This window comes from Streptomyces sp. NPDC043908, assembly GCF_056435525.1.
In genome coordinates this window covers 224,412-279,661 of record NZ_JBWKEI010000001.1, presented here as the reverse complement: position 1 = coordinate 279,661, position 55,250 = coordinate 224,412, and the positions used below count along the sequence as shown (strand labels likewise).

Sequence of the window (55,250 nt, the reverse complement as noted above, 5' to 3'; positions counted from 1 at the left end):
GGACGGCGAGGTCGATGCCGAGCCGTCCTGCCGCGCTCTTCGCCGTGGCCTCCCACCCCGTGGCGTCGGCCCCGGCGAGCAGGACGAAGGAGCGGCCGAACAGGGCGGTGGTGGAGCCGCCCCCGTCGAGCGGTACGTACGGCGCGCGGGAGCCGGGGCGGCCGGTGGGGGCCGTGGGGTCCTCCAGGAGTTCGCCCGCGTCGCCGGGCTCCGGGACCACGGCGCCCCGGGCGCAGCGGTAGCCGAAGACCTGGACGACCGGGTCGATGGGCGCGGCGGCCGTGCCGTCGTCGAGGTCGGGGCCGAGCCGCTCCACGGTGTTGGCGAACTGCTGCTCCGCGATCATGTCGGAGACGGGCCTGCGCTCCGCGTCATGGCTGGCGAGGAGCCCGGGACCGGCCTGGCCGCGGACGGTCATGGCCAGCTTCCACGCGAGGTAGAACCCATCCATGACGGCCGTGTTGCCGCCGAGTCCGCCGGGCGCCGGCACCACCTTCGCCGCGTCGCCCACCAGGTGCACCCGCCCCACCGTGAACCGGTCGGCGACCTCGCTCACGATCTCGGTGCGGCCCGACCCGGCCACCGTCAGCTCCAGGCCGGGCATGCCCAGGCCGGTGCGTACGAGGGCGGCGCACTGCTCCTCGGTGTAGTCGCGGAAGTCGGGCTGGTCCCTGGTCATGCCGTGGATGTAGCCGTAGCGGCCGGGGATGTCCGTGGTGTAGAAGACGCCCGGAACCGGGTGCAACAGGTGGAACAGGGCGAACCTGCGGCCCTCGGTCACCCCGCCCGCGAGCCCCGCCAGCGGGCCGCTCATGTCCGCGTCGAAGAAGACCCGGAAGACCTCGCCCAGCCGGCCCCGCCCGTGGACGCCGATGCCGAGAGCCCGGCGGGCCGGGCTCTTGCGGCCGTCCGCCGCGACCATCTGCTGGGCGCGTACGGTGCGTTCGGCGCCGGTGGCCACGTCGCGCAGGAGCGCGGTTACCCCGTCGGCGTCCTGCGTGAAGGAGACCAGCTCGGTGCCGAAGGCGAGGTCGGCGCCCAGCTCGCGGGCCCGTTCGGCGAGGATGACCTCGGTCAGCTCCTGGCTGGCCATCGCCCAGTCCTCGGGCGAGACATGGCCCATGCTCATCTCGCCCTGCGTCATGATGCCGCGCAGCACCGGGCCGGAGAGGGTCTCGGCGAGCGCCATGTAGAAGTCGCCGGTGCCGCCCGGCGAGGCGGCGGTGATCCGGTCGGCCACCCCGCCGATGCGCAGTGCCTCCATGGTGTGGGGGTACTGCCCGCGTGCCTTCATCACGACGGAGGTGCCGGGGTGTTTCTCGACCAACAGCGGCCGGACGCCGTGCAGACCGAGGAAGAGCGCGGTGGACAGGCCGGACAGGCCTCCGCCGGCGATGAGGACGGGCACGGATGCCTCGGACACGGGCACTCCCGGGTTCGGTGGACAGGACGGTGCCTTCAGCATCGGCAGCCGGGGCGGTGACCGGATCGGGGCGCGATGCCGACCGGCTGGGGGCCCGGTCGTGGCGGCGCGGCGCCGTCGTGCCACCAACGAGTCACCAACCAGGCATCAGCGGCGCGGCGGAGGGTGGAGAGCGCCCCCGGGGCCACCACCGGTGGCCGGGTGCCACCGTTCGTCCTAACGAGGAGTCTTCGTGGTCGTCTTCGTCAACAAGCTGACGCTCATCGGCAAGCCCGAGGAGCTGGAGCGGATCTACGCGCACGTCGCCGAGTTCATGGAGGAGCAGCCCGGTCTGATCCGCTACCAGCTGATCCGCTCCCAGAAGGACCCGGGCGTCTACTTCAACGTGGCGGAGTGGGACAGCAAGGAGTCCTTCGACACGGCGCTGGCCGAGCCCGAGTTCCGGGCCCGTCTCAAGGCGCTCGGCACCGTCATCAAGGGCGAGCCGCACCTGAGCGACGTCGTGGTCGAGGGCGTGGCCCGCCGGGCCGGAGCCGCCCGGTGACCCCCGACGTCGCGGCCGTGATGGCGACCGCCGGCACCCAGGTGCCCGCCGTCTCGGCCGATACGTACGCCCAGGTCCTCCAGTTCTACGCCCGCCATATGCAGGTGCTCGACGCGGGCGGGGCGGAGGAGTGGGCCGAGGGCTTCACCGAGGACGGGGTGTTCGCGCAGAACGTCAAGCCCGAGCCGTGGAAGGGCCGTGCCCACATCGCCACCTCCATGCGGCGCGGCATCGACCGGCTCGCCGGGCGCGGCGTGCAGCGCCGCCACTGGTTCTCCATGGTGGTCGCCACCCCCGAGAGCACCGAGCCGGGGGACGAGGAGGCGGTCCGTACGCGGTATTACGCGGTGGTCTTCGAGACCCCGCACGGCGGCAAGGCCTCGGTGTATCTGAGCACCACCGGCGAGGACCTGCTGGTCCGGCGCTCCGGCCGGTGGCTCATCAAGCATCGCGACATCGCCCACGACGGGGCCTGAACCGGTGGCGCCGCGCGCCGCGGAGACCGCGGACGGCCGTCTCTACGACGAGATCCAGCGGTTCTACGCCCACCAGGTGCGCCTCCTCGGCGAGGGCGACGTGGAGCGCTGGGCGCTCACCTTCACCGAGGACGCCGTCTTCGCGCAGGAGGCCCCGGCGGACAAGGTCTTCGCCGGGAACGCGCCGCCGGTACGCACCGGGCGCGCCGCGATCGCGGCCGCGGCCCGCGGGGCCGTGGGCGAGCGCCGGGCGGACGGGCGGGTGCGGCGGTATCTGATCGGGATGCTGACCGTGCGCCCCGCCCCGGACGGCGCCGTGCACACCCGTTACGACGCGGTGCTCCTCCAGACGCCGCGCGGCGGGCGCTGCGAGCTCCATCTGAGCACCACCGGGCGGGACGAGCTGGTCCGTCACGACGACGGCTGGCTCGTCCGGCACCGGGTCAACTCCCATGACAGCGTCGCCGGTTCGCACACCGGCTCCGAGCAGGAGGAACACCATGGCCGATCTGACACGTGAACGGGTGGAGGCCGCCTACGCGGCCCTCATGACCGGCGACCGCAGCAAGATCACCGAATACTGGTCCGAGGACCTGCGCTTCCAGATGCCGGGCAACCACCAGTTCGCCGGCTGGTTCGACGGCCTGGACGACTACCTCCAGAAGATGGGCAAGCTGGGCGAGGCGTGCGGCGGCCGCATCCAGGCGGAGACGCTGAGCATCCTGATCAACGAGGCGGAGGGCATCTCCGTCGACGTCTACCGCCTCGACGGCTACCGCGCCCACGCCGAGGAGGGCACCGTCTCCCCGTACGAGCGGCTCCAGGTCGAGGGCGTGCACATGCTGCGCTGGGAGAACGGCCGGATCGTCGAGGGCCGCAGCGCCCTGTTCGCCGACGGTGTCACGCGCGGCAACCTGTGGTGGTCGCCGGTGGGCACCGACGGAGAGCGCACCGAGCTGTGACCGGGCCGGCCACGGGCGCGGACACGGGCCTCGCCGGGCGGCGCGTCGTCGTCACCGGGGCCGGCACCGGTATCGGGCGGGCGGTGGCGCACGCCTTCGCCGACGAGGGCGCCCGGGTGCTGGTGGTGGGGCGCGGGGCCGCCCGGCTCGCGGAGACCGCCGCCGGGCGGCCGGGGATCCACCCCTTCGCCGCCGACATTTCGGCACCGGAGGGACCGCGCCTGGTCGTCGAGGCGGCCGTACGCGAACTGGGCGGGCTCGACGTGCTGGTGAACAACGCCGTCACCATGCGCTCGGCCCCGCTCGGTGCCATCGAGGAGGACGACACCCACCGCCAGGTCGCCACCAACCTCCTCGCGCCGCTCTTCCTCACCCAGGAGGCACTCCCCCACCTGGAAGCGGCCAAGGGCACCGTCCTCAACGTCACCACCGCCGGCAACCAGCGCGGCTGGCCCGGCCATTCCGTCTACGGCGCCACCAAGGCGGCGCTGGACTTCCTCACCCGCACCTGGGCGCTCGAACTCGCGCCGCGCGGGATCCGGGTCGCCGCCGTGGCACCCGGCCCCGTGGAGACCCCCATCGGTGAGCACGCCGGACTCGACGCCGCCGGCGTCGAGCGGATGCGCGAGCGCCAGCGCGCCCGGGTGCCGCTCGGCCGGGTGGGACAGCCCGAGGAGATCGCCTGGTGGCTGGTCCACCTCGCCCGCCCCGAGGCGTCCTTCGCCACCGGCCTGGTGCTGCCGGTGGACGGCGGCGCCGGAGTCGTGTTCTGACCGCACACCCCAACGTCACGGAGTAGCAATGGAATTCGGCATCAACTTCTTCCCCACCGTCGGCCCCGAAGAGAAGCCCGCCGACGTGTACTTCGACGAGGCCCTGCGGCTCGTGGAGCTCGCCGAGGAGCTCGGCTACGACCACATCAAGACCGTCGAGCACTACTTCTTCAAGTACGGCGGCTACAGCCCGGACCCGGTCACCTTCCTGGCCGCCGCGGCGGCCCGCACCAGCCGCATCAAACTGGTGACCGGCGCCGTGATCCCGGCCTTCACCCACCCGCTGAAGCTGGCCGGCAAGCTCGCCATGCTGGACAACATCTCCAAGGGCCGCCTCCAGGTGGGCTTCGGCCGGGCCTTCCTGCCCGACGAGTTCGACGCCTTCGAGCTGGCCATGGACGAGAGCCGGCCGCGCTTCCTGGACGGTCTGCGGGCCTGCCAGAAGCTGTGGGCGGAGGAGAACGTGGTCTGGGACAGCGAGTTCTACAAGTTCGGCCCGGTCACCCTGCTCCCGCGGCCCTACCAGCGCCCGCACCCGAGGATCCTGGTGGCCGCGGCCATCACCCCCTCCTCCTGCGAGCAGGCGGGGCACGACGGCCACGGGCTGCTGCTGGTGCCGTCCATCTCCAAGCGCGAGAAGGTGCAGGAGATGCTCACCCTGTACCGCAAGGCGTACGCGGAGGCGGGCCACGCGCCGGGCGGCGACGAGGTGCACCTGAGCTACGGCTGCTACCTCGCCGAGGACTCCGCCGAGGCCCGCGCCAAGGGCCGGGAGTACTCCCAGCGCACCAACGCGGTGATGGTCGACGCCGTCGCCGCGTGGGGCACCCGGCGCAGCGAGGGGTACGCCGGGTACGAGGCCATCGTCGACAAGATCAAGAAGTCGGACTTCGACAAGTCGGTGGCCGAGAACAAGACGCTGGTCGGCACCCCCGACGAGGTCACCGAGCGGCTGCGCACCATCCGCGAGTGGTACGGCGACGTCACCATCAGCCTCCAGATGATCTCCGGCAACCCGCCCTACGAGGAGACGGCCCGCACCGCCCGCCTCTTCGCCGAGCACGTCATCCCGAACTTCCGCTAGACACGCGGCACTTCGCGCCGCGCGAGGTACGAGGAAGGGGCTCCCCCGAACGCATCGGGGGAGCCCCTCTCGTATGTCCGCGCGCGGACGGGTGCGTGCGTCAGGCGCCCGTCACCGAGGCCACCAGGAGCGAGGCCACGCGGGCGGCGACCGCCGCGATGGTCAGCGCCGGCGGCACCGCGCCGGAGGAGCCGTGCAGCAGCGAGCTGTCGACGACGTACAGGTTGCGCGCGCCACGCACACTGCCGTCGGCGGCGGTGGCCAGCCCCAGGGGGACCCCGCCCACCACATTGCCGCCCGTGGTGCCGATGCGGTTGAAGGCGGTCCTGCTGCCGGGGGTGGCCGCGTTGAGCCGGTCCAGGGTGTGCTGGACCGCGTGGGTGGCCCGTACCGCGCGCGGGTCCTCCACGGGCCAGTTCAGGACGACGTCGTCCCGGTCGGCGTCGTGGCGGAAGGAGCCGAGCGGTTCGGTCGGCGAGGCGCCGATCGTGGTGATCCACCCCTCGTCGGCGGGGGCGTCCACCCAGGGGAAGTTGAGCAGGGTCACCGGGGCGTGCGGGTTGTCCTGCCAGTCCTTGACGATGACCGAGCACGGGCCGCCCTGTGCCGGGTTGTTGGGTGCCATACCCGTCCGGGCGGTGATCACCTCGCTGTTGCCGACCCGGGTGCCCACCGAGGCGTCCAGGTCCGGGAGCAGCCCCGCGGCCTTCGCGCGCAGCAGCAGCCGGGTCGTGCCGAGGGTGCCCGCCGCCAGGACCAGGTGGGTGGTGCGCACCTCGTGCCGGGCCACCGGCACACCCCGCTCGTCCAGTTCGTCGTACGCGACCAGGTGGCCCTCGCCGTCCGGGCGGATGCCGGTGACCACGCTCAGCGGACGCACCTCGACGTGGCCGCTCGCCTCGGCGCGCGCCAGCACGGTGCGGTCCATGCTGCGCTGGGCGCCGCTGTTCACGCCGAAGACGTTGAGCCCGGCGATGTGCGAGGCGGTCCGGCGCCCGGCCATCTCCTCGCGGATGACGTCCCAGTCGACGGCGAGGTCGACGAGGTCGTAGGGGATGCCCGCGCGCTCCAGCTGGTCCATGAAGTCGCGCGAGGAGCGGTAGAAGTCGGAGTCGAGGACGTCCTTGGGGATCGGGGAGCAGCCGATCAGCTCCCGGGCCTGCGGATACCAGACGTCGTGCATCTCCCGCTGGTCGAGGAAGTCCCCGAAGGCCCGGCGGAACAGCTCCGGCGAGGGTTCGACCATGGTGCCGTTGCTGAGCAGCGAGGCGCCGCCGACCCCGGCCGCGGCGATCATCGTCAGGCCCTCGCCCTCCAGGGATTCGAGGACGCCGGGGTAGATGTCGAGGGTCCGGTCGGTGAGCGGGGACGTCGGGCTCAGCCAGGACGCGCGGCCGTCCGGCCGGTGCTGGGTGGCGAAGGTGTCGCCGTCGGCGCGGACCTGCCAGCGGCGGCCGCGCTCCAGCACGATCGTGGCGACCCCGGCCTCGGCGAGCCGCAGGGCCGCGATCGATCCGGCGTAACCGCTGCCGACGACCAGGGCGTCGGTGCGGTGCTGATGGGTTTCCATGGGACGGCCTCTCTCGATGGATCGGAAAAAAGGTGCGGAGTCGGTGGAACAGGCTTCTCAGGCCAGCGGGCACAGGGTGCGGGCCAGCAGGTTGGCGGCGTTGCGGGCGAGCGGGACGTCCGCCTCGGCGGCGACCAGGCCGTGCTCGACCAGGAGCCGGCCGACCCGGGAGGCGATCAGGGCGAACCGGAAGCCCGCGAACACCTCGTACCAGTCCAGGTGCGCCGCGACGGGCCGCCCGGCGAGCTCCTCGTAGCGGCGGATGGTCTCCGCGCGCCCGGGCAGCCCGGGCAGCCGGGGTGCGCCGACGCCCTCGCTGAGGTGGCGGTCGAGGTAGAGGTACCAGCCGAGGTCGGCCTCGCCGGGGCCCAGGAAGGTCATCTCCCAGTCCAGTACGGCCACGGGGGTCACCCCGGAGAACATCAGGTTGCCCAGGCGCGCGTCCCCCCACAGCAGGCTGGGCCGCTCCGGCTCGGGCGGCAGCCCGTCCCGCAGCAGGGCCAGCGCCTCCCGGACCGGGACGCTGTCCGCGCCGCCGAAGTGGTCCATATGGGATTCGTAGTAGTCGAGTTGGGCGCCGAGCCCGTACGGTCCGTGGGCCGAGCGGCGCAGTTCGTCGAGGCCGAGGGCGCCCACGTCGAGGCGGTGGACTCGGTGCAGCGCCTCGACCCCGCCCCACCACACGGCCGCGCGGCCGGCCTCGTCGAGCGCGGCCACCGGTCCGCCGTCGCGGTGGTACGAGGGCAGGTCCGGCGGGACCCAGCCCTCGACGCGGTCCATGGCGTAGAAGGGCGCGCCGAGCAGCCCCGGGTCGGGTTCGAAGCCGAGGACGCCGGGCACCGGCACATCGGTGCCGCGCAGCGCGTCCAGGACGCGGTACTCCTCGTCGAGCCGGGAGCCCGGCATCACCCGGTAGCGGGTGGGGGCCACCCGGACGACCAGACGGCGGTGCCGCTCGGCGCCCGCCGGCCCCCACTTGGTGTCGACCAGCAGCGTCTCGTGGGAGAAGCCGAGGCCCTCGGGCACCTCGACTCGGACCTGGAGGTCCGTCGCCCGCGGCAGCCGTTCGGCGAGCCAGGTCGTCAGATGTTTCCGGGTGAGTTCCGGGTCACGTTGCTGGGGCACGGGCATGGCCGGCTCCTCCATCCATATACGGGTGTCCCCCATCGTCGAGGGGGCCGATGGGGGCCGGATGGAGGATCACGGCGCGGCCGGAGGTGGTTCGACGGGCTCATCGGCGGCGCTGCATCCGGCTGAGACCGGTTCCCCAACCGGGGCCGCCAGCATGGCCGTTGACCGCAGTACACCATTGGGGAGGTCGACATGTCCTGGGCACCGCCTGTGGGGGCGTTCGTGGAGCCGCAGCTGTTCCGGCACATACTCGGCCACGTTCCGAGTCCCGTCACCGTGGTCACCGCCGCGACGGCGGCGGGGCCCGCCGGGCTCGTGGTGGGGTCGTTCGTGTCGGTGTCGCTGGAGCCGCCGCTCGTGGGGATCTTCATCGACGAGAAGTCCGTCAGCTGGCCGCCGATGAGCGAGGCGGGTTCCTTCACCGTCAACATCCTCGCCCACGACCAGCAGGAGCTGTGCGCCCGCTTCGCCAAGAGCGGCGGATCCGGTGACACGTCGGGCAAGTTCGCGGGTCTGACGTGGTGGGAGTCGCCGCACGGCAATCCGGTGCTGCCGGGCACCACCGCGTGGCTGGACTGTCTGGTGCGCCAGGTCCAGCGGCTCGGCGACCACTTCTTCGCCGTCGCCGAGGTGGTGGGCCTGGGGGTGGACGCGGCGCGCCCGCCGCTGGTCTTCCACCGGGGCGCCCTGCACACCGTCGCCCCCTCGGGCGAGGGCACGGCCGGGCGCGGCTAGCGGCCGTACGCGTTCGGTTTTCGCCCCGTCGGCCGGACCGGCGGGGCGAAAACCGTATGCGTACGCTCAGGCCAGACAGGCCAGGACGTCACCGCCGCCCAGCCGGGCCATCTCGCCCATCACCGGCGCCGAGCGGATCTGGGTGTCCAGCGGCCGGCCGTGCGCCTCGGAGTAGGCGCGGTGCAGGTTGGCCACCAGCCGCTCCGGGTCTCGCAGCTCCGCGTACGCGCCGAGCGGGGTGTCGCGGGCGGCCTCGAACGGGGTGAGTCCCGCGTCGATCCCCTGGACGGCGGTCTTCTGGAGCCAGCGCAGATACGCCTCGGCCTCGTCCAGCGCCTCGGGCCCGGCGACCGGCCCGTGCCCGCCCACGACGGTACGCGGCCCCAGCGCCCGCAGCCGGGCGATCGCCTCCAGCGAGCCCATGACCGAGCCCGCCAGCAGGAACGGTGTGCAGCCGGGCATCAGGACGTCGCCCGCGAACAGCACCCGGTGCTCCGGCACCCACACCACCACGTCGTTGCCGGAGTGCGCGGGGCCCACGTACACCAGCTCGACGGCCAGCTCGTCGACGTACACCGTCAGCCGGTCCTCGAAGGTCACCATGGGCAGGGAGCGGGCGAGGTCGCCGAGGTCGCCCCAGGGGGTGGCGGGCCAGACGTGTTTGAGGCCCTCGCCCTTCTCGGCCATCTCGGCGCGGGTGCGGCTGTGGGCGATGACGGTGGCGTGCGGGGCGGCGACGGCGTTGCCGAAGGTGTGGTCGCCGTGGTGATGGGTGTTCAGGACGGTCCGCGGCTCGGCGCCGCCGCGTTCGAGGGCGGCGGCGCGCAGGGCGCGGGCCCTGGCCTCGGTGGCCGCGGTGTCGACGAGGACCACCGAGTGGGGGCCGGCGAGGATCCCCGCGTTGTTCAGGCACCAGCCCCCGTCGGGCTGGACGTAGGCGAAGATCCGGTCGGCCACCTCCTCCACGCGGGGCGGCGGGACCCGGGAGGGGCGACTGTCGTGGGGTGTCGTGGATGGCAGGCTCATGCCGTCCACGGTGGCCGCGGCTCCTGGAGGGCGGCAGGTGCGCCGATGCCCGGCGGCTGGAGGGGGTGTCGCCGGAGGGACCGGGGCAGCCGGAAGGGCCCGGCGGTCCGCACACACCGCCGGGCCCGGAAGGCGCGGCCTCAGAGGGTGAGGACGACCTTGCCGTTGGCCTGCCGCCGGCGCAGCGCGTCGAGGGCGGGCTGAGGGTCGTTCCAGGAGCCGACCGCCGCGACCTCGGGCGTGACGAGCCCCCGCGCCACCAGCCTTACCAGCGAGGCCAGGTCACGGCCGGCGTCGCGCCGGGTCACCTCGTCCAAGAGGTGGAGGTAGCCGATCCGCAGTCCGGGGCGCGCATGACCCCAGTCCAGCGGCAGCCGCAGCTCCTCGCGCACGGTGTTGCCGTAGCAGACGACGGTGCCGCCCGGCCGTACGCGGCCGAAGGCGCCGGTGAGCACCTGGCCGCCGACGCTGTCGACGAGGACGTCCACCGCACCATCGGTGGCGCCCGCCTCGTACGTCTCGACGGTGTGCGCGCCCAGCGCCCGCAGGCCCTCGGCGCGGCCCGGGGAGCCCACCTGGGCGATCACCTCGGCGCCCGCCGCGGCGGCGAGCTGCACGAGCATCCGGCCCACTCCCCCGCCCGCACCGGTGACCAGCACGGACCTGCCGAGCAGCGGACCGGCGTACTCGAGGGCGTACAGCGCGGTCAGTCCGGCCACCGGCAGGGCGGCGGCGGCGGGCCAGTCCAGGTCCGCGGGCACGGGGGCCAGCCGGGAGGGCGTCAGGGCTATCCGCTCGGCCCAGCCGTCGCGTTCGGCGAGCGCGGTGACCCGGGTGCCGGCGGCCGGTCCGCTGCCGTCGGCGGCGGCGCGCAGGACCGTGCCCGCCACGTCCCAGCCGAGCCGGGAGCCGGGCGGGAGCTGCCCCATCAGGGCGAGTTCACCGCGGTTGACGGCGATGGCGCGCACCTCCACGAGGGCCTGGTCGGGGCGTGGTTCGGGCTCGGCGACCGAGTCGAGGCGCAGGGCGGGGTCACCGCAGACGAGTGCCTTCACGAGGCCCCCGCCCACTTCGCTCGGGTCCATGGGGACATGAGTGCCGTTCTCCTTCGGTGAGAGGGGATTGCTGCCGGGATGCCCTAAAGGATGGGTACGAGGTCGTGGCGGGGGAGCCCGCCGGTCACCACCTCAGTCCACCGTTGACCTCCAGGACATGGCCGTTGACGTAGTCGGAGCCGTCGTCGGCGAGGAAGAGCGCGGCGTCGGCGACCTCGTCGGCCCGTCCGGCGCGCCCGGCCGCGATCTTGCCGCGGTAGTAGTCCCAGACGGCTTCGTTGCGGGCGAGCTGGCGCCCCATGCCCTCGTCGATGAAGCCCGGGCTCAGGCAGTTCACCGTGACGGGTTTGCCCGCCAGCTCGACGGCGACGACACGGGTGAGCATCTCGATCCCCGCCTTCGACGCCGCGTACGCGGACGAGCCCGGAGCCACCCGGGTCGCCAGCGCCGACGACAGGGTGATGACGCGGCCCCCGCCGTCGCGCACCAGGTACGGAAGCGCCGAACGCACGGACAGGAACGTACCGTTGAGGTTGGTGGAGATGACGTCCGTCCAGTGCGCGGCGTCCAGCCCCTCGGCGGGACCGGCCCGGCTGACGCCCGCGCCGGCCACCAGGACGTCGAGGCGGCCGTACGCCTCGTAGGTGCCGCGCATCAGCGCCTCCACCGAGTCCGGGTCGCGGACGTCGACGGGGTGGTAGGCGAGGTCGCCCTCGCCCACCGGCGGCAGTTCGCGCCCCTCGTCGGGCTCGCGGGCGGCGCAGACGACGCGGCACCCTTCCTTGGCGTATGCCTGGGCGATCGCGTACCCCAGGCCTTTGGTGCCACCGGTGACGATGGCGACCTTCCCTGCGAGTCGCACGTGTGCCTCCTCGGGGATCGTGTCGACGGGCTCCGACGGTACGGAATCCCGAGGGAGGCTGACTGAACTCCCGATGGGGGGCCGCGATGGCGCGAGTTGACGGATCCTGAACTCTCCTGGGAGAGCCTGCCGGGCCCCGGGGATAGTCTCGCTGAACAACGGGGCCGCCGATTGCCGGCGGATTCACCAAGCCGGAAGAACCAACGAGAGGTCGTCATGGAATTCTCGGTGCTCGGTTCGCTGCGCGTGCGGGAAAACGGTCAGGATTACGCCCCCACGGCGCCCAAGCAGCGTCAGCTCCTCGCGCTGCTCGTCTTCAACGCCAATCAGGTCGTCACGGTCGGCACGTGTATCGAGGAGCTATGGGGAGAAAGTCCTCCGGATACCGGGCTTTCCACGCTCCAGTCGTACGTCCTCCAGCTCAGGCGCATCCTGAAGCGTGTGCCGCGTATCGGCAGCCTCAAGGCGGCGCGTGAATTGCTGCAGACCCGGGACGGCGGATATCTCCTCACCGTGCACCCCGGCGGACTCGACGTGGAGCGCTTTCACGAACTGGTACGCGAGGGCCGGTCCGAACTCGGCAGAAACGACGCCATGGCCTCCGAACTGCTTTCCGCCGCACTGGGTCTGTGGCAGGGTTCGGCGCTCTCCGACGTCCAGGCCGGATCCGTATTGCGTATTCATCTGGCGGGTCTGGAGGAAACACGGATCAGCGTCCAGGAACAACGTATCGACGCGGATCTCCGGCTCGGCAGGCACCATGACCTTCTGGGTGAACTGAGCGCACTGTGCGCGCTCTATCCGACGCACGAGAACCTGCATGCCCAGTTCATGCTGGCACTGAGCCGTTCCGGCCGGCGCACCCAGGCGCTGGAGGTCGTCCAGCGCCTGCGCAGGATGCTCGGCGACGAGCTGGGGCTCGAACCGTCCCCCCGGATGAACCGCCTCCACCAGGCGGTGCTGGCCTGCGACCCGGTGATCGACGCCCCCAGCGAGACCGTCCCGCTGCTCTCGCTCGATCTGCTGGCCCACAGCGGAGCCCGCTCGGCCTGACTCCCGCCAAGAACGCCCGGCCGCGAAGACCATGGGGTCTTCGCGGCCGGGCTTTTTGACGTCCGCGCCGGGTGTCTCCCCTGACCTGACGGGTACGACCCTGGGCCGCGCGCCGCGGTCTGCCGCCGGTAACGGGGGTGGAACCCCCATCGGCCCTGCTTCACGGTGTGTCCTGTGTGGCCGGACCACACATCCCCCGCGCGCAACCACCGCTGCTCCACCACCCTCACCAGGGACTTCACCGAGCGGGCCGGGCCGGCCGGCCGGTCCTTTACGGGGCCGTGCCGTTTCCCGTGGTGTCCGCCACCACCTCGGAACGCCACGTGTGACATGTGTCTCCGGCAGGAAGCGGAGGCCACGAGATTGGAAGCGGCGGAAGGGGGGTCACCCCCCGTTCAGGGGTGGTCAGAGGGTGTCCCCTCACCCTTGGCACGCGAGCGCGCCAAGAGCATCGTTGGAGCCGGAATCAAGTGGTTCGCCGCACCGCGCGGACCTCCCTCCCACTCATTCCAAAGTCCACGGGGGACTCGATGAATGCCGCTGCACAGACACTGGAGAACTGTCCGCCGGACGACGACTGCCACCAACGCGCCGCACCCGCGGGCTGGGACGAGCGGGTGCTCACCGAGGTGAGCACCGTGCTGTTCGCCTCCCTGCGCCGCAGCGACCAACGGCTGCGGGGCCTCGCGTATCTGCGCGGCCTCCTCGGAGCCGAGGGGCGCCGCTCCATCCGCAACATGGCGGCCCTGCTGGGTGGTTCGGCCACCGAGCAGAGCCTGCACCACTTCGTGAGCGATTCGACCTGGGACTGGGTCCCGGTGCGGCGCTCCCTGGCCCGCCACATCACCCGCCTGGACCCGCCGTTGGCGTACGTGGTGCGGCCCATGGTCATCCCGAAGACCGGGGAGAACTCCGTCGGGGTGGACCGCCAGTTCGTCTCCGAGCTGGGCCAGCTCGTCAACGCCCAGCAGGCGGTGGGGGTGTGGTCCGCCAACGAGCGCATGAGCGTGCCCCTCAACTGGCGGCTGCACCTGTCGTCCTCCTGGCTCGACGACCGTATCCGGCGCCGCCAGGCGTCCATCCCCGACGACCTGGGCGACCGCACCCTGGGCGACTGGGCGGTGGAGGCGGCCGTGGAGACGGCGAGCGACTGGGGGCTGCCGCGGCGCCCGGTCGTGCTGGACGCCCGGCACATGGACCTGGCCTCCACCATCGCCGCGTTCCGGGCCGCGGGCGTGCCCTTCCTCGCCCGGGTCGGCGGAGCGGTCCGGCTCACCGTGACCGACCCGGCGCCGCACGGGCGCAGCCCGGAGCTCCGGCAGGCCGTGCAGATCATGACCGCCGCCCGGGACCGGATGCGCCCGGCCCCGCTGCCGGGACGCACCCCCGGGAGCGGACTGCCGACACACCTCACCACCAAGATCCGCGTCCGCCCCTCCCCCGCCGTCCAGCAGGTGGCGGGGCCCGGCGAACTGGTCCTCCTGGGCGTGGCGGAGGGCCGTCGGCAGGGTCCCGTGGAGCTGTGGCTCACCGATATGACGGAGACCCGGCTGCCCACCCTGATGCGGCTGACCCGGCTCGTCCGGCGCGCCGACCACGACTTCCGCGAGACCACCGACCGCCTGGGCATCCGGGACTTCACCGGCCGCTCGTACGCGGGCTGGCACCGCCATGTGACGCTGGCGTCGGCGGCGCACGCGGTGTCGGTGCTGGACGGGGACGGGCCGGGGCCGAGGGAGGCGGGGAGAGGGCGTCAGGAGTGACCGGCCGTCGGCCCGTGGCGTGACCGGCTCCTCAGTGGCGCAGCAGGGCGCACGCGAAGTCCTCCTGGACCTTGCGCAGGTGGTTCAGGAGGGCGGGCTTGAGGCTCTTGCTGGTCTGGGTCGTGATCGAGAAGGTGAGGGACTTCCTGCCGTCCGGTGTCGCGGCGGCCAGCTGGGTGTATCCGGCGGTGTTGCCGGTGTGGCCGTAGAGCACACCGCAGCGGGTGGCGTAACGGAACAGGGCGAGTCCGGCCGAGTTGACGCCCGGGCCCGCCGGTTCGGAGGCGGCGCCGGGCAGGAACCTCAGCTGCTCCTTGCGGGTGTGCGCCGAGAAGAGACTGCCTCCGGCGTAGCCGCGGATGAAGCGGCCCAGGTCCTTGGGTGTGGACACGACGGCGCCGGACGCCCAGACGCCCGAGGTGTCGAAGAGTTCGGTGACGTCCTCGGGCGGGGCGGGCGGGTCGACCGCGTAGCCGTGCAGAGCGGGGCGGGGCAGCCGGTGGCCGTGGGGCAGGCTGGTGTGCTCCAGGCCCAGCGGCCGGTACACGAGGCGCTTGAGCAGGTCCTCGTAGCGGCGGCCCGTCGCCGCCTCGGCCAGGAGGGCGACGGCGATGTTGTCGGAGTTGGAGTACTGGTAGCGGGTGCCCGGCCGGAAGGCGAGCGGCTCCCCGGCGGCGAACTCCAGCAGTCGGCGCGAGTCGAAGACGTGGTGGGGGTCCTCGGTCAGGATCGCCCGGAAGTCCGGTGAGGCGGTGAAGTCGGGGAGTCCGCTGGTGTGGTGGAGCAGTTGGCGCAGGGTGACCCGGTGCCAGGCGGCGGGCAGCTCCGGCAGGCGGCTGCCGAGGGTGGTCTCCAGGGTGAGCCGGCCCTGGTCGACGAGGCGCAGAGCCACGGCCCCGCTGAACGCCTTGGCGATGCTGGCGATCCGCATGTGGTCGGTGGGGCGGGGCGGCTGCCCGGTGCGGACGTCCGCGACCCCGGCCCGGTAGACCTCGGTCCGGTCGCCCCGGGTGAGGACCGCGACGGCTCCGGGCGGCCCGCCGGACGCGCCCACGAGCCGGTCCAGGTCCCGCTGGAGCGTACGGTCGTGCGGGGCGGGAGGTGTCTGCGCGGCCTGGGCGGGCCGGACGAGCGCGCCGGCCGACGCGGCGGCGAGGAGAGCGGCTACGGCCAGCGGCAGCCGGGCGCGGCGTCCGGGCAGGTGTGCGACCACGTGGGTACCTCCTGAAGGCATGGCGGCGGCGGCCGGGTCCGGCTCGCCCGTCTTTCCTGACCCAGCATCAGACGCCGGACCGCCGCACGCCTTCGCGCTGCTCCATCCGGCCCAGGGCCGCCCACGCCCGGCAGCCCCGGGCCCGAGCGGAGACCTCCCGGGCCGGCTCAGGACCCGGCGGGCTCCTGCGCCGCCGCGTCCAGCGCCTCGCGCGCCGCGTCGAGGGCGGCGGCGCGGTCGGCGGGCACCAGGCCGACACGGGTGCGCCGGTCCAGCAGGTCGGACGCGTCGAGCGCGCCCTCGTGCCGGACCGCCCACCACAGTTCGGCCCGGGTGGTCTCCACCCCCTCGGCCACCGGCTCCCGCATCCGGGGATCGGCCTCGCCGAGCGCGTGCAGGGCGGTGGCCTCGGTGCCGTACCGGGCCAGCAGCCTGCGCGGTACGGGCAGGGCGGCGAGCTCGGCGGGAGCCGCGGCGCCGACCAGGGGCAGCCGTGCGGTGCGGCAGGGCGCGGCCTCCATGCCCCGGGCGGCCAGGGCGGCGTCGAGGGCGTCCTGGGCCATGCGCCGGTAGGTCGTCAGCTTGCCGCCGACGATGGTGACGACGCCCTCGCCCGACGTCAGCACCGCGTGCCGCCGCGAGATGTCGGAGGTGCGGCCGCCCGTCGTGTCGCCCGGGGCGTCGTCGAGGAGCGGTCGCAGCCCGGCGAAGGCGCCCACCACGTCGTCGCGGTGGACGGGGGTGTCCAGGGCGGTGTTGAGGATGTCGAGCAGGAAGCCGATGTCGGACTCGGGGGGTGTGGGCTCGTCTTCGAGCGGTCCGTCGACCGGCTCGTCGGTGAGCCCCACGTACACCCGGCCGTCGCCCTGCGGCAGCACCAGCACGAAACGGCTGCTCTCGCCGGGGACGGGGATGTGCAGTCCGGCGGTCAGACCGGGCAGGGTGGTGCCGCGCAGGACCAGGTGGGTGCCGCGCGACGGGCGCAGTTTCACGCCGTCGACCAGGTGGCCCGCCCAGACACCGGTGGCGTTGACGACGGCCCGGGCCCGGATGGTCAGCTCCTGCCCGGTCAGTTCGTCGCGGACCAGGGCGCCGGAGCCGGTGACGGACAGGGCGCGGGTGCGGGTGAGGATGCTCGCGCCGTGACCGGCGGCGGTGCGGGCGATGGCGGTCACCAGCCGGGCGTCGTCGGCCAGTTGGCCGTCCCAGGAGAGCAGCCCTCCGTACAGGCCGTGCGGGCGCAGTCCGGGCGCGGTGCGCAGGGTCTCGACGGCCGAGAGGCGGCGCGGGCCGGGCAGGGTGCGCCGCGCGGTGCCCGCCGAGACGCGCAGCAGGTCGCCGGCGCGCAGCCCGGCCTGGGCGAGCGCCGCGTTGCGCCGCGAGGTCAGTGAGGTCAGGGGCAGCACGAACGGCTGCGCGCGCACCAGGTGGGGGGCGGTGCGCTCCATCAACACCCCGCGCTCCACCGCGCTCTCGTGGGCGACGCCGAGCTGTCCGGAGGCCAGGTAGCGCAGTCCGCCGTGGATGAGTTTGGAGCTCCAGCGGGAGGTGCCGAACGCCAGGTCGTACGCGTCGATCGCGGCGACCGACAGACCGCGCGAGGCGGCGTCGAGGGCGGCTCCGGCGCCGGTCGCGCCGAGGCCGATGACCAGGACGTCGACGGTCGTCCCGGCGGCGAGACGGTCGAGGTCGCGGGAGCGGCGGGCGGCGGTGAGGGAGAAGGAGTCCGAGCGGGGTTCGGTACGGCTCATGGGGCGAGGGTCCTCTCGAGGATGTGCCGGAGCTCGTCGTAGAACGCTTCGTCGGCGAGGTCGGGGTCCGCCGCGTCGGTCATGGTCTGGAGCGAGAGCGCGAAGGACTGCATCACCAGGAAGAGCGACCGGGCCTGGCGCAGCGGATGGTCCGCGCGGACGGATCCGTCGGCGTGCCCCTGTTCGAGCGCCTCCTGCACGAAGGCGAGCAGCGCGTCCTGGCTGGCGCCGCGCCGGTCGAAGAGGTACGGCAGCAGCAGTTCCGGGTCGACGTCGAGGATCTTGCGGAGCAGGGGGTGCTCCCGGAAGGCGCGCAGCCCCGTCACGAGCCCCTCGACCAGCTGCTCCCGCACGGGGCGGGTGGTGTCGGTGCGCGGGGTGTCCCCGAGGGTGACGGACACCCACTCCCGTGTCATGACGTCGCCCACCAGGGTGCGCACATCGGGCCAGCGCCGGTAGAGGGTCATCCGGGAGACCCCGGCCCGGCGTGCGACGTCGGTGAGGGTCGTCCGGCGGACGCCGACGGCGAGCACGCAGTCCCGGGCGGCGTCGAGCACCGCCTCGTCGTCCCGACGGTTGTGACGAATGGGCTTCATCTGTCACAGTGTAACGACGGAACGGGCGACGGCAAGCCGCCCCCCACGCCGTGGGACCGGAACAACTGCGCGACGAAGCGGGTGATCAGGTGGGTTCGGTGGACATGCTGTGGAGCGGCTGGGGCGATCCGGCCAAGGCGGCGCCCCTGCCCGAGGACGTGACGGGTCTGCTGCGGGACCTGCTGGGCGTACGCCGGGCCGAGGCCCCGGCGAAGGAGCTGGCGGCCGTCGCCCCCGGCCCCTCCCGGCTCACCGACGCGGCCAGGGCCGCTCTCCACGCGGCGGTCGGCGAGGCGCACGTCCGCGGCGACGACGAGACCCGGGTGCGCCACACCCGCGGCAAGTCCACCCCCGACCTGCTGCGCATCCGCTCAGGCGAGGTCACCGACGCGCCCGACGCCGTGGTGCTGCCCGCGGACCACGACGAGGTCCTGGCCGTCCTCGCGGCCTGCACCGAGCACCGCGTGGCCGTCGTCCCCTTCGGCGGCGGCACCTCCGTCGTGGGCGGACTGGCCCCCCGGGCCCCCGGCGGCGACGGTGAGCACACCGCGTTCGTCGCGCTCGACCTGCGCCGCATGAACCGCCTGCTCGCCCTCGACGAGATCTCGCGCACCGCCACCCTCCAACCCGGCCTGCGCGGCCCCGAGGTGGAGGCGCTGCTCGCCGAACGGGGCTACACGCTCGGCCACTTCCCCCAGTCCTTCGAGTGGGCGACGGTCGGCGGGTTCGCGGCCGCCCGCTCCAGCGGCCAGGCCTCGGCCGGCTTCGGGCGCTTCGACGACATGGTGACGGCCCTCCGGGTGGCCACCCCGCGCGGCACCCTGGACCTCGGCCGGGCCCCGCGCTCGGCGGCCGGACCGGATCTGCGCCAGCTCGTCCTCGGCTCCGAGGGGGCGTTCGGCGTCATCACCTCGGTGACCGTACGGATCCACCCCACGGCCGCGACGAAGGTCTACGAGGGGTGGCGCTTCGCGTCCTTCGCCGAGGGCCGGGCCGCCCTGCGCACCCTCGCCCAGGACGGACCCCTGCCCACCGTGCTGCGGCTCTCCGACGAGACCGAGACCATGATCGGCCTGGCCAAGCCGGACGCCATCGGCGGCGGCCTCTCCTCCGACGCCGGCTGCCTGGCGATCGTCGGGTACGAGGGCACCGCCGAGGAGGTCGCCCACCGCAGGGCGCGCGTGCACGCGGCCCTGAGCGCCGCGGAGGGCGAACCGCTCGGCGAGGACCCGGGCACCGGCTGGGCCCACGGCCGCTACAACGCGCCCTATCTGCGCGACGCGCTCCTGGACGCGGGCGCCTTCGCCGAGACGCTGGAGACGGCCGCCTTCTGGTCGGATATCCCGGCCCTGTACGAGGCCGTGCGCACCGCCCTGACCACCACCCTCACCGAGGCGGGCACCCCGCCGCTGGTCATGTGCCACGTCTCGCACGTCTACCCGGCGGGCGCCTCCCTGTACTTCACGGTGGTCAGCGCCCAGGGCGAGGACGCGGTGGCGCACTGGGCCCCGGCCAAGCGGGCGGCCAACGACGCCATCCTCGCCGCGGGCGGCACCATCAGCCACCACCACGGCGTCGGCACCGACCACCGCGACTGGTACGCGCGGGAGATCGGCCCGCTCGGCGTCGAGGTGCTGCACGCGGTGAAGGACCGGCTCGACCCGGCCGGCATCCTCAACCCCGGCATCCTCCTGCCGCCACTGCCCGCCCGCTGAGGCGCGCGGCATCCCCCTCCCCCGCCCGCAAGCACACCGTCGTCGCCCATCGGAGCGTAGCCATGCGACAGTTCACGGCCGTCGTCAACCCCACCGCGGGCGGGTCGCAGGGCGCCGCCGCCCTGATCCCGCTGGCCCGGCTGCTGCGCGAAGGAGGGGCCGGGCTGGAGGTCGAGTACAGCCGCGGCCTCGACCACGCGCGCACCCTCGCCCGCCGGGCCGCCGAGCAGGGCCGGGTGGTGCTCGGGGTCGGCGGCGACGGCATGGCGGGATGCGTGGCGGGGGCCCTGGCCGGAACGGACGCTCTGGTGGGCATCGTGCCGGCCGGGCGCGGCAACGACTTCGCCCGGGCCCTCGGACTGCCCTCCGAGCCCGCCGCGCTGGCCGGGATCCTGCTGCGCGGCGAGCCGAGGAAGGTCGACGCCATCGAGGTCGAGTCGGCCGTGCACGACAGGATCGCCGTCCTCGGCAGCGTCTACGCCGGGGTCGACGCGGTGGCCAACCGCCACGCCAACGCCTCGCGGCTGCTGCGCGGCGCCGCCTCGTACTACATGGGCGGACTGCGCGCGGTGGCGGGCTGGCGCACCGCGCACTACCGCGTGACCGTCGACGGCACGGTCCACGAGCGCAGCGGCTACACCGTCGTCGCCGCCAACTCCGGGTACTACGGCTTCGGCCGGCACATCGCGCCGGGCGCGGCCGTCGACGACGGGCTGCTGGACGTGGTCATCCTCCACGACTCCCCCCGCCGGCTGTTCTTCACCGTCATGCGGGAGCTGGAGGACGGCAGCCACGTCCGCCGCCCGCAGGTGGAGGTCCTGCGCGGCCGCGAGGTGCGCATCGAGGCGGACCGCCCGCTGCCGTACGGGGCGGACGGCGAGGTCGAGGCCGTCCTGCCGGTCACCGCGCGCGTCCTGCCGGGAGCCCTCAGCCTGCTCGCGTGAGGCGTGCCCCGCACGCCGGGGCGTACCGTCCGCGTTACGGGGAATCCGCTCGGCATGACCACTCGAGCCGAACGGGCACAGACACGAACGGACAGGCGGGTCACGGCAGTTCGGGTCCTGATCATGCTGGTGGCGTTCGCGGCGCTGGTGGCCTTCTCCGTCGTGCTCGCCGAGCTGACCCTGACCCCCTCGCCCGCCTCACGGGACATCGCGGGAGCCAACCTGCGGCCGGGGCACTCGCTGCGCGAGTACGCCGACGACTACACCTTCCTCGCCGCCTGCCGGCAGGTCGGCGGCAACCTGCTGCTGGGCGTGCCCTTCGGGCTGATCCTGCCGGTGCTGGTGCGGCGGCGGCTGCGGGCGGTGCGCGTCCTGCTGTACACGGTCGCCGTGATGGTCTTCGTCGAACTGGTGCAGGGGGCGCTCGTCGAGGGGCGCGCCTTCGACGTGGACGACGTCATCCTCAACACCACCGGGGCACTGCTCGGCTATCTGCTGCTGGGCCGCCGGATGGGGCGCGGCTTCCACCACCTCGGGGAGCCGCGGCACGAGGACGAGAAGCCGGTCCGCACGCGCCGCCCGTGGCACTTCGGCGTGCGGCGGGCCGCGGCACCGCGCCGCTGAGAACCGCGGCCCCGTACGGGCGCGCGGCCCGTCCGCCCCGCGTCCGTACGGGGCCGCTCCCTGGGGCCGTCACCCGTTCCGCCCTTCCGCGTGCCCGACGCGCGACCCTGTCACTACGATCCGATAGGGGCTGGTTCGTCCCCGGGAGGACACCGGCCCGGCTGCGGACTCCCCCGCCCGTACGGCCGGATCCGCGAGAGGCAGGCACGCACCCATGCTCAGTACCGACTTCGTCACCGGCGCACCCAACTGGCTCGACCTGGGCAGCCCCGACACGGCCGCCTCCGCCGACTTCTACAGCGGTGTCTTCCGTTGGGACTTCCAGTCGGCGGGCCCCGACGCCGGCGGGTACGGCTTCTTCCAGAAGGGCGGCAAAACCGTCGCCGCGCTGGGCCCGCTCACCGAGGAGGGCGCGAAGCCGGCCTGGACGGTGTACTTCCTGACCCCGGACGCGGACGCCACCGCGAAGGCGGTCGAGCAGGCCGGCGGGACGGTACGGGCGGAGCCCTTCGACGTCATGGACGCGGGCCGGATGGCGTGCCTGACCGACCCGGGCGGCGCCGAGTTCTCCGTCTGGCAGCCCGCCGCCACCCGGGGCCTGGAGCAGACGTCCCAGGAGGACGCGCTGTGCTGGGCCGAGCTGCACGCCGGGGACGTACCGGCCGCGCTGTCCTTCTACCGCTCGCTGTTCGGCTGGCGCTCCCAGGAGATGGAGGCGCCGGGCATGACCTACACCGTGCTCTCCACCGCCGAGGGCGACCAGCAGGACGCCACGTTCGGCGGCGTCGCCACGGCCCAGGAGGGCATGGAGCCGCGGTGGATCCCGTACTTCGCGGTGGCCGACGCGGATGCCACCACCGACCGGGCGCGGGAGCGCGGCGGCTCGGTGCTCATGCCCCCGGCCGACGTGCCGGGCGTCGGGCGGATCGCCTGGCTGTCCGACCCCCACGGCGCGCCCTTCGCCATCCTCAAGCCCGCTCCCCAGCAGGGCTGACTCCGCCCGCGGTCCTCACATCGGGTACGAGAGCAGCCGCACCGGGCCGTCGGGCCAGGGCTCGTCGTCGTGCAGCGGTGTCCACATGGTCCGCAGGGGCATGACGACGGGTCCCGCGGGCTGCTCCACCTCGACGGGCCGGTCCAGGACGCGCCAGCCGAGGCGTTCGTAGAGGGCGGTGAGCGGCGGCCGGCAGAACAGGAGCGCGTGCCGCGGGCCCCTGGTGCGCGCGTGCTCCAGCGCCGCGCCCACGACCAGCCGCGCCAGGCCGTGTCCGCGCAGACCGGGGGCGACCGCCACCCCGCCGACGCCCATCACCGGTGTGGTGGCACCGCCGATCGACATCCGCAGCGGCAGCAGCCCCGCGTGCGCCACCAGGCGGCCCTCGTGCCGTATGCCGAAGTGGTCCTCCTTGGGAAGCCAGGTCAGACCGGTGTGCGCGACCCCGAACGGGTCGGCGCCGTCACCCAGGATCTCGCGCTGGTCCGCCGGGGTGTAACCGGCCAGCCGCTCCACGGTGGACGGCGGGAACAGCGGGGCGGGCGACGGGGAATGGGGGCCATCAGTCATCTCGACATGATCCACTACGGACCGGCTCCTGGCCAGGGCCGCTCGGAACGGGGCCGGCCGCGGCCGTCCCCGCCTGCTCGGGACGGCGCGCGCGGACCGGGGTGAACAGCGCGAGGACCGCGACGAGCAGACAGCACACCCCGGCGAGGAAGCACACCGGGCCCGTGCCGTACCGCTGCGCGGCCCAGGTGAGGACGGCCGCGCCGATGGGCGCCGCCGAGTAGTGGATGGTCCAGAAGGCCGAGGTGACCCGGCCGAGCAGATGGTCCGGGGTCACCTCCTGCCGCAGCGACATCGAGCAGGTCCCCGACACGCTCACACAGCCCAGGAACACGGCGGTCAGGATCGCGATCCCGGCCACGCTCCCGGCCGACCCCACCGCCGCCAGGGCGAGCCCGCAGACCGCGACCCCGCCGGTCCAGGTCACACCGAAGCCGAGCCGGTGGCGGACCGGGGCGACGAACAGCGCCCCGGCGACCGTGCCCAGCGCGCCGACCGCGAAGACGGTGCCGACCGCGCCGTCGCCCTGCTCCAGATCGTGCTTGAGGTGATAGATGATCAGGTCGTTGAGGCCGAGCGTCAGGAAGCTGAAGACGGACAGCAGGATCGTCAGGCTGCGCAGCACCGGATGGCTCCGCAGGAACGACACCCCGGCGACAAGCTCCTTGCCCAGCGGCTCGCGCCGCCGCTCCCGCACCCCCGCGTCACCGGATCCGGCGCGCCCGGTGAACCGTACGAAGGTCAGGCAGGCGGCCGACACCCCGAAGCTCGCCGCGTCCACCGCGACGGCCGCCGCCGGGCCCAGCCAGGCCGCCACGACGCCCGCGAGCAGCGGGCCGACGACACCGGCCGCCGCGGCGGTTGCGTTCAGCCGCCCGTTGGCCTCGGTGATGCGGTCGCCCGGTACGAGGGACCGGACGACGGTGACGTAGGTGACGGAGAAGAACATGCCGACGGCCTCGGCCAGCGGGAGGACCACGTACAGCAGCCAGATCTGCGGGCCGAACGCCCAGGCCACCGGGATCAGCGCGTACAGCACCAGCCGCACCAGGTCGGACGCGATGAGCAGTTTCCTTCGGTCCAGCCGGTCGACCACGACTCCGGCGAACACCCCCGTGCCGACCGCGGCCACTCCCGCCGCACCTGTCAGCAGCCCCATCTGCGCGACGGAGCCCGTCGCGTGCAGCACCAGGAGCGGGAGCGCGACCAGGGCGAACGAGTCACCGACGACGGAGAGGGTCTGCGCGGCCCAGAAGACACCGAAGTCACGGTCACGCCACAGGGAACGCGAACGGGCCGACACGGACTCGTCACCGGTGAGTTCAGGCATCCGGGGAGGGTAGTACGCGGGCCCGCGCCGAGTCCTCTCAATTTCCGTGCGTCCCGCAGGACTCGGGCTCCCCACGCGGTGCCACGGCACCCCGGGCCGCGCGGCGCCTCACAGGTCGTGGACCGCCGTGCGGGCGGCGGAGACGAAGGCCAGGACCGACTCCCAGAACGGGTCGTAGCACTGGTCGAAGTGCGCCGCGGCGTCCGGCTCGCCCTCGATCGACGCCCCAAGTGCCCGGTGCGGAGGGCGCGTCGCGAGCCGGAGCCTCTCGGCGGCCGCGGCCACGTTGTCCGGACCCTCCAGGTTGATCACCCAGATGAAGTGGCGGAGCCTGCCGTACTCCACCCGCAGACTGGCCTGCACTTCCCGCAGCGCGGGGAGCTGTTCGGCATGGGTGCCGCCCGACTTGTGGATGTCCGACACCGTCCAGTACAGCTCCGCCATCTTGTGTGCCTGCTCGATCAGGCTCACGTACGCCGACCGACGCGCCTCGCCGACGCGGAGAGTGCGTTGGGTCCGTTCGGTGGCGGCGGCCTGGATCTGGGCCGCGCGGGCGGTACCGCGGCTGGTGACCCAGCTGGCGAGCACCGCCGTGCCCGCGGTCAGCGACGAGATCCAGAGGGCGGAGTCGGTCACGCCCGGGACCCTTCCCCGGCGCGCTCCCCCCGATGCGCCCGCGGCCTCACGAGGCCGCCCCGCCGTTGACCCACAGCTGCGCGTGCCGGCCGGAGTCACACCGGGTCACCATTCCGACGAGCGGGAACGAGCCGATCCGCCGAGGGTCGTCCGGCGCGAGCGGCTCCGCCCCGCTGCCGCTCAGATCGACCCCATGCTCCCCGCCCACCGGCGTGCCCCCTTCACTCGCCCACCCCTGGTGCACCACCCGTCACTTCAGGGAGATCGACACCTTCCCATGGATGACATGTTCGCGCAGGGAAAGGCTCCCGTGAGCAAGGAACGGGCGTACGAGAAAAAGGTGTCAAGCGGCCGTGTCCGTCGGCTATTTCAGGACGACCTCTCCCACTCGGGGCACGGGCCGGCGGCCCCTTCTGCCGGAACCCCTCCTACCGGTGCCCCTCCCTCCGCTCGTCCGCCGACCGCACCGCGCAGTCGGGGCCCGGCGACATGATCGACTCATGTCCGTCGGGGAAGCGGACCCGGTAGGGCGGTGTGCCGCCCTCCCCCAGGATCTGGACGATCTCGCCCGTACGGTCGTGCTGGCCCACGACCCTGCCGTGCTGCACCAGCTGGTCACCCTCGGTCGCTCGCATCGAGGCCTCCCTCGGAAGCGGACTGGTCGGTACCTGCATTTTATGACTGTTTATGACCTACCGCCCCGATAAACCCGTTCCAGCCTCCTTGCCCTGTCGGAAATCTCCGCCCAAACTGCTCCCGACCGAGGAGGACGCGGATGACCACCCTGGTGATCGGAGCACGCGGCAGCGTCGGACGGCAGGTGCTCGACCAGCTCCTCGCCCTGGGCGAGCCGGTCCGGGCCTCGGCACGCGACCCGCGGAAGGCGGACCTGCCGTCCGGGGTGCAGGTGGTCGCGGCCGACCTCGACAGGCCGTCGACGCTTCCGGCCGCGCTCCGGGGCGTACGCCAGGTGTTCGTGTACGCGACCGGGGCGGGCATGGCGGACTTCGCGGCGGCCGCCCGCGCCGCAGGCGTCGAGCACGTGGTGGCCCTCTCCTCCGGGAGCGTCCTCCTGCCGTACGCCCAGGGCAACGCGATCGCCGAGGAGCACCGGGCGATGGAGGCGGCGCTGGCGGCCTCGGGGGTGCGCTGGACCCCCATCCGGCCGCTCGTGCTCGCCAACAACGCGCTGACCTGGTCGTCCTCGATCCGTACCGAGGGCGTGGTCCGGCTCCTGCACCCGGAGGCGATGACGGCGCCCATCCATGAGCGCGATGTGGCGGCCGCCGCCGTCGCGGCGCTGACCGGTGTCCCGGCGACCGGGCTCAGCGACCTGCTCACGGGTGGCGAGCTGCTGTCGCAGCGCCGCCAGGTGGAGCTGATCGGCGAGGCCGCGGGCCGGCGCATCCGCGTCGAGGAGCTCGGCGAGGCGCAGGCGCGCCGCGAGTTCGCGCGGTTCGGGTCGCCCGAGGCAGCGGCCTCGATCGTGCAGTTCCTCACCGCCGCCGCCCGGGGCGGCTCCCCGGCGACCGGGACCGCGCGCCGGGTGCTGGGGCGGCCCCCGCTGCCGTTCGCGCGGTGGGCGGCCGACCACGCGGCGAGGTTCCTCTGACGGCGGCGGGCCGCAGGTACTGCGCCATCTGTCCGCCCCTCGTCGTCGCCATCACCACCATCGGCATCGACGACGGCACGCTCGGCGCCGGCGAGGGCGCGGCACTCGTCGGCGCGGCCATCCTGACCGTACTTCTCCTGCCGCTCACCGCCCTGCGCCTGCGACCGGCGGTCGCCACCGTGGAGCGGCGGCGGGGGCCAGGCGGCGGAGTCCTGGTGACCGGCCCCCGGCCACCGTCCTACCGGCTCGCGGCACACCCCGCGGTTGCCCGGGGCAAGGCGGGGTTGTCCGGGGCGGGCCGGGGCACCCGCACTTCGGGAGGTGGGCCGTGGAGGTGGGAACGGTGGCGGGGTCCGGTCGGATGCGGGCGCGACGGGCGGCGCGGGGTCCGGTGGTGGAGGGCGCCGCGCGGGCCGGGTTCGTGGCGCGGGGCGTCATCTACATCCTGGTGGGGCTGCTGGCCGCCCGGGTGGCCACAGGCAGCGACCGCGGCCGGCAGGCCGACAGGGAGGGGGCGCTCGCGGAGATAGGGCAGCGGCCCATGGGGACGTTCGTCCTGTGGGCGCTGGCGGTGGCGCTCGCCGGTATGGCACTGTGGCGCCTGTCGGAGGCGGTCTTCGGGGCCGCCGGCGCCGACGGACGCAAGGCGCGCAAGCGTCTGCTCTCCGCGGCGCGCTGTGTCTTCTACGGTTTCGTCGCGTACACCGTCTCCACATACGCGCTCGGCGACCGCCGGAGCGAGGGCGGCTCCAGCGACCGCGCGTCCCAGGACGTCACGGCCCGGCTGCTCGACCTGCCGGGCGGGCGCTGGATGGTGGGCGCGGCCGGGGTGGTCGCGATCGGGGTCGGGGTGTGGATCGCGGCCCGCGCCGCGCTGCGCAAGTACCACGACCGGATGCGGCTGGACGAGATGTCGGAGCGCACCCGCCGACTGGTGGACTGCACGGGCGTGGCCGGCGGGATCGCGCGGGGCGCCGTCTTCACCACCGCGGGCGGCTTCGCCCTGTGGGCGGCGGTCGGCTTCGACCCGAACCGGGCCAAGGGCATGGACGACACCCTGCGCTCCTTCACCCACACCCCGGTCGGGCCGTGGCTGCTGATGGCCGTGGCCGCGGGCTTGGTGCTCTTCGGGCTGTTCTCCTTCGCGATGGCCCGCTGGCGCAAGTTCTGAGCCGACGGACCGCGCCGAGCGGGGCTCGGGCGGACTTCGCGGGTCGGCACCGCGCGCGGGGCGCCTACGGCGAGGAGCGACAGGCCGCTCTCGACGTACGCGTAGCCGAAGTCGTACAGCGCGCGGTCGTAGCCGGGGCGGGCCGCCACCGCCGCGGCCGCCCGGTCGAGGTCGTGGAGCCCGGCCGTCGGCGCGGCGCGGTGGACCACGAGCGCCAGCCGCCTCGTCCGCGGGCGGACCCTCCCCGCGCTTCCGCGGCCCCCGCACGGCGTGGCTCGCGTGAGATCATGGTCATGATCTTCCACGCGGGGGGGCGCTCCGAACGGGATTCCCATCGGATCGAAAATTCACCGTGTGGGATGTGGGTTCGCGGGTACACGCTCCTCGCGTTGGTACGCGTTGGAAGCTTGTACAGGTCGATCGAGGGAGAGATCATGACGACGGTCGAGGTCAGCACCATGGCGGGTCCGCGGAGCCAGGTGGCGCCCGAGCTGCCCCTGGTGGAGTGCCCCGACAAGCTCGCGCCGCGGGACGCACGGGAGCTGTCGCGCCTCTTCTTCGAGCAGCTCGCGGTTCTGGAGGAGGGCACGCCCGCCTACCAGTACGCGCGCAACACGCTTATCGAGATGAACATGTCGCTCGTGCGCTTCGCCGCCCGGCGCTTCCGCCAGTACGCGGACGAGATCGAGGACGTCGTCCAGGTGGGCATGATCGGTCTGATCAAGGCGATCGACCGGTTCGAGCTGTCGCGCGAGACGCAGTTCGCCACGTTCGCCGTGCCGTACGTCGTCGGCGAGATGAAGCGCTTCTTCCGCGACACCACCTGGGCCGTGCACGTTCCGCGCCGCCTCCAGGAGCGCCGGACGGAGCTGGGGAAGGCGCGGGCCGAGCTGGAGAGCCGTCTCGACCGCTCCCCCACGGTCAAGGAACTGGCCGCCCTGATGGACATCAGCGAGGAAGAGGTCCTGGAGGCCCAGCTGGCCGCCAACGGCTACCACTCCTCGTCCCTCGACGCCGCCCTGTCCGGCAACGAGGAGGAGGGTGAGGCGGCGCTCGCCGACATCATCGGCTGGGAGGACCCGGCCATGGAGCTGGTCGAGGACTTCCAGGCCCTCGCACCCGCGATGGACACCCTGACCGAGCGCGAGCGCTTCGTCGTGCATCTCCGGTTCGTGGAGGAGCGCACCCAGGCGGAGATCGGCGAGACGCTCGGTGTCTCGCAGATGCAGGTGTCCCGCATCCTGCGCCGGATCCTCACCAAGCTCCGCACCGGCATGGGCGTCGTCGCGGAATGAGCGCGATCAGCGCCATGATCCGGCCGGCGCCCGGGCGCCGTGGCCCTTCATCGACGTAAGCACGTCACAGCGCGAGCGAGTCGGCGTCAGGACGCACACCAGCGTCCTGGCGCCGGCTCGTTCGCGCCTGTGCCCGCATCGCTCGGAGCACCAGCACTCACGGAGAGAATTGTTCGGGAAAGGGAAGAGGGCGGCCGCCCCGGGCTCATGGAGGTCACCGGGGGAAGAGCAGAGGCAACAACCGCGGCAGGGCGCCTGGAGCGCCGCTCACAGCGGCAGGAAGACCTGGATGCGCTTGCCTCCGGCAGGCAGCAGGCTCACGGTGACGCTGGTCGCCAGGCGGCAGATCATCGGCCAGCCGTAACCGCCGGGGGTGAAGTCCGCGGTGGGCGCCTTCGTGGTGGGAAGCGCGTCACTCGCGTCCTCGACCACCAGCCGCAGCCCCACCCGGTCCGCCATCGCCTCGAAGGCGGTCACACCGCCGGCGTGCCGCAGCGCGTTCGTCACCAGCTCCGAAGTCACCAGGAGGGCGTCCGCGACCACGGGGTCCTGCGTCGACGGCCGCTCCAGCGCGGCGCCCAGCAGGTCCGTCACACGCCTGCGCGCCTCCGCGGCGTCGACCGGTACCAGACCGGTCCTCCACATCGGAGCCGTTTCCTCACTCACGTCACTGCCCCCGTCCTGCATGCGCAACCGCCCGCACTAGCCCCTGCGCACCTGCCCAGGGTTCCCACACGTCAATCCCCTCGCTCTCGCCAGGGGCGGCCCCGTCGCGACGGGGGACGCGACGGGGCCTTGGGTTCCAGGTGCCCTGAGGTACCGGAATCATGCTCGTGATGCCCGTCACACCGGCGTGACAAGGCGGCGGCCGTTACGAGGACGGTGCCAGCATCCGCTTGCTGATCCACTCCAGAGGACCGTCGCCGAGGGACTTCGCGTACTGCCGTCCGCTGTGGTGACCGTTCTGGATCATATACAGATTCGTTCTGACCGGACCCTTGCCGTACCTGGCGAGGAAGTCCTTCACCTTGGCCTGGCCCGATTCCTTGGTGCCCAGCATGATCGAGAGGTTCACCGTCGGGCCGCCCTTGTTGATCAGATCCTGGGCGAGCTGCTCCGGGTTGTTGGCCTGCTGCTCCTTCTCGTGGCCCTTCCACAGCGGGGAGTCCGGGCGGGTGTCGGGGCCGCCGGCGATCGCGGCGCCGAACCGGCGGGGGTATTGCAGCATCATCTTCATCCCGACATAGCCGCCGGAGGAGGACCCGAAGAAACCCCAGCCCCTGGGATCCTTGAACGTACGGAAGTTCTCCCGCACCAGGTCCGGGACGTCGTCCGACATCCAGGTGCCCATCTTCGGCCGGCCGGGTATGTCACTGCCGTCGTAGTAGTTCTTCTTGTCCGCGTTCAGTACCGGCATGACCACCACGAACGGCAGGCTCCTGCCCTGCCGCGCCTGTTCCGCGATGGTTTCCTGGAGCTTGAGGTCGGCGCCGTACCAGTAGTTGGTGGGATACCCGTTGCTGCCGGGGAGTGCGATCAGTACCGGAAAGGCGCTGTTCTTGTACTTCTCCTCGAAGTACTGCTTCGGGGCCCACGCCCACACCTTCCCCTCGAAGCCCGACTTCCGGCCCTTCAGCGTCGTGCGCACCACCTTGGTGCCGTCGGCGAGTTCCCGCTGCACACTCCACTCGCGCGGGTTGGTCGGCAACTGCACCTTGCTGTTGCCGGGCGCCCGGCTGCGGCTCGTCGGCTTCGCGGCCTGGTCGCCGAAGCTCACCGGGTCGCTGTCCTCGGAACACCCGGCGACCAGCAGGGCCGAGCAGAGAGCGAGCACCGCAACCGGTGCCGTGGACGGGCGCTTCATACACCAACTCCGAATTCGATGGGCGGTGCGCCGCGCAGGACGGCACCGGACGGGAAAGGGCCACCCGCGCCGTACCTCCGCACACACGCCGATCGAAATCCCCGTTCCGGGCGAACAGATGCGCCCGGGGCCCGTGACGTTCCCCGGAACACCCTGTGATCCCACTCACCCGTGTCCGCGGACGACGCCGACGGCGGCCACCGCACCGGGTCCCAGGGGGATATGGGGGTTTCTCTCATCAACTCTTTAGTGTGCAGGCGAATCAGACGGGCTGCGGTTGTTTGGGTAAGGTGTGTATCTTTTGCCTACTCGCCTGTGCTGTGCCCGCAGCAAGGGCCGGCATCCGGCGGCATCATTCAGCACGAGGAAAGCGACATCCCATGGCGGACGAGCCGGACACCACCACACTCAAGGACCAGTACGCGGCGCGGGTCACCGCCGATCTGGAAGCCAACCAGCAGGACCAGTCACGTATCCGCGCCGAACTCGACGCCCTGAAGGGCCGGCTCGAAGCCCTGGAGCGGGATCACGGTCTGCTCCAGACCATGCACCACACCCTCACCGGTGCCGCCGCCGCGGCGGGCAGGACGGCCACCGCCGTCCAGCGCACCCCCGCGAAGACCACCACCCCGAAGGCCGCCACCCCGAAGGCCGGCAAGGCCGACACCGCGAAGACCGCGACGACGAGGACCGCGACGACGAAGAGCGCCTCCGGCAAATCGGTGAAGACGGCCGCACCGGCCAAGGTGCCCACCCCCCGCTCCAAGAAGACCGAGATCACCACCGAGGTCACGGCCACGGTCAAGTCCCCGGCCAAGTCGGCGGTCAAGTCCGCGGCCAAGCCCGCCGGCACCCCCCGCAAGAACACCGCTCCCGCGAAGACCGTTTCCCGGGGCAAGGCGGAGACCTCCGGCCCCACCCTGCGGGAAGTCGTCCTCGGCCTCTTCGCCGGTCACCAGGAGCCGCGTACGGTCGCCGACATCCTCACCGAGCTGACCACCGCCCACCCGGACCGCGCCACCAGCGCCCAGGTGGTCCGCAACACCCTCGAAGCACTGGTCGCCAAGGGCGAGTTGGAGCGCGAGCGCAAGCAGGGCTCCGTCTTCTACACCGCTCCCGACAAGGGCACCGCCGGGACGGCCGGTACACCCACCGCCGACGCCGTCCCCGTGAAGGCCTGACACTCCTCGTCCACCGGGGTCGGATCGGGTCGACGGCCTTCCCCCGGGTCTACGGCCTTCCCCGGACCGACGACTTTCTCGCCGTACGGCATCGGCCGCGCAGAGCCCGGCGGACAGCACCCTGTCCGCCGAGCCCCGTGCCCCGCGTGCCCCCCTGTCCACCCCCTCGTCGGCTCCGCCCGGGACGTCGAGCCGCAGCGGGAGGAAAAAACCTCCGCGGTTTTCGTTATCCGCCACTCCCCCGTCCGTCTCCCACCGTGGAGAAGCAGTCGGTGGAGGCCCCGGGACCGCCCGGGACCGGGGAGAGTGGACGAGGCGTGGACATGAAGTACGGGACGGCGACGGTCGCGGCGGCGCGAGCCGGTGACCAGCAGGCCCAGGACGAGCTCGTCGCGGCCTGTCTGCCGCTGGTCTACAACATCGTCGGGCGGGCGCTGAACGGTCACGCCGACGTCGACGACGTGGTCCAGGAGAGCGTCCTGCGGATGCTCGACGGCCTGCCGGGGCTGCGCGACCCGGCCAGCTTCCGGTCATGGGTGGTGGCCATCACCATGAACCAGCTGCGCGCGTACTGGCAGCGCGCCCGCACCCGGCCGGACGGCACCGGCATCCAGGAGACGAGCGACCTGCCCGACCCGGGCGCCGACTTCGTCGACCTCACGATCCTGCGGCTCGGGCTCTCCGGGCAGCGCAGGGAGGCCGCCGAGGCGACCCGCTGGCTGGAGCCCGAGGACCGGGGGCTGCTGTCGCTGTGGTGGCTGGAGACGGCCGGACATCTGACCCGCGCCGAGGTGGCCGCGTCCCTGGAACTGTCCCCCCAGCACACCGCCGTACGCGTCCAGCGCATGAAGGAGCGGCTCGACGCCTCGCGCCAGGTGGTGCGGACGTTGGCGGGTGCCGCGCACTGCCACGAGCTGACCGGGCTCCTGTCGCTGTGGGACGGTGTGCCCTGCGCGCTGTGGCGCAAGCGCATCACCCGGCACACACGTGCGTGCCCGGTCTGCTCGGGGCTCGGCAGCGGACTCGTCCCGCCGGAGGGGTTGCTCGCGGGGCTCGCACTGGTGCCGGTGGTCCCGGCGGCCGCTCTGTTCGCCGCCCTGTCCGCCCACCGGGCGTCGGCCCCCGCCCCCATGGCCCACACCGACGCGCCCTCCACGGACCCCGGCACGGCACCGCGACCGCAGGCGCCCGGCCGCCACCGGCAGGCTCCCCGGGGCCGGAGCGCCCCGGCCGAGCCGGTCACCCGCGGCGAACTGCGCCGTGACCGGGACCGGGCCAGGCGGCGCCGCCGTGCCGCCGCGGTGCTCGCCGGCGCCACCGCGATAGGCGGCCTGGCCGTGGTCATCCGCCTCTCGACCGAGCCGTCGGCCCCCGGCCACACCGTCGCCGACGCCCCGGCCGGCACAGCGGTCACGGCCGGGAGCCCCGAGGGCACCACCACCACCGCACCCGCCCCCACCCGCTCGGCCACCTCTCCCTCGCCGAAGCCGAGTGCATCGCCGTCGCCCAGCCGTTCGGCCACCTCGCCCACGCCGACCGCGCACCGGCCCGCCCCGCACAGTGCCGCCGCACGGCCCCCCGCCCCGCACACCCCCGCCGTGCCGAAGAACGGTCTCGCCCGGCAGGGTTCGGACGCCCAGCAGGTGATCGCCCTCGTCAACGGCGAGCGGGCCAAGAACGGCTGCGGTCCCGTGACCGACAACTCCCAGCTCGCCACCGCCGCCCAGCGCCACTCCGACAACATGGCGGCCCAGGGTTTCTTCGACCACACCGACCCGAGCGGGGCGGGCCCGGGCGAGCGCATCCACGCCGCCGGCTACCAGTGGTCCACCTACGGCGAGAACATCGCCCGCGGTCAGCGGACCCCGGCCGACGTGATGAAATCCTGGATGAACAGCCCCGGCCACCGCGCGAACATCCTCAACTGCGCCTTCAAGGAGCTGGGGGTGGGGATCCACAGCGGTCCCGGCGGCCCGTGGTGGACCCAGGACTTCGGCACCCGGATGTGAGACCCCGCCGCCCGCGTGCTCAGGCGGGCCCGAGCGCGCGGGCCCGGGCGATGAGCAGGGCCACGTCGTCATGGGTGTCCGGGCGGCGCAGGGCGGCGAGCAGGAAGTCGCAGGCGTCCTCCAGCGGGCGGCTCGGGCCGGTCAGCAGGTCGGTGAGGGTGGCCAGCCGGGTGTCGATGTCCTGGTCCCGGGTCTCGATCAGTCCGTCGGTGTACAGGACGAGGTCGTCCCCCGGGTCGAGGCTGACGGCGGTGGTCGAGAACGGGACACCGCCCACGCCCAGCGGCGCTCCGGTGGGCAGGTCGAGGAGCCGGGGCGGGCGGCCTGGCCGCAGGTGCACCGGCGGCGGGTGCCCGGCGACGGCGATGTGGCACAGGTGGGTGTGCGGGTCGTACAGGGCGTACACACAGGTCGCCGTGGCGTCGCCCAGGTCGGCGGTGGCGGCGTCCAGATGGGTCAGCACGGTGGCCGGGTCCAGGTCGAGGCGGGCCAGGGCGCGGGCCGTGGCGCGCAGTTGGCCCATGGTGGCGGCGGCGTTGATGCCGCTGCCCATCACATCGCCGACGACCAGCGCCGTACGGTCGCCGCTGAGGGCGATGACGTCGAACCAGTCGCCGCCGGTCTCGTCGTCGGCGGCGGCCGGCTGGTAGCGGTAGGCGATGTCCAGTCCGCTGGGGTCGGCGGGGCGCTGGGGCAGCAGATGGCGTTGGAGCATCAGCGCGGTGTCGCGCTGGCGCTGGTACCAGCGGGCGTTGTCGATGGACACCGCCGCGCGGGCGGCGAGTTCGGTGGCGAGCAGGACGTCGTCCTTGCTGAAGGGGGCGGGGTTGCGGGCCCGCTTGAGGTCGAGCGCGCCGAGGACCTGGCCGCGGGCGATGAGGGGGACGGCCAGGTACGAGTGGACTCCCGCGGCGGCGAGGAGGTGCACGGCGTCCTCGTTGCGCGCGATGCGCGGCAGGTCCTCGGGGCGCACCTTGGGGACCAGGACCGGGCGGCCGGTGCGGGCGCACTGGGTGACCAGCCGGGTGGGACCGTACAGGGCGACGTCGCCGACCGGGTCGGCGGCGGAGGTGGCCTCGGTCGGGTAGGCGGCATTCAGCGCCAGCGCGCGGAACCGCACGGCGCCGTTGTCCGCCTCCCCCGGCCGGGGCCCCGCCAGGACGGTGTCGAGCACGTCCACGGCCGCGATGTCGGCGACCTCGGGGACGGCGACCTCGGCCAGCTCGCGGGCGGTCACCTCCAGGTCGAGGGTGGTGCCGATCCGCACCGAGGCGTCCGCGATGAGGGAGAGGCGGCGCCGTGCCTGGGCCGCGGAGACGGCGGCCTCGTGCTGCTCGGTCACGTCGACCACGGACACCGCGGCGCCGAGGACGTGCCCGGCCTGGTCGTCGAGCCGGTACACCGACACCAGCCAGGCGTGGTCGCGCTCGGGGTCGGCGGCGGTGCGCCCGGTGGTGAACTCGTCCAGTACCGGCCGCCCCGTCGCCATCACCTCGCGCATCCGCTCCTCCACGGCCGCCCCGTCCAGGAACGGCAGGACGTCGACGATGCGGCGCCCGAGGTGCTCCTCGGCCGAGATGCCGTTGATGCGTTCGAGAGCGGGGTTGACCAGCACGTACCGCAGGTCGGTGTTGAGGACCGCGAGGCCGATGGGCGACTGGTCCACGAGCCGCAGCGACAGCGCGAGGTCGCGCTCCACCCGCCGTACGGTCGCCTGCTCGGAGGCCAGGCCGAGCGCGAACATCCGGCCGTTGTCGGCCTCCAGGCGTACGTTGCGGAACTCGACGAGCTGCGTACTGCCGTCCTTGTGCCGTATGGGGAAGACCCCCGCCCAGGTGCCGTCGCCGGACATGACCTGGGCGAACAGCTCCAGCACCACATGGCGGTGCTCCTCGGCGACCAGGAGCTTCGCGGCGTACTGCCCCAGCGCCTCCGCGGCGGTGTATCCGTACACCCGTCTCGCCTCGGGGCTCCACAGCCGGATACGGCCCTCGTCGTCCAGGACGACCGCGGCCACCCCGAGCACGTCCAGGAGACCGCCCGCCACCAGCGACGGGTCTCTCGCCCCCGAACGGGCCGGGAAGGACTGCGCATCAGCCATCACCGGCCTCCTCACCCGTACGCCCCTGCGCGGGACACGCCCGCTGACCAGGTCCAGGCCGATCGGCACGACTTTCCGCCTTCCATGCTGCGCCCCGGCGCCCGGGGGTGCGACCGGGCGGGGGCCGTTCGGCGCGGTCCGGCGGGGCTCGGGGCCGTACGCGCCGGTCGGGACACGGCTCGGGTCGGCCTCCGGCCGGATACGCCGAATGGTGCGGGCGGCGGAACGGGGGGCGGCCCGTGCCGCCCGCGGTCACTTCCCGCGGCCGCCGCGGCGCCGCAGCACGAGGAGCGCCGCCGTCACGCCCGCCCCGGCCGCGACGAGCTGCCGGGGCCGCACGCGTACGGCCATCACCGCCACCGTCGCCGCCCGGCGTACGGGCGCGGGGGTGAGGTCCCGGACCGTGCGGCCCGCCTGGCCGACCGCCCGCTGGGCCCCGGACGCCGCCGTGCTCGTCCGGTGCGTGGCCCCCTCGGCGCGCTGCTTCATGTCCGCCTCGGCCGCGAGCCTGGCCGCACTGTCGCTGATGCCCATCGGTGCCTCTCTCTCGATCCACGGGTTTCTCACGCTGTCTTCCGGGTCACCCTGGGAGAGCGGCTCAAACCGGGTGCGGGCCGGTGCTCACCCGGCTGCCGCACGGATTACGGACGCCGGACCGGCCGGGGACGACGGGGCGCCGGACCCATGTCACGCCCGGCGGGCACGTGGGCCGCCGCGGCACTAGAGCGCCGATCATTGGGCACTCTCCCTACAGGCGCCCCACCGGCGCCCGGAGCACCACCAGCAGGGGCGAAGGACGGGTGAACCCATGAGACCGCACACGAGCGACGCGTACGACGGGTCCGCCGCCGGGGACAGACGGTTCGCCGTCACGGCGAGGCGGACCGGCGACGCGGCGGTGCTCTCGCTCACCGGCGAGCTGGACCACGACACGGTGGAGCCGCTGCGCACTGCTCTGGCCGAGCAGATCGCGGCGGCCCCGGCCCGGATCGTGGTCGACTGCACGGGGCTGCGGTTCTGCGACTCGACCGGGCTCAACGTGCTGCTTCGGGCGCGCGCTTCGGCCGCGCACACGGAGGGCGCCGTCATCGAACTGGCGGCCCTCCAGCCGCCGGTGGCCCGGATGTTCGAAATCACCGGTGCGGCCGCGGTGTTCCGCGTCCACACCGACCTGGACCAAGCGCTCGCGGGCCGGCCGCCCGGGTAGCGGAGGAGTTGATGGGCGACACGAGCCGGACCGGGCGGAGTCAGATCCGCCGACTCGAACTCTTCGGGACGAAGGGTGTGGTGACACGCTGCCGCGACTTCACCGCGCGGGCGCTGGCCGACTGGGGGTGGACCTCGGCGGAGCCGGAGGGGGACCGCGAGCGCGTGGACGACGTGCTCCTCCTCGTCTCCGAGGTGGTCACCAACGCCTGCCTGCACGCGGGCGGGCCGCGGGAGCTGGTGCTGCGCCACGAGGGCGGCCATCTGCGGGTGGAAGTAGCCGACGGCAGCCCCCTCGCGCCCGCGCGCCGTCCCCGGGCGCCCTCGCTGCCCGGCGGCCACGGTCTGATGGTGCTGGACCGGCTGGCCGAGGAGTGGGGCTCGACACCGCTGGGGGCGGGCAAGGTGGTGTGGCTGGAGGTCGCGCTGCCGTCGTGGGCGGAGGGGACGCACACACCGTAGGCCCTGATTCCGGCAGACCGCGCCCCAGCGGCGGCTAGCCGCAGTCGTCCGTCGCGGGGGCGTCCTCCAGCAGACCCGAGCGCAGCCGGTCCAGGATCTGGGCGAGCAGCCGCGAGACGTGCATCTGGGAGAGGCCCACCTTGGCGCCTATCTCCGCCTGCGTCAGCTCTTCACCGAACCGCAGCGAGAGCAGGGTGCGCTCGCGGTCCGTGAGGCCCGCGATGAGCGGTTTGAGGGACTCCAGCGAGTCGATGACCTCGAAGGCGCCCTCCTCCTCCGCCAGCCTGCGCGACGCGCCCGTACCGGCGCCGCTGTCGTCGTCGGGGAAGTCCAGCGACCGCGTCATATAGCCGTTGGCCGCCTTCTCGCCCTCGACCACCTCGGCTTCCGGCACCCCCAGGCGCGCGGCGAGCTCCGCCGTCGTCGGCGGGCGCCCCAGCTCCTGGCCGAGCGACTCCTGCGCCCCGGCGAGCCGCAGCCGCAGCTCCTGGAGGCGGCGGGGCACCTGCACGGCCCAGGTGGTGTCCCGGAAGAACCGCTTCATCTCCCCGCTGATGGTGGGCAGCGCGAACGAGGAGAACTCCACCCCCCGCTCCACGTCGAAGCGGTTGATCGCCTTGATCAGGCCGACGGTGCCCACCTGGACGATGTCCTCCATCGGCTCGGCCCGGTTGCGGAACCGGCGCGCCGCGAACCTGACCAGGCTGAGGTTGAGCTCGACCAGGGTGTTCCGTACGTACGCGTGCTCCGGTGTGCCCTCGTCGAGCTCGGCGAGGCGGCGGAACATCGCCTCGGAGAGGGACTGGGCGTCCCGGGTGCTGAGCTCCCGGGGCCGGACGGTCTCGGGTATGCCGTCCAGCGCACGGCGCCGTACCGCCGACGCGGGCGCCGCCTGCGGCGGCTGCGTGCGGGAGGTGTCTTCACGGGCGGTGCGCATGGTGCTCCTTCGACGGGGCGGGGCCTGCGCCGCCGGGGTGGCGGCGGGTCCGTCGGCCGAGCGTTCTGACGGGGTGATGCCCGTTTTGCCGCAGTTTGATGCCGATGGCGATTGATTCGCCGCAAGGCGGGGCACCCGCCCGGTATGCATCGTGGCCAAGCCAAGGAGCGCGTGACAGAGAGTCGCCGGTTCAGCCTGGAAAAGGGACCCGGCGTAGTGGGCCAATGCCGCGATCTCACCCGTCAAGTCCTGGAGCAGTGGCTCGGTCCCCGTGGCGCCCGGGAGCGCACAACGGTGGACGACGTACTGCTGCTGGTCTCCGAAGTGGTCACTAACGCGTGTACGCACGGTGACGGACCCTATGAACTCCGGATCGACCACACGGACGACAAGGTGTGGGTGCAGGTCAGCGACAACAGCCCCGAACGACCGCAACCCCACGGCAGACACCGGCCCGCCCGGTCCTCGGGACACGGCCTCTATCTGCTGAAGAGGCTCTCGTCGGCCTGGGGCTGGGTGCCTCGCGGGCGCGGAAAGACCGTGTGGTTCGAGGTACCGGTGCCCCGCCCGCACGGTATGGCCCTCTGAGGCTCGTCGGTCGTACGGGGCCGTCGGCGAAGGGCGAGCGGGGAGTGACCGCCAAGGGGCCGCGCCCGGGATGTCGGCGCGGGCCGATCGTGCCAGAGTGGAGGCGCCCGTCGAGTTCGCCGCACGCGCGAACCCCCGCACGCGCGCCGCTCCCGGGCCGTGCGTGCCGACGGTTCGATGCGAGGTTGCGATGGACGTCCCCGCCCCCGGCGACGGCTCCCCGGACACCCCGGCGAGCCCGGCCGAGGACGCGCTGCGCCGACTCCTCGCCGGGCTCACCGCCGTACGGGACGGGGATCTCTCCGCGCGTCTGCCCGCCGAGGAGGGCGGCCTCCTCGGCGAGATCGCGACCATCTACAACGGGATGGTGGAGCAACTGTCCCTGGTCACCTCCGAGGTCACCCGGGTGGCCCGGGAGGTCGGCGGACAGGGGCTGCTCGGCGGCCATGCCAGGGAGCCGCGGGTGCGGGGGGTGTGGCTGGAGCTGACCTCCGGTGTGAACACCATGGCCGACAACCTCACGTCCCAGGTGCGTGCCATCGCGCAGGTCGCCACGGCGGTGGCGCGCGGCGACCTCACCCAGAAGATCCGGGTGGACGCGCGCGGCGAGATCCTGGAGCTGAAGGAGACCATCAACACGATGGTCGACCGCCTCTCGTCGTTCGCCGAGGAGGTCACCCGGGTGGCCCGGGAGGTGGGCACCGAGGGCAAGCTCGGCGGCCAGGCGACCGTCCGCGGGGTGTCGGGCACCTGGAAGGACCTCACCGACAACGTCAATTCCATGGCGGGCAACCTGACCAGCCAGGTGCGCAACATCGCCCAGGTCACCACGGCCGTGGCGGGCGGCGACCTCACCCGCAGGATCGACGTGGACGCCCGCGGGGAGATCCTGGAGCTCAAGACCACCATCAACACGATGGTCGAGCAGTTGTCGTCGTTCGCCGCCGAGGTGACCCGGGTCGCCCGCGAAGTGGGCAGCGAGGGGCGGCTCGGCGGGCAGGCGGAGGTGGAGGGTGTCTCCGGCACCTGGAAGCGGCTCACCGAGAACGTCAACGAGCTGGCCGGGAACCTCACCCGGCAGGTCCGCGCGATCGCCGAGGTGACCAGCGCCGTCGCCGAGGGCGACCTCACCCGCTCGATCACGGTGGACGCTCCCGGCGAGGTGGGTGAGCTCAAGGACAACATCAACGCGATGGTCGAGTCGCTGCGGGTCACCACCCGGGCCAACGAGGCCCAGGACTGGCTCAAGACCAACCTCGCCCGGGTGTCCGCCCTGGCGCAGGGTGCGGCGGGTCTGCCGGAACTCGCCGAGCTGATCATGAGCGAGGTGCCGCCGCTGGTGGGCGCGCAGTACGGCGCCTTCTTCCTGACCCATGACAGTCCGCACGGCACCGAGCTGGTCATGACCGCCTCCTACGCCTCCCCCGACGACCCCGCGGCGGGCCCCCGGCGCTTCCTGCTGGGCCAGTCGCTGGTGGGCGAGGCCGCCCGCCGGCGGCGTACGGTCGTGGTCGACCGGGTCCCGCCCGGTTACGCCACGATCGCCTCCGGCACCGGGCACGCCGACCCAGGCCAGCTGATCATCCTGCCGGTGGTCGTCGAGGAGCAGGTGCTCGGTGTGGTGGAACTGGCCGCGCTGCGCCCCTTCAGCGAGCTGCACCGGGACTTCCTGGACCAGTTCATCGAGACGGTCGGCGTCAACGTCGGCTCGCTCATCGCGAGCGTCCGCACCGACCAGCTGCTCGGGAAGTCGCAGCGGCTCACCGCCGAGCTGCGGGCCCGCTCCCAGGAGTTGCAGGAGCAGCAGCAGGAGCTCCAGCGCTCCAACGCCGAGCTGAAGGAGAAGGCCGCGCTGCTCGCCGACCGCAACCGGGACATCGAGGGCAAGAACCTGGAGATCGAGCAGGCCCGCCAGGAGCTGGAGGTGCGGGCCCAGCAGTTGTCGCGCACCTCGATGTACAAGTCGCAGTTCCTCGCCAACATGAGCCATGAGCTGCGCACCCCGCTCAACAGCCTGCTCATCCTGGCCCGGCTGCTGGCCCAGAACCCGGAGGGGAACCTGACGGAGAAGCAGGTCGACTACGCCGAGGTCATCCACTCGGCGGGCTCCGACCTGCTCCAGCTCATCAACGACATCCTGGATCTGTCGAAGGTCGAGGCCGGGAAGATGGACATCCGGCCCGAGCCGTTCGCGCTGCCGCAGTTGCTCGACTACCTGGAGGCCACGTTCCGGCCGGTGGCCGCCGAACGCGCGCTGGACTTCCGCATCGTGGCCGCTCCGGGGATCCCGGACGAGCTGACGACCGACGAGGCGCGGCTGCGTCAGATCCTGCGCAACCTGCTCTCCAACGCCCTGAAGTTCACCGAGACCGGCCATGTCCAGCTCGACATCCACAACGCCGAGGGCGACGAACTCCCGCAGGTCCTGCGCGCGTCGGGCCCCGCGCTCGCCTTCCGGGTCACCGACACCGGGGTGGGCATCCCCGAGGACCGCCTGGAGAGCGTCTTCGGCGCGTTCCAGCAGGGCGACGGCACCGCCGCCAGACGCTACGGGGGCACGGGCCTCGGCCTGTCCATCAGCCGCGAGGTGGCCCGGCTGCTCGGCGGGGTGATCGTCGCGGAGAGCGCGGTGGGACGGGGCAGCACCTTCACGCTCTACATGCCGCTCAGCGGTCTGTCCGGCCGGCACGAGGACCCGCTCGCCGAGGAGCGGCCCGTACCGCGGGCGGAGGAGGCGGGCGCGCCGCCCGAGCCGTCCGGGCACACCGTCCTGGTCGTCGACGACGACGCCCGCAACGTCTTCGCGCTCACCCAGATCCTCGAACACGCCGGGATGGTGGTGCTCACGGCGGCCGGCGGCCAGGCCGGGATCGATCTGCTGTCCTCGCGGGACGACGTGGACCTGGTGGTGATGGACGTGATGATGGCCGGGATGGACGGCTACGCGGCCACCGCGGCGATCCGCCGCAGGCCCCGCTTCGCCCACCTCCCCATCATCGCGGTGACCGCGAAGGCCATGCCCGGGGAGCGCGCCAAGGCGCTCGCCGCCGGGGTCGACGAGTACGTCGCCAAACCCGTGGACGCGGACCGGCTGCTGGCGGTCATCCGCGACCACCTCACGAGGCGGTGACATTACGCCAACTTCTCGTCGCTGAGGGCGTGTTCAGTCCCGTACGCGTATCGCGACGACGCTGGTGTCGTCGTCGGTGTCGCCCGTCGCGGCTTCGAGCAGCCGCTCCACCTGTTCGTCGACCTCGCGGCCGCTCCACCGCTCGGCGAGGCCGACCAGTGTCGCGAGGCCCTGGTCGAGTGCGTCGTGGCGGCGCTCGATCAGACCGTCCGTGTAGAGCAGCAGGGTGTCACCGGGGCGCAGGGGTGTGTGGATCTCCCGGTACGTCACGGACGGGACCGCGCCGAGCAGCAGGTCGTGCGGCCCGTCGAGCAGCCGCGCGCGGCCGTCGCGCAGCAGAAGCAGCGGCAGGTGCCCCGCGCTCGACCACCGCAGGGAGCGGTCGCCCGGGTCGTAGAGGGCGCACAGGGCCGTGGCGGTGGGACCGCCGCTCGTGCGGAGCGTGACCTCGTTCAGCCACTCCATCAGGCGTCCCGCGGTCTGGCCGCTGAAGGCCAGTCCCCGCAGCGCGTTGCGCAGGGCCACCATGCCGGTGGCGGCGTCGATGCCGTGTCCGGCGATGTCGCCGACCGCCAGCAGCACGTGGCCGCTGGGCAGCGGCAGCGCGTCGTACCAGTCGCCGCCGACGCGGTACTCCTGCGCGGCCGGCCGGTAGCGGGCCGCGACGATGAGGCCGGGCAGCTCCTGGGTGCCCGGGGTCTCGGGCACGATGGCCTGCTGGAGCCGCAGCGCCATCTCGTCGCGGATGGCCGCCTGCTTCTGGACGGCCGTGAGCTGGTCGAAGGTCGCGGTCAGCGCGGCCTCGGTGCGCCGGCTCGCGGAGACGTCCTGGTAGACGCCGCTGATGCCGGTGACCACGCCGTCGTCGACGAGCGGTTCCGCCGCGACGCGGACATGGCGCATCGTGCCGTCGGCGCGGACGATCCGCAGGACCGCGAGCGCGCCCCGCTGGTGTTCGGTGAGGGTGGTGAGCAGGTGGGTGAGGGCGTCGCCGTCGTCCGGGTGCAGCCACGCGCGCATGGCGAGCAGCGGGACGGGGGCCGCGCCCCGGTCGATGCCGAAGATGCGGTAGGCGGGCGCGGACCACACCGACTCGCCGCCCACCACGCTGTCACGGAACAGCGCCACCCCTTCGAGGTGGCCGACGGCCCGGGCCGCGGACATCTCGGGGTCGCTGCTGGCGTGCCAGAGCACCACGGTCCGTTCGCTGCCCGCGGGCAGCACCCGCACGTCCAGGAGCGGGGCGGTCGCCGCCTCGCCCGCGATCCGGGGCAGCCGGGCCACGCTCTGGCGCCGGGCCGAGCCGTGGGCGCCCCGGGCCAGCCGGGCCAGCTCGGCGTGGACATAAGGGAAGGCGAGGGCGAGCGGCTGGCCGACGGGCGGCGCGGAGCCGCCCAGACTGCGGATCGCGGGCCCGTTGGTGTACTCGACCGACAGCGCCGGGAACTCGGGCGCGCCCCGCAGCACCATCGCGGGATGGCCGAGCGCGTCCAGGACGTCCATCAGGACCGGCATCTCGGACGGCTCGCCCTCGACGCCGGCGAGCACGGTCGCGGCCACCTCGGTCAGTCCGGTGAGGGCGCGGCGCAGCCGGGGGTCGAAGTCCACCTCGTCGGGCCAGACGACGAGGGCCAGTCCCACGACCGTCCCCGGGCTTCCCAGCGGCAGCAGCGCCCGGCCCGCCGGCCTCCCGGGGCCCGGCAGCGGCTCCCCGGGCGGCGGGCCGGAGCCGAGCCAGCAGGGGGCGCCGTCCGCCATGACCGTGTGGAAGACGGCCGGGGCTCCCGGCGGGATCCACTGCCACACCACCGCTTCGGCGGCGCCCACCCCGGCGTGCCCGGCGAGCCGCAGACAGCCCGTCTCCGTACGCCGCCACAGCCACAGGCTCTGTGCGCCCAGGGGTGCGAGCCCGCCCTCCAGCAGGGCCCGTGCGGCCTCGTCGACGCTCTCGTAGGTCTCGGCCGCCGCCAGGGCGCGGCGGTTCCTGCGGGCTTCGTCCGGCGGGGCGCTCCCGGCGGCCGGGACGGCGCCGATGTCGCCCCCGACGCCGTTCAGGACGTCCGCGGCCAGGTCCTCCGGGCTGACGCCGGTGTCCGCGGAGAGTTTCTCCAGGTGCTCCCGTGCCTGGGCGGGGCCGAGCCGGAGCTGTGCGGCGAGGACGCCGGTGGCCAGGTCGAGCAGGTGCTGCCGGGCGCGGTCGGCGCGGAGCCGTTCGGCCTCGGCCCAGAGCGCGGCGATGGTGGAGGCGGTCTGCGCGCCCACCGTCCCCGAGGTGTCCGGCACCGGCTTGATCACGGCATCTCCCGTCCCGAGCGGTCGGAGAGCGGGCCAACGTGTCCTTACGGGATTTTACGCGTGCGGCGCCCCGGGCTCTCGGGCAGCCGCCCGGCCGGCCGGGCCCCGGCCGGCCTCACTCCGTGGTGTGCCGGTGCCGGACCCACAGCGGCAGCACGAACCAGCACACCAGGTACCAGGTCGCCACCCCGCCCACCAGCCACGGCCAGTACCCGCCGTGCGAGGCCACGCGCAGCACCAGGACCAGGGAGGAGGTCATGGTGGCGAAGAGCAGCACCAGGCCGGTGAAGGTGAGCCGGGACGCCCAGACGACGGCGGTCGGCTTGATGTTGCGGCCGGAGAGGATCCGGTGGAAGGAGACCGGCGCCACCAGGGCGCCGGTGGTCAGCGAGCCCAGGACGACCGTGCAGATGTAGATCCCCTTCTCGCCGTCTCCCAGCTGGTGGAAGAGCGGGGTGAAGGCGACCGTGAGGAGGAAGCCGAAGAGGATCTGCACACCGGTCTGGGCGACGCGGATCTCCTGGAGGAGGTCGCCCCATTTGCGGTCCGCGCGGTCCGCCGCGCTCTCGTCGCGCCCGTCGTCCACGCGCCGCCCGCCGTCGCCGCTGCCCATGACATCCTCCTGCTGCTGTTTCCGTCCCCGAACCCACCGCCCGCAGCGCGTGTGGTCACGCATCGGTACCCGGTCCCCCGGATCGCAATCCGATGCGTACGACTCGGGGGACTCCCGGGGCACCCGTTGCGGACGGCGTTGAACGGGTACCCACAGATCATGACCATCGATCAACGAGGCCCCGCCCTGCCGGACGCCCGCGGCGAGCTCTCCGCCGCGGTCATCGGCCACCTGCGCGGCGAGGGCACCCCGCTCCCGGACGCCCGGGCCGTCGACCGCGCCGAGCCCTACGGCGAGGACCTCCAGCTCGCGCTGTACGTCTGCTACGAGCCGCACTACCGCGGCTTCGCCGGGGTGGACGACGGCTGCGAGTGGGACCCCGCGCTGCTGACCGCTCGGGCCCTGCTGGAGGGGCGCTTCCTGACGGCCCTGCGCCGGGACGCGGCCCGGGAGCACGATCTGGACGACGCCCTGGGCGAGCTGCTCGTGGAGCCGGTCCACGGCAGCGGGGTCTCCCACTACCTCCAGGAGGAGGGCCGTCTGTGGCAGCTGCGCGAGTACGCGGCCCAGCGCTCGCTGTACCACCTGAAGGAAGCCGATCCGCACGCCTGGGTGCTGCCCCGCCTGTGGGGGCGGGCGAAGGCGGGCATGGCGGCGGTGGAGTTCGACGAGTTCGGCGGCGGGCGCGCCGAACGGGTGCACGCCCGGCTCTTCGCCGACCTGATGACCGACCTCGGCCTCGACACGGCGTACGGCCGCTATCTGGACGCGGCGTCCGCCGGGATGCTCGCCACGGTCAACCTCATGTCGCTGCTGGGGCTGCACCGGAGTCTGCGGGGCGCCCTGGTCGGCCATTTCGCCACGCTGGAGATCACCTCGTCGCCGGGTTCCCGGCGGATGGCGCTGGCGCTGAAGCGCGCGGGCGCGGGAGCCGCCGCGGAGCTGTTCTACACCGAGCACGTGGAGGCCGACGCGGTGCACGAGCAGGTGGTGCGGCACGAGGTGATCGGCGGCCTCCTGGAGGAGGAACCGCAGCTCACGGCCGATGTCGTGTTCGGTATCGACGCCACGGTGTTCCTGGAGGACCGCTTCGGCGAGGAGCTGCTCGGCCACTGGCGGGCGGGCCGCTCTTCACTGCGCCTGCCCCTCGATGACGGGCCGGAGCAGGGTCCCGAGGGATAAACCAGGATTTAGTGGGATCTTTTTCGGATTCCCGGGCACTCGGCGCACATGACTCTTCTCGCCCCACCCGGCGTCTACGCCCCGCAGGCCGACACCGCCCTGCTGGCCGAGGCTCTGTACGAGGAGCCGCTGCCCCCGGGCGCCCGGGTCCTGGACGTGGGCACCGGCACCGGCGCGCTGGCCATCGCCGCCGCCATGCGCGGGGCCGAGGTGACCGCGATCGACATCTCCCGGCGCGCCGTCCTGACCGCGCGCGTCAACGCGCGGCTGGCCCGGCTGCCGGTCCGCGTGCTGCGCGGAGACCTGCTGACACCGGTCGTGGGCGGCGCCTACGACCTCATCCTGAGCAATCCGCCCTACGTCCCCGCGCGGACCGCCACCGCCCCCCGGCGCGGCGCCGCGCGGGCGTGGGACGCCGGGTACGACGGGCGGCTGCTGGTGCGCCGCATCTGCGGCGAGGCGCCGCCCCTGCTGCGCCCCGGAGGAGCGCTGCTGATGGTCCACTCCGCGCTCAGCGACCCGGACACCAGCCTGCGGGAGCTGCGCGCCGAGGGGCTGAAGGCGGCCGTCATCGCCCGCCGGTTCATCCCCTTCGGGCCGGTGCTGCGCGAGCGCCGGAGCTGGCTGGACGCGCAGGGCCTGATCGAGGACGACGAGACGACGGAAGAGCTGGTGGTCATCCGTGCCGAACGACCCGAGTGACGAGCCGCGCCGCATCCGGGTGCGGCGCGAGGGCCCCGTCCTGGTGGAGGGGCCGGTGGAGGTCGTCCTGGAGGACGGCAGCAGCGCCTTCTCCGACCGCTGTGTGGTGGCGCTGTGCACCTGCCGCCGCAGCCGGACCTACCCGTGGTGCGACACCAGCCACCGCCGCCGCGTCTGACGCGAACGACAAGCCTGGGGTCAGCGGCGTGCGGCGTGCACGCGGTCGGGGGTGAGCGGCAGTTCGCGGAAGCGGACGCCGGTGGCGTGGTGGACGGCGTTGCCGATCGCGGCGGCCGTCCCCACGATCCCGATCTCCCCGATGCCCTTGCTGCCCATCGGGTTGAGGTGGGGGTCCTCCTCGTCGATCCAGTGCGCCTCGACGGCGGGCACGTCGGCGTGGGCGGGCACGTGGTAGCCGGCCAGATCGCTGCCGATGAACGCGCCGGAGGCCGGGTCCACGCTGCCGCTCTCGGTGAGCGCCATCCCCAGGCCCATGACCATGCCGCCGATGAACTGGGAGCGGGCCGTGCGCGCGTTGAGGATGCGCCCGGCCGCGTAGACTCCGAGCAGCCGGCGCACCCGTACCTCGCCGGTGTCGGTGTCGACGGCGGCCTCGGCGAAGTGGGCGCCGAAGGCGTGCCGCGCGTACGGGGACTCCGCGTCCGCCGTGCCCTCGGTGTCGGCGGACGCCGTCAGCCCGCCGGGCGGCAGCGGGCCGGGGCGGGCGGCGAGCTGCCGGGTCAGGTCCCGGCACGCCTCGTGCACCGCCCAGCCCCAGGACGAGGTGCCGGAGGACCCGCCCGCGAGCGGGGCCCTGGGCAGCCCGGTGAGACCGATCTCGGTACGGACCGAGTCCACGCCGACGCCCAGCGCCTCGGCGGCGACCTGGGCGAGCACGGTACGGGCGCCGGTGCCGATGTCGGTGGCGTTGATCCGTACGACGTACAGCCCGTCGGAGTGGGCGGTTACCGTCGCGCGGCTCGGTGAGATCAGCACCGGATAGGTGGCGGCCGCGACCCCCGTGCCGGTCAGCCACGGCCCCGAGCGGCGCACGCCCGGGCGCGGGTCGCGCTCGGCCCAGCCGAAGCGCGCGGCGCCCTCGCGCAGGCACTCGACGAGGTGCCGGCTGCTGAAGGGGTGCCCGCTGTCCGGCTCGGCCGGAGGCTCGTTGCACACCCGCAGCTCCACGGGGTCCATCCCCAGCGCGCTCGCCAGTTCGTCGACGGCCGACTCCAGGGCGTACATCCCGGGGGTCTCCCCCGGTGCGCGCATCCAGGACGGGGTGGGTACGTCCAGGGCCACCGCCCGGTGGCTGGTGCGGCTGCTCCCGCTGGCGTACATCACCCGGGCGGGCACCGCCGCCTGCTCGACGAACTTCTTGACCCGGGAGGTGTGGGTGGTCACCTCGTGGATCAGCGAGGTGAGGGTGCCGTCGGGCCGGGCGCCGAGCCGCAGGCGGTGCAGGGTCGGCGCGCGGTGTCCGACGAGCTCCGTCAACTCCCTGCGTGGCAGCGCTAGTTGGACGGGACGCCCGGTGTGCCGGGCGGCGAGCGCGGCCAGGACGACATGGGGGCGGGGCGTGCCCTTGGAGCCGAAGCCGCCGCCGACGTGCTTGCTGACGACGCTGACGCGCTCCTCGGGCAGCGAGAAGAGCCGCGCCAGCACCTGGCGCACGGTGTCGGCGCCCTGGCTGGAGTCGAACACGGTGAGGGAGTCGTCCTGCCACATCGCGGTGGCACCGTGCGGCTCCATGGGGTGGTTGTGCAGCGGGGGGACCGTGTACGACACGTCCACCCGCACCGCCGCCTCGGCGAACGCGCCCTCGGGATCACCCTGCCGGCGCTCCCCGGGGTATCCCCCGTTGACCTCGTCGGGCTCGTAGGCGTCCGGGTGGTCCCAGGCCAGGGCGGTGTCGTGCGGCTCGCTCGCGTACCCGACCCGTACGGCCCGGGCGGCCTCCCGCGCCGTCTCCAGGGTCTCGGCGACGGCCAGCGCCACCGGCCAGCCGTGGTGCGGCACCCGGGCGTCCTGGAGGACGGCCAGGGTCGGGTCGTCCGCCTCGGCGAGCCGGGGCGCGGTGTCGGGGGTGAGGACGGCCAGGACGCCGGGGAGCGCGAGAGCGGCCGAGGTGTCGAGGGAGGTGACCTTGCCGCGCGCGACGGTGGCGGGCACCGGCCAGGCGTGGACCCGTCCGGGCGGCGCGTACTCCGTCGCGTACTTGGCGGCGCCGGTCACCTTCGCGCGGCCTTCGCGGCGCTCGACCGGCGCGCCCAGGGGGCTCGGGCTCGATCCCACGGCGGCTCTCCTCTCGGGGTGTTCAGGACCGGGCGATCAGCGAGCCGAGCACCTCGCGGGCGAGGTCGCGGGCGAGCGTCACCTTGTAGGCGTTGTCCCGCAGCGGGACGGCGGCGGAGAGTTCGGCGTCCACGGCCCGCACGATCGCCTCGTCGGTGGCCGGGCCGCCCAGCAGCTCGGCCTCCGTCCGCCGGGCGCGCCAGGGGCGGTGGGCCACTCCCCCGAAGGCGACCCCGATGTGCTCGACCACCCCCTTCTCCACCTTGACGGCGGCGGCGACGGAGGCGAGCGCGAAGGCATAGGACGCGCGGTCGCGCGCCTTGCGGTAGCGCGAGACGGTGCCGTCGGGCAGGGCCGGAAGCAGCACACTGGTGACGAGTTCGCCGGGGCGCAGCACGGTCTCCTGGTCGGGAGTGTCCCCGGGCAGCCGGTGGAACTCGGTCAGCTCGACCGTCCGGCCCCCGCCGGGCCCCGCCACCTCGACCACCGCGTCCAGGGCCGCCAGCGCGACGGCGAGGTCGGAGGGGTGGGTGGCGACGCAGTGCGGGGAGTGGCCGAGCACCGCGTGGTCGCGGTTGACGCCGTCCAGGGCGCCGCAGCCGCTGCCCGGCACCCGTTTGTTGCAGGGTTTGCCCAGGTCCTGGAAGTAGGCGCAGCGGGTGCGCTGGAGGAGGTTTCCCGCCGTGGTGGCCACGTTGCGCAACTGCCCCGAGGCGCCGCTGAGCACGGCCTGCGAGAGCACCGGATACCGGTCGCGGACCAGCGGGTGCACGGCGAGGTCGGTGTTGCGTACGGTAGCCCCGATCCGCAGGGCGCCGTCGGGCAGCTCCTCCATCCCGTCGAGGGGGAGCCGGGTGATGTCGACGAGCAGGTCGGGCCGCTCCACGCCGAGCTTCATCAGGTCGACGAGGTTGGTGCCGCCGCCGAGGTACTTGGCCTCCGGGCGGCCCCCGTGGGCGGCGGCGGCCTCCGCGACGCTCCGGGCGCGCACGTAGTTCAGTGGCTTCACGCCGTCACCTCCCGGGCCGTCAGGTCCCGTACGGCGACTTCCTGGACGGCCTCCACGATGTGCGGATACGCCCCGCACCGGCACAGGTTGCCGCTCAGGCGCTCGCGGATCTCGTCTGCGGTCAGACGCACCGGGCCGTCGCCGGGCGGGCGTTCGGTGTCGGTGACGACGGAGGGCTGGCCGGACCGGGCCTCCTGGAGCATGCCGACGGCCGAGCAGAGCTGGCCCGGTGTGCAGTAGCCGCACTGGAGCGCGTCCCGGTCGAGGAACGCCTGTTGCAGGGGGTGCAGCTCGCCGTCGGAGCCCGCCGCGTCGGCCAGCCCCTCCACGGTGACCACGTCGCACCCCTCCAGGGCGACGGCGAGCAGCAGACAGCTGTTGACCCGCCGCCCGTCGAGGAGCACGGTGCACGCCCCGCACTGCCCGTGGTCGCAGCCCTTCTTCGAGCCGGTCAGGGCGAGGTGTTCGCGCAGCAGGTCCAGCAGGGTGGTGCGGTGGTCGAGTTCGAGGACGTGGACGGTGTCGTTCACGCGCAGGCTCACGCGCGAGTGCGTCGGCGGGAGCAGGGCTCCGTGCTCGGCCGGTCCGGAGCCGGGGTGGGGGTTGGGGTCACGCGGGCCATCGCTTGCTTCCATCCTCACGGCTCCTCGGTCCGACGGGTCGGCGGAGTCTCCACCCTCGTACAGCCGACGCGCTCCGGCATCTCGGGCGCGTCCGGCCGGTCCGAACGCCGCCCGTGCGGCGGTACACCGGGCCCGTACCGGCCGAGTGGCGCAAACCCATGCCGGTTCGCGCGGTCCGCGGACGGGTAACCACCTGTCATGCTCACCTTTGGGGTCGAAGAAGAGTATTTGCTGGTGGACCCCGTGACGGGCCGGCCCCTGCCCCGCGCGGAAGAGGTACGGGCGCTGACCGGCCCGGACGCGGTCGGAGAGCCGGAGGTGCAGCTGGAGCTGCTCCAGGCTCAGGTCGAGGTGGCGACCCCGGTCTGCCTGACGCTGGCGGAGCTGGGCGGCCATCTGACGCGGCTGCGGCACCTGGTGGGGACCGCCGCCGAGCGGCTGGGCTGCCGGGTCGCCGCCGTGGGGGCCGCCCCCGTCAACGGCACGGGACCGGTCGCCGTCACTCCGCGGCCCCGCTATCTGGCGATGCGGACGAACGCGGCGCAGCTGGTCGAGGAGCAGTTCATCAACGGGATGCACGTCCACGTCGGCGTGCCCGACCGGGAGGTCGGCGTCGCCGTGCTCAACCGGATCCGGGTCTGGCTGCCCACGCTGCTGGCCATGTCGGTCAACTCCCCGCTCTGGCACGGCCGCGACACCGGGTTCGCGAGCTGGCGCACCCTGGTCTTCGGCCGCTGGCCCGTCAGCGGGCCGCCGCCGCGCTTCGCCGACCTCGACGACTACGAGAGCCGGGCGGAGGCGCTGATCGCGGCCGGGGCGGCGTGCGACAGCGGGCAGCTCTACTGGCACGCGCGCCTGTCCGAGCGCTATCCCACCATCGAAGTGCGCTGTCTGGACGTGCAGGTGCGGGTGGACGAGGCGGTGATGCTCGCCGGGATCATCCGCGGTCTGGTCGCCACCGCGATCCGCGAGCACAAGGACGGCGACCCCGTTCCGGAGTGCCCGCTCGAAATACTGCAGGCCGCGACCTGGCGCGCGGCCCGGGAGGGGCTGAACGGCGTCCTCCTCGACCCCGACGGGCAGCGGCGCAGCTGCGGCGAGGTGCTGTGCCGGCTGGCCCGGCACATCGGCCCCGCCCTGGAGGCGGCCGGCGACGGGCTGGAGGTGAACTCGCTGATGCAGCGGCTGCTGCGGCGCGGCACCGGCGCGGACCGGCAGCACCGGGCCTTCACCGAGGGCGGGATCCCGGCGGTCATGGACCTCGTCACGAGCCAGAGCCACCGGGTCTGAGCTCCGGAACCCGTCGGGGCCCGCGCGTTCCGCCGCGCCCGCCGCCGCTCAGGGGGCTCAGGCGCCCACGTAGGCCGCCAGATGCTCGCCCGTCAGGGTGGAGCGGGCGGCCACCAGGTCGGCCGGGGTGCCCTCGAAGACGATCCGCCCGCCGTCGTGACCGGCTCCCGGGCCCAGGTCGATGATCCAGTCGGCGTGCGCCATGACCGCCGGGTGGTGTTCGACGACGATGACCGACTTGCCGGAGTCGACCAGCCGGTCGAGCAGGCCCAGCAACTGCTCGACGTCGGCCAGGTGCAGCCCGGTGGTGGGCTCGTCCAGGACGTACACCCCGCCCTTCTCGGCCATATGGGTGGCCAGCTTGAGCCGCTGGCGCTCGCCGCCGGACAGCGTGGTGAGCGGCTGCCCGAGGGTGAGGTAGCCGAGCCCGACGTCCGAGAGCCGGGTGAGGACCTTGTGCGCCGCCGGGGTGCGCGCCTCGCCGTCGGCGAAGAACGCCTCGGCCTCGTTCACCGGCATCGCCAGCACCTCGCTGATGTCGCGCCCGCCCAGACGGTAGGCGAGGACGGAGGCGTCGAACCGCTTCCCGTCGCAGTCCTCGCAGGTGGTGGCGACCCCCGCCATCATGGCCAGGTCGGTGTAGACGACTCCGGCGCCGTTGCACCCCGGGCAGGCGCCCTCGGAGTTGGCGCTGAACAGCGCGGGCTTCACGCCGTTGGCCTTGGCGAACGCCTTGCGGATCGGGTCGAGCAGCCCGGTGTACGTGGCCGGGTTGCTGCGCCGGGAGCCCTTGATGGGTCCCTGGTCGACCGGGACAACGCCCGCGCCGGGCGGGATCGAGCCGTGGACCAGGGAGCTCTTGCCGGAGCCCGCCACCCCGGTGACCACGCAGAGCACGCCCAGCGGCAGGTCGACGTCGACATCGCGCAGGTTGTGCGCCTTCGCGCCGCGGATCTCCAGGGTGCCGCTCGGGGTGCGCGGCTTCTCCTTGAGCGAGGCGCGGTCGTCGAGGTGGCGGCCGGTGACGGTGTCGCCCGCCCGCAGCCCCTCGACGGTGCCCTCGAAGCAGACGGTTCCGCCTGCCGTACCGGCGCCGGGCCCGAGGTCGACGACGTGGTCGGCGATCGCGATGGTCTGCGGCTTGTGCTCCACCACCAGCACCGTGTTGCCCTTGTCGCGCAGCCGCAGCAGCAGGTCGTTCATCCGCGCGATGTCGTGGGGGTGCAGACCGGTGGTGGGTTCGTCGAAGACGTAGGTGATGTCGGTGAGCGCGGAGCCCAGGTGGCGGATCATCTTGACGCGCTGCGCCTCGCCGCCGGAGAGCGTGCCCGAGGGCCGCTCCAGCGCCAGATAGCCGAGGCCGATCTCCACGAACGAGTCAAGGGTCCGCCGCAGGCTCGTGAGCAGCGGCGCGACGGTGGGCTCGTCCAGCTCCCGTACCCAGGCGGCCAGGTCGCTGATCTGCAGGGCGCAGGCGTCGGCGATGCTGATGCCCGCGATCTTCGAGGAGCGGGCCGCCTCGCTCAGCCGGGTGCCGTCGCACTCGGGGCAGCGCGTGAAGGTGACCGCCCGGTCCACGAACTCCCGGATGTGCGGCTGGAGCGCCTCCCGGTCCTTCGACAGCATCGACTTCTGGATCTTCGGGATGAGCCCCTCGTAGGTGAGGTTGACGCCCTCGACCTTGACCTTGGTGGGCTCCCCGTAGAGGAAGTCGTGCATCTCCTTCTTGGTGAACCTGGCGATCGGCTTGTGGGGGTCGAGGATGCCCGACTCGGCGTAGACCCGTACGGTCCAGAAGCTGTCCGACTTCCATCCGGGGATGGTGAACGCGCCCTCAGCGAGGGACTTGGACGCGTCGTAGAGCTGGGTGAGGTCGATGTCGGAGACCGAGCCCCGGCCCTCGCAGCGGGTGCACATGCCGCCGGTGCGGTTGAAGGTCGCCTTCACGGCCTGGGTCCTGCCGGCGCCCCGTTCGACGGTGATCGAGCCGCTGGCCCGGACCGAGGGGACGTTGAAGGAGTACGCGTTGGGCGGGCCGATGTGCGGGCGGCCGAGCCTGCTGAAGAGAATGCGCAGCATCGCGTTGGCGTCGGTGGCGGTGCCGACGGTGGAGCGGGGGTCGGCGCCGATGCGCTGCTGATCGACGACGATCGCGGTCGTCAGTCCTTCGAGGACGTCGACGTCGGGGCGGGCCAGCGTGGGCATGAAGCCCTGGATGAAGGCGCTGTACGTCTCGTTGATCAGCCGCTGCGACTCCGCGGCGATGGTGTCGAAGACCAGCGAGCTCTTGCCGGAGCCGGAGACGCCGGTGAACACCGTCAGCCGGCGTTTGGGGATCTCGACGCTGACGTCCTTGAGGTTGTTCACGCGCGCGCCGTGCACGCGGAGCACGTCGTGGCTGTCGCCGTCCCGTGGCGCGGGCGAGCCCGTGCCCGTCCTCCTGGCCGTGCCCATGGTGTCTCCCTCTGCCGTCCGGAGCGCCTCGCGCGGTCTGTGCCGGGACCGCGTCCGGACCGATCTAACCAGTTTCGGCCGACGGCGTCGCCCTGTTCGGTGGAGACGGGCGCGGACCGGATGGCCGGCAATTCCCCGCTTCGCGCCCCACGCACTCCCCCGCGCACACCACCACGTTCTCCGAATGAGACTCCGCCGGACACATACGGCCCGTTTCAGGGAAATCCGTGTCATCCCTTTTGACGGGAATCCTTTGCCCCACGAAGGAGCAACCGTCATATCCGTTCACCAAGCGAGGAGTTGCCGCCGAATTCCGTCGCACACACAGCGGGGGGGGGGGGGGGGGGGTGGTGGGGGGGGGGGGGGGGGGGGTGGGGGGGGGGGAGGGGGGGGGGGGGGCG

General features: G+C 73.4%; 51 protein-coding genes (1 of these 51 only partly in view). 26 read left to right on the top strand and 25 right to left on the bottom strand.

Translation table 11 applies throughout. The features are described 5' to 3' along the window. A protein-coding gene (locus AC069K_RS01310) for an FAD-dependent monooxygenase (RefSeq protein ID WP_478610844.1) crosses the window boundary here: on the bottom strand, window positions 1-1,423 show its 5' portion. Its footprint begins 158 nt before the window's first position; 1,423 of the gene's 1,581 nt are visible here — the first part of the coding sequence; the start codon lies at window positions 1,421-1,423; its stop codon lies beyond the left edge, outside the window. A gap of 232 nt (window positions 1,424-1,655) precedes the next feature. Between AC069K_RS01310 and AC069K_RS01305 the strand changes: the two genes are divergently transcribed. The 6 genes from AC069K_RS01305 to AC069K_RS01280 are packed head-to-tail and all read left to right on the top strand — an operon-like array spanning window position 1,656 to window position 5,262. Then, a complete protein-coding gene (locus AC069K_RS01305) occupies window positions 1,656-1,967 on the top strand; it encodes an antibiotic biosynthesis monooxygenase family protein (protein WP_358835396.1) in 312 nt (103 codons plus the stop codon). Continuing rightward, window positions 1,964-2,443 (top strand): nuclear transport factor 2 family protein, encoded by a 480-nt coding sequence (locus tag AC069K_RS01300; RefSeq protein WP_365113801.1) that lies wholly within the window; start codon window positions 1,964-1,966, stop codon window positions 2,441-2,443. Before AC069K_RS01305 ends, AC069K_RS01300 begins: the two co-directional genes overlap by 4 nt. 4 nt (window positions 2,444-2,447) lie before the next feature. After that, window positions 2,448-2,963 (top strand): nuclear transport factor 2 family protein, encoded by a 516-nt coding sequence (locus tag AC069K_RS01295; protein WP_365113799.1) that lies wholly within the window; start codon window positions 2,448-2,450, stop codon window positions 2,961-2,963. Then, window positions 2,944-3,405 carry a nuclear transport factor 2 family protein gene (locus AC069K_RS01290; protein WP_478610838.1) on the top strand — a complete coding sequence of 154 codons (462 nt, stop codon included), beginning with the start codon at window positions 2,944-2,946 and terminating at the stop codon, window positions 3,403-3,405. The genes AC069K_RS01295 and AC069K_RS01290 overlap by 20 nt, the downstream gene beginning before the upstream one ends. Continuing rightward, window positions 3,402-4,178 (top strand): SDR family NAD(P)-dependent oxidoreductase, encoded by a 777-nt coding sequence (locus tag AC069K_RS01285; protein WP_478610835.1) that lies wholly within the window; start codon window positions 3,402-3,404, stop codon window positions 4,176-4,178. The genes AC069K_RS01290 and AC069K_RS01285 overlap by 4 nt, the downstream gene beginning before the upstream one ends. A gap of 28 nt (window positions 4,179-4,206) precedes the next feature. Beyond that, window positions 4,207-5,262: an LLM class flavin-dependent oxidoreductase gene (locus AC069K_RS01280; RefSeq protein WP_365113793.1), complete on the top strand. Its 1,056-nt coding sequence runs from the start codon at window positions 4,207-4,209 to the stop codon at window positions 5,260-5,262. Window positions 5,263-5,362: 100 nt separating this feature from the next. Here AC069K_RS01280 and AC069K_RS01275 read toward each other — a convergent pair whose 3' ends face one another. Then, window positions 5,363-6,832, bottom strand: coding sequence for an FAD-binding protein (locus tag AC069K_RS01275; protein ID WP_365113791.1), 1,470 nt, complete (start codon window positions 6,830-6,832; stop codon window positions 5,363-5,365). 57 nt (window positions 6,833-6,889) lie between these two features. Next, window positions 6,890-7,963: a phosphotransferase family protein gene (locus AC069K_RS01270; RefSeq protein ID WP_478610829.1), complete on the bottom strand. Its 1,074-nt coding sequence runs from the start codon at window positions 7,961-7,963 to the stop codon at window positions 6,890-6,892. Between the two features lie 192 nt (window positions 7,964-8,155). Between AC069K_RS01270 and AC069K_RS01265 the strand changes: the two genes are divergently transcribed. After that, a complete protein-coding gene (locus AC069K_RS01265; protein ID WP_478610826.1) occupies window positions 8,156-8,698 on the top strand; it encodes a flavin reductase family protein in 543 nt (180 codons plus the stop codon). Between the two features lie 66 nt (window positions 8,699-8,764). Here AC069K_RS01265 and AC069K_RS01260 read toward each other — a convergent pair whose 3' ends face one another. The 3 genes from AC069K_RS01260 to AC069K_RS01250 form a co-directional block, all read right to left on the bottom strand. Then, window positions 8,765-9,724: an MBL fold metallo-hydrolase gene (locus AC069K_RS01260; RefSeq protein WP_365113615.1), complete on the bottom strand. Its 960-nt coding sequence runs from the start codon at window positions 9,722-9,724 to the stop codon at window positions 8,765-8,767. Window positions 9,725-9,864: 140 nt separating this feature from the next. Beyond that, on the bottom strand, window positions 9,865-10,809 hold the full coding sequence (locus AC069K_RS01255; RefSeq protein ID WP_478610822.1) for a zinc-binding dehydrogenase: 945 nt from the start codon (window positions 10,807-10,809) through the stop codon (window positions 9,865-9,867). A gap of 94 nt (window positions 10,810-10,903) precedes the next feature. Then, window positions 10,904-11,641, bottom strand: a complete 738-nt coding sequence (locus tag AC069K_RS01250) for an SDR family NAD(P)-dependent oxidoreductase (RefSeq protein WP_478610819.1) — start codon at window positions 11,639-11,641, stop codon at window positions 10,904-10,906. Between the two features lie 216 nt (window positions 11,642-11,857). On the opposite strand from AC069K_RS01250, the gene AC069K_RS01245 reads away from it, so the two are divergent. Further along, entirely contained in the window at window positions 11,858-12,694 is an 837-nt protein-coding gene (locus AC069K_RS01245; protein ID WP_365113611.1) for an AfsR/SARP family transcriptional regulator, read from the top strand. A gap of 530 nt (window positions 12,695-13,224) precedes the next feature. Beyond that, entirely contained in the window at window positions 13,225-14,457 is a 1,233-nt protein-coding gene (locus AC069K_RS01240; protein WP_478610814.1) for an IS701 family transposase, read from the top strand. 31 nt (window positions 14,458-14,488) lie between these two features. Here AC069K_RS01240 and AC069K_RS01235 read toward each other — a convergent pair whose 3' ends face one another. The 3 genes from AC069K_RS01235 to AC069K_RS01225 form a co-directional block, all read right to left on the bottom strand. After that, window positions 14,489-15,691: a serine hydrolase domain-containing protein gene (locus AC069K_RS01235; protein ID WP_478610811.1), complete on the bottom strand. Its 1,203-nt coding sequence runs from the start codon at window positions 15,689-15,691 to the stop codon at window positions 14,489-14,491. Window positions 15,692-15,837: 146 nt separating this feature from the next. Next, window positions 15,838-17,421 (bottom strand): glycerol-3-phosphate dehydrogenase/oxidase, encoded by a 1,584-nt coding sequence (locus AC069K_RS01230; protein ID WP_478610808.1) that lies wholly within the window; start codon window positions 17,419-17,421, stop codon window positions 15,838-15,840. Next, window positions 17,418-18,017, bottom strand: coding sequence for a TetR/AcrR family transcriptional regulator (locus tag AC069K_RS01225; protein WP_365113603.1), 600 nt, complete (start codon window positions 18,015-18,017; stop codon window positions 17,418-17,420). The genes AC069K_RS01230 and AC069K_RS01225 overlap by 4 nt, the downstream gene beginning before the upstream one ends. 98 nt (window positions 18,018-18,115) lie before the next feature. Here AC069K_RS01225 and AC069K_RS01220 point away from each other — a divergent pair, with 98 nt between their 5' ends. The 4 genes from AC069K_RS01220 to AC069K_RS01205 all read left to right on the top strand — a co-directional run bounded on the left by AC069K_RS01220 (window position 18,116) and on the right by AC069K_RS01205 (window position 22,294). Continuing rightward, window positions 18,116-19,732 carry an FAD-binding oxidoreductase gene (locus AC069K_RS01220; protein WP_478610805.1) on the top strand — a complete coding sequence of 539 codons (1,617 nt, stop codon included), beginning with the start codon at window positions 18,116-18,118 and terminating at the stop codon, window positions 19,730-19,732. Between the two features lie 62 nt (window positions 19,733-19,794). After that, complete coding sequence (locus AC069K_RS01215) at window positions 19,795-20,676, top strand: diacylglycerol/lipid kinase family protein (protein WP_478610802.1); 882 nt, start codon at window positions 19,795-19,797, stop codon at window positions 20,674-20,676. A 123-nt stretch (window positions 20,677-20,799) separates the two neighbouring features. After that, window positions 20,800-21,300 (top strand): VanZ family protein, encoded by a 501-nt coding sequence (locus tag AC069K_RS01210; RefSeq protein WP_478610799.1) that lies wholly within the window; start codon window positions 20,800-20,802, stop codon window positions 21,298-21,300. A gap of 214 nt (window positions 21,301-21,514) precedes the next feature. Then, window positions 21,515-22,294 (top strand): VOC family protein, encoded by a 780-nt coding sequence (locus tag AC069K_RS01205; protein ID WP_478610796.1) that lies wholly within the window; start codon window positions 21,515-21,517, stop codon window positions 22,292-22,294. A gap of 15 nt (window positions 22,295-22,309) precedes the next feature. Here AC069K_RS01205 and AC069K_RS01200 read toward each other — a convergent pair whose 3' ends face one another. The 5 genes from AC069K_RS01200 to AC069K_RS01180 all read right to left on the bottom strand — a co-directional run bounded on the left by AC069K_RS01200 (window position 22,310) and on the right by AC069K_RS01180 (window position 25,465). Beyond that, window positions 22,310-22,864 carry a GNAT family N-acetyltransferase gene (locus AC069K_RS01200; protein WP_478610793.1) on the bottom strand — a complete coding sequence of 185 codons (555 nt, stop codon included), beginning with the start codon at window positions 22,862-22,864 and terminating at the stop codon, window positions 22,310-22,312. Then, window positions 22,857-24,194 carry an MFS transporter gene (locus AC069K_RS01195; protein ID WP_478610790.1) on the bottom strand — a complete coding sequence of 446 codons (1,338 nt, stop codon included), beginning with the start codon at window positions 24,192-24,194 and terminating at the stop codon, window positions 22,857-22,859. The genes AC069K_RS01200 and AC069K_RS01195 overlap by 8 nt, the downstream gene beginning before the upstream one ends. A gap of 108 nt (window positions 24,195-24,302) precedes the next feature. Then, window positions 24,303-24,830 carry a hypothetical protein gene (locus AC069K_RS01190; RefSeq protein WP_478610787.1) on the bottom strand — a complete coding sequence of 176 codons (528 nt, stop codon included), beginning with the start codon at window positions 24,828-24,830 and terminating at the stop codon, window positions 24,303-24,305. 46 nt (window positions 24,831-24,876) lie between these two features. Beyond that, entirely contained in the window at window positions 24,877-25,038 is a 162-nt protein-coding gene (locus tag AC069K_RS01185) for a hypothetical protein (RefSeq protein WP_365113589.1), read from the bottom strand. Window positions 25,039-25,258: 220 nt separating this feature from the next. After that, a complete protein-coding gene (locus tag AC069K_RS01180) occupies window positions 25,259-25,465 on the bottom strand; it encodes a DUF1918 domain-containing protein (protein ID WP_358831627.1) in 207 nt (68 codons plus the stop codon). A 140-nt stretch (window positions 25,466-25,605) separates the two neighbouring features. Between AC069K_RS01180 and AC069K_RS01175 the strand changes: the two genes are divergently transcribed. The 3 genes from AC069K_RS01175 to AC069K_RS01165 all read left to right on the top strand — a co-directional run bounded on the left by AC069K_RS01175 (window position 25,606) and on the right by AC069K_RS01165 (window position 28,908). Beyond that, on the top strand, window positions 25,606-26,442 hold the full coding sequence (locus tag AC069K_RS01175) for an NAD(P)H-binding protein (RefSeq protein WP_478610780.1): 837 nt from the start codon (window positions 25,606-25,608) through the stop codon (window positions 26,440-26,442). Window positions 26,443-26,770: 328 nt separating this feature from the next. After that, the gene (locus AC069K_RS01170) at window positions 26,771-27,613 is read left to right on the top strand and encodes a DUF1206 domain-containing protein (RefSeq protein WP_478610777.1); all 843 of its coding nucleotides are present in this window, start codon (window positions 26,771-26,773) and stop codon (window positions 27,611-27,613) included. A gap of 434 nt (window positions 27,614-28,047) precedes the next feature. Further along, a complete protein-coding gene (locus AC069K_RS01165; RefSeq protein ID WP_478610774.1) occupies window positions 28,048-28,908 on the top strand; it encodes a SigB/SigF/SigG family RNA polymerase sigma factor in 861 nt (286 codons plus the stop codon). Between the two features lie 267 nt (window positions 28,909-29,175). Here AC069K_RS01165 and AC069K_RS01160 read toward each other — a convergent pair whose 3' ends face one another. Then, entirely contained in the window at window positions 29,176-29,553 is a 378-nt protein-coding gene (locus tag AC069K_RS01160) for an ATP-binding protein (RefSeq protein WP_365113251.1), read from the bottom strand. Between the two features lie 226 nt (window positions 29,554-29,779). Beyond that, a complete protein-coding gene (locus AC069K_RS01155; RefSeq protein WP_365113248.1) occupies window positions 29,780-30,772 on the bottom strand; it encodes an alpha/beta hydrolase in 993 nt (330 codons plus the stop codon). 380 nt (window positions 30,773-31,152) lie between these two features. Between AC069K_RS01155 and AC069K_RS01150 the strand changes: the two genes are divergently transcribed. Both AC069K_RS01150 and AC069K_RS01145 read left to right on the top strand, forming a co-directional pair. Further along, on the top strand, window positions 31,153-31,953 hold the full coding sequence (locus AC069K_RS01150) for a hypothetical protein (RefSeq protein WP_478610769.1): 801 nt from the start codon (window positions 31,153-31,155) through the stop codon (window positions 31,951-31,953). 323 nt (window positions 31,954-32,276) lie between these two features. Next, window positions 32,277-33,962: a sigma-70 family RNA polymerase sigma factor gene (locus tag AC069K_RS01145; RefSeq protein ID WP_478610767.1), complete on the top strand. Its 1,686-nt coding sequence runs from the start codon at window positions 32,277-32,279 to the stop codon at window positions 33,960-33,962. A 19-nt stretch (window positions 33,963-33,981) separates the two neighbouring features. Here AC069K_RS01145 and AC069K_RS01140 read toward each other — a convergent pair whose 3' ends face one another. After that, window positions 33,982-36,063, bottom strand: coding sequence for a SpoIIE family protein phosphatase (locus tag AC069K_RS01140; protein ID WP_478610765.1), 2,082 nt, complete (start codon window positions 36,061-36,063; stop codon window positions 33,982-33,984). Window positions 36,064-36,315: 252 nt separating this feature from the next. Then, window positions 36,316-36,597 carry a hypothetical protein gene (locus AC069K_RS01135; RefSeq protein WP_478610763.1) on the bottom strand — a complete coding sequence of 94 codons (282 nt, stop codon included), beginning with the start codon at window positions 36,595-36,597 and terminating at the stop codon, window positions 36,316-36,318. A gap of 274 nt (window positions 36,598-36,871) precedes the next feature. Between AC069K_RS01135 and AC069K_RS01130 the strand changes: the two genes are divergently transcribed. Together AC069K_RS01130 and AC069K_RS01125 are read left to right on the top strand one after the other, a co-directional pair. After that, complete coding sequence (locus AC069K_RS01130) at window positions 36,872-37,270, top strand: STAS domain-containing protein (protein WP_358836891.1); 399 nt, start codon at window positions 36,872-36,874, stop codon at window positions 37,268-37,270. Between the two features lie 11 nt (window positions 37,271-37,281). Next, a complete protein-coding gene (locus tag AC069K_RS01125; RefSeq protein WP_365113232.1) occupies window positions 37,282-37,731 on the top strand; it encodes an ATP-binding protein in 450 nt (149 codons plus the stop codon). A 34-nt stretch (window positions 37,732-37,765) separates the two neighbouring features. Here the strand turns inward: AC069K_RS01125 and AC069K_RS01120 are convergent, their stop codons facing one another. Then, on the bottom strand, window positions 37,766-38,668 hold the full coding sequence (locus tag AC069K_RS01120) for a SigB/SigF/SigG family RNA polymerase sigma factor (protein WP_478610760.1): 903 nt from the start codon (window positions 38,666-38,668) through the stop codon (window positions 37,766-37,768). A 294-nt stretch (window positions 38,669-38,962) separates the two neighbouring features. Here AC069K_RS01120 and AC069K_RS01115 point away from each other — a divergent pair, with 294 nt between their 5' ends. Both AC069K_RS01115 and AC069K_RS01110 read left to right on the top strand, forming a co-directional pair. Next, window positions 38,963-39,256, top strand: coding sequence for an ATP-binding protein (locus AC069K_RS01115; RefSeq protein ID WP_478610758.1), 294 nt, complete (start codon window positions 38,963-38,965; stop codon window positions 39,254-39,256). Between the two features lie 190 nt (window positions 39,257-39,446). Then, window positions 39,447-42,386, top strand: coding sequence for a HAMP domain-containing protein (locus AC069K_RS01110; protein WP_478610756.1), 2,940 nt, complete (start codon window positions 39,447-39,449; stop codon window positions 42,384-42,386). 33 nt (window positions 42,387-42,419) lie between these two features. Here AC069K_RS01110 and AC069K_RS01105 read toward each other — a convergent pair whose 3' ends face one another. Together AC069K_RS01105 and AC069K_RS01100 are read right to left on the bottom strand one after the other, a co-directional pair. Beyond that, window positions 42,420-44,681, bottom strand: a complete 2,262-nt coding sequence (locus AC069K_RS01105; RefSeq protein ID WP_478610754.1) for a SpoIIE family protein phosphatase — start codon at window positions 44,679-44,681, stop codon at window positions 42,420-42,422. Between the two features lie 115 nt (window positions 44,682-44,796). Further along, the gene (locus AC069K_RS01100; RefSeq protein WP_358837521.1) at window positions 44,797-45,294 is read right to left on the bottom strand and encodes a DUF6328 family protein; all 498 of its coding nucleotides are present in this window, start codon (window positions 45,292-45,294) and stop codon (window positions 44,797-44,799) included. A gap of 159 nt (window positions 45,295-45,453) precedes the next feature. Here AC069K_RS01100 and AC069K_RS01095 point away from each other — a divergent pair, with 159 nt between their 5' ends. Genes AC069K_RS01095 through AC069K_RS01085 form a run of 3 tightly spaced genes read left to right on the top strand, consistent with a single transcriptional unit; the run spans window position 45,454 to window position 47,356 of the window. Next, window positions 45,454-46,476, top strand: coding sequence for an iron-containing redox enzyme family protein (locus AC069K_RS01095; RefSeq protein WP_478610752.1), 1,023 nt, complete (start codon window positions 45,454-45,456; stop codon window positions 46,474-46,476). 48 nt (window positions 46,477-46,524) lie between these two features. Continuing rightward, a complete protein-coding gene (locus AC069K_RS01090; protein ID WP_478610750.1) occupies window positions 46,525-47,178 on the top strand; it encodes a HemK2/MTQ2 family protein methyltransferase in 654 nt (217 codons plus the stop codon). Further along, window positions 47,159-47,356 (top strand): CDGSH iron-sulfur domain-containing protein, encoded by a 198-nt coding sequence (locus AC069K_RS01085; protein ID WP_358837524.1) that lies wholly within the window; start codon window positions 47,159-47,161, stop codon window positions 47,354-47,356. The genes AC069K_RS01090 and AC069K_RS01085 overlap by 20 nt, the downstream gene beginning before the upstream one ends. A 20-nt stretch (window positions 47,357-47,376) precedes the next feature. On the opposite strand, the gene AC069K_RS01080 is transcribed toward AC069K_RS01085, so the two are convergent. Genes AC069K_RS01080 through AC069K_RS01070 form a run of 3 tightly spaced genes read right to left on the bottom strand, consistent with a single transcriptional unit; the run spans window position 47,377 to window position 51,117 of the window. After that, window positions 47,377-49,473: a xanthine dehydrogenase family protein molybdopterin-binding subunit gene (locus AC069K_RS01080; protein ID WP_478610748.1), complete on the bottom strand. Its 2,097-nt coding sequence runs from the start codon at window positions 49,471-49,473 to the stop codon at window positions 47,377-47,379. A 22-nt stretch (window positions 49,474-49,495) separates the two neighbouring features. Next, window positions 49,496-50,482: an FAD binding domain-containing protein gene (locus AC069K_RS01075; RefSeq protein ID WP_478610746.1), complete on the bottom strand. Its 987-nt coding sequence runs from the start codon at window positions 50,480-50,482 to the stop codon at window positions 49,496-49,498. Beyond that, window positions 50,479-51,117: a 2Fe-2S iron-sulfur cluster-binding protein gene (locus tag AC069K_RS01070; RefSeq protein WP_365113207.1), complete on the bottom strand. Its 639-nt coding sequence runs from the start codon at window positions 51,115-51,117 to the stop codon at window positions 50,479-50,481. The genes AC069K_RS01075 and AC069K_RS01070 overlap by 4 nt, the downstream gene beginning before the upstream one ends. Window positions 51,118-51,303: 186 nt before the next feature. On the opposite strand from AC069K_RS01070, the gene AC069K_RS01065 reads away from it, so the two are divergent. Further along, window positions 51,304-52,395 (top strand): carboxylate-amine ligase, encoded by a 1,092-nt coding sequence (locus AC069K_RS01065; protein ID WP_478610743.1) that lies wholly within the window; start codon window positions 51,304-51,306, stop codon window positions 52,393-52,395. A gap of 57 nt (window positions 52,396-52,452) precedes the next feature. Here the strand turns inward: AC069K_RS01065 and AC069K_RS01060 are convergent, their stop codons facing one another. Continuing rightward, the gene (locus tag AC069K_RS01060; protein ID WP_478610741.1) at window positions 52,453-54,849 is read right to left on the bottom strand and encodes an ATP-binding cassette domain-containing protein; all 2,397 of its coding nucleotides are present in this window, start codon (window positions 54,847-54,849) and stop codon (window positions 52,453-52,455) included. Between the last annotated feature and the right edge of the window lie 401 nt (window positions 54,850-55,250).

What these genes read in the sequence shown, in the direction of transcription:
- AC069K_RS01290 (WP_478610838.1), top strand. Translation starts at nt 2,944, where the DNA reads ATGGCCGATCTGACACGTGAACGGGTGGAGGCCGCCTACGCGGCCCTC.
- AC069K_RS01280 (WP_365113793.1), top strand. Translation starts at nt 4,207, where the DNA reads ATGGAATTCGGCATCAACTTCTTCCCCACCGTCGGCCCCGAAGAGAAG.
- AC069K_RS01275 (WP_365113791.1), bottom strand. Translation starts at nt 6,832, where the DNA reads ATGGAAACCCATCAGCACCGCACCGACGCCCTGGTCGTCGGCAGCGGT.
- AC069K_RS01270 (WP_478610829.1), bottom strand. Translation starts at nt 7,963, where the DNA reads ATGCCCGTGCCCCAGCAACGTGACCCGGAACTCACCCGGAAACATCTG.
- AC069K_RS01265 (WP_478610826.1), top strand. Translation starts at nt 8,156, where the DNA reads ATGTCCTGGGCACCGCCTGTGGGGGCGTTCGTGGAGCCGCAGCTGTTC.
- AC069K_RS01260 (WP_365113615.1), bottom strand. Translation starts at nt 9,724, where the DNA reads ATGAGCCTGCCATCCACGACACCCCACGACAGTCGCCCCTCCCGGGTC.
- AC069K_RS01255 (WP_478610822.1), bottom strand. Translation starts at nt 10,809, where the DNA reads ATGGACCCGAGCGAAGTGGGCGGGGGCCTCGTGAAGGCACTCGTCTGC.
- AC069K_RS01245 (WP_365113611.1), top strand. Translation starts at nt 11,858, where the DNA reads ATGGAATTCTCGGTGCTCGGTTCGCTGCGCGTGCGGGAAAACGGTCAG.
- AC069K_RS01240 (WP_478610814.1), top strand. Translation starts at nt 13,225, where the DNA reads ATGAATGCCGCTGCACAGACACTGGAGAACTGTCCGCCGGACGACGAC.
- AC069K_RS01235 (WP_478610811.1), bottom strand. Translation starts at nt 15,691, where the DNA reads ATGCCTTCAGGAGGTACCCACGTGGTCGCACACCTGCCCGGACGCCGC.
- AC069K_RS01230 (WP_478610808.1), bottom strand. Translation starts at nt 17,421, where the DNA reads ATGAGCCGTACCGAACCCCGCTCGGACTCCTTCTCCCTCACCGCCGCC.
- AC069K_RS01225 (WP_365113603.1), bottom strand. Translation starts at nt 18,017, where the DNA reads ATGAAGCCCATTCGTCACAACCGTCGGGACGACGAGGCGGTGCTCGAC.
- AC069K_RS01215 (WP_478610802.1), top strand. Translation starts at nt 19,795, where the DNA reads ATGCGACAGTTCACGGCCGTCGTCAACCCCACCGCGGGCGGGTCGCAG.
- AC069K_RS01210 (WP_478610799.1), top strand. Translation starts at nt 20,800, where the DNA reads ATGCTGGTGGCGTTCGCGGCGCTGGTGGCCTTCTCCGTCGTGCTCGCC.
- AC069K_RS01205 (WP_478610796.1), top strand. Translation starts at nt 21,515, where the DNA reads ATGCTCAGTACCGACTTCGTCACCGGCGCACCCAACTGGCTCGACCTG.
- AC069K_RS01200 (WP_478610793.1), bottom strand. Translation starts at nt 22,864, where the DNA reads ATGACTGATGGCCCCCATTCCCCGTCGCCCGCCCCGCTGTTCCCGCCG.
- AC069K_RS01195 (WP_478610790.1), bottom strand. Translation starts at nt 24,194, where the DNA reads ATGCCTGAACTCACCGGTGACGAGTCCGTGTCGGCCCGTTCGCGTTCC.
- AC069K_RS01180 (WP_358831627.1), bottom strand. Translation starts at nt 25,465, where the DNA reads ATGCGAGCGACCGAGGGTGACCAGCTGGTGCAGCACGGCAGGGTCGTG.
- AC069K_RS01175 (WP_478610780.1), top strand. Translation starts at nt 25,606, where the DNA reads ATGACCACCCTGGTGATCGGAGCACGCGGCAGCGTCGGACGGCAGGTG.
- AC069K_RS01165 (WP_478610774.1), top strand. Translation starts at nt 28,048, where the DNA reads ATGACGACGGTCGAGGTCAGCACCATGGCGGGTCCGCGGAGCCAGGTG.
- AC069K_RS01160 (WP_365113251.1), bottom strand. Translation starts at nt 29,553, where the DNA reads ATGTGGAGGACCGGTCTGGTACCGGTCGACGCCGCGGAGGCGCGCAGG.
- AC069K_RS01155 (WP_365113248.1), bottom strand. Translation starts at nt 30,772, where the DNA reads ATGAAGCGCCCGTCCACGGCACCGGTTGCGGTGCTCGCTCTCTGCTCG.
- AC069K_RS01150 (WP_478610769.1), top strand. Translation starts at nt 31,153, where the DNA reads ATGGCGGACGAGCCGGACACCACCACACTCAAGGACCAGTACGCGGCG.
- AC069K_RS01145 (WP_478610767.1), top strand. Translation starts at nt 32,277, where the DNA reads ATGAAGTACGGGACGGCGACGGTCGCGGCGGCGCGAGCCGGTGACCAG.
- AC069K_RS01140 (WP_478610765.1), bottom strand. Translation starts at nt 36,063, where the DNA reads ATGGCTGATGCGCAGTCCTTCCCGGCCCGTTCGGGGGCGAGAGACCCG.
- AC069K_RS01135 (WP_478610763.1), bottom strand. Translation starts at nt 36,597, where the DNA reads ATGGGCATCAGCGACAGTGCGGCCAGGCTCGCGGCCGAGGCGGACATG.
- AC069K_RS01130 (WP_358836891.1), top strand. Translation starts at nt 36,872, where the DNA reads ATGAGACCGCACACGAGCGACGCGTACGACGGGTCCGCCGCCGGGGAC.
- AC069K_RS01125 (WP_365113232.1), top strand. Translation starts at nt 37,282, where the DNA reads ATGGGCGACACGAGCCGGACCGGGCGGAGTCAGATCCGCCGACTCGAA.
- AC069K_RS01120 (WP_478610760.1), bottom strand. Translation starts at nt 38,668, where the DNA reads ATGCGCACCGCCCGTGAAGACACCTCCCGCACGCAGCCGCCGCAGGCG.
- AC069K_RS01110 (WP_478610756.1), top strand. Translation starts at nt 39,447, where the DNA reads ATGGACGTCCCCGCCCCCGGCGACGGCTCCCCGGACACCCCGGCGAGC.
- AC069K_RS01100 (WP_358837521.1), bottom strand. Translation starts at nt 45,294, where the DNA reads ATGGGCAGCGGCGACGGCGGGCGGCGCGTGGACGACGGGCGCGACGAG.
- AC069K_RS01095 (WP_478610752.1), top strand. Translation starts at nt 45,454, where the DNA reads ATGACCATCGATCAACGAGGCCCCGCCCTGCCGGACGCCCGCGGCGAG.
- AC069K_RS01090 (WP_478610750.1), top strand. Translation starts at nt 46,525, where the DNA reads ATGACTCTTCTCGCCCCACCCGGCGTCTACGCCCCGCAGGCCGACACC.
- AC069K_RS01070 (WP_365113207.1), bottom strand. Translation starts at nt 51,117, where the DNA reads ATGGAAGCAAGCGATGGCCCGCGTGACCCCAACCCCCACCCCGGCTCC.
- AC069K_RS01065 (WP_478610743.1), top strand. Translation starts at nt 51,304, where the DNA reads ATGCTCACCTTTGGGGTCGAAGAAGAGTATTTGCTGGTGGACCCCGTG.
- AC069K_RS01060 (WP_478610741.1), bottom strand. Translation starts at nt 54,849, where the DNA reads ATGGGCACGGCCAGGAGGACGGGCACGGGCTCGCCCGCGCCACGGGAC.